This window comes from Polynucleobacter meluiroseus (assembly GCF_900205755.1).
Classification (GTDB): domain Bacteria; phylum Pseudomonadota; class Gammaproteobacteria; order Burkholderiales; family Burkholderiaceae; genus Polynucleobacter; species Polynucleobacter meluiroseus.
This window is the reverse complement of record NZ_OANS01000002.1, coordinates 287,129-343,949: the sequence shown is the minus strand read 5'-3', so window position 1 is coordinate 343,949 and position 56,821 is coordinate 287,129. Positions and strand designations below refer to the sequence as shown.

General features: G+C 46.8%; 57 protein-coding genes, 3 tRNA genes, 2 pseudogenes and 1 riboswitch. Of the genes and pseudogenes, 43 read left to right on the top strand and 19 right to left on the bottom strand.

The window, feature by feature from the left end:
* Positions 1–32: 32 nt before the first annotated feature.
* From cysS to CP950_RS09930, 8 genes and pseudogenes are all read left to right on the top strand, one after another.
* Positions 33–1,457, top strand: coding sequence for a cysteine--tRNA ligase (cysS, locus tag CP950_RS04925; protein ID WP_096672920.1), 1,425 nt, complete (start codon positions 33–35; stop codon positions 1,455–1,457).
* A gap of 43 nt (positions 1,458–1,500) precedes the next feature.
* Positions 1,501–2,124, top strand: a pseudogene (locus CP950_RS04920) (DNA-3-methyladenine glycosylase family protein); the annotation flags it as partial.
* Positions 2,125–2,133: 9 nt separating this feature from the next.
* Positions 2,134–3,111, top strand: a complete 978-nt coding sequence (locus CP950_RS04915) for an acetyl-CoA carboxylase carboxyltransferase subunit alpha (RefSeq protein WP_096672918.1) — start codon at positions 2,134–2,136, stop codon at positions 3,109–3,111.
* Positions 3,071–4,390: a tRNA lysidine(34) synthetase TilS gene (tilS, locus tag CP950_RS04910; protein ID WP_096672916.1), complete on the top strand. Its 1,320-nt coding sequence runs from the start codon at positions 3,071–3,073 to the stop codon at positions 4,388–4,390. The genes CP950_RS04915 and tilS overlap by 41 nt, the downstream gene beginning before the upstream one ends.
* A 48-nt stretch (positions 4,391–4,438) precedes the next feature.
* Positions 4,439–5,689, top strand: coding sequence for an aspartate kinase (locus CP950_RS04905; protein WP_096672914.1), 1,251 nt, complete (start codon positions 4,439–4,441; stop codon positions 5,687–5,689).
* A 94-nt stretch (positions 5,690–5,783) separates the two neighbouring features.
* Positions 5,784–5,878: transfer RNA gene (locus CP950_RS04900), tRNA-Ser, on the top strand.
* A 551-nt stretch (positions 5,879–6,429) separates the two neighbouring features.
* Positions 6,430–6,573, top strand: a complete 144-nt coding sequence (locus CP950_RS09935) for a hypothetical protein (protein WP_165766410.1) — start codon at positions 6,430–6,432, stop codon at positions 6,571–6,573.
* Positions 6,574–7,046: 473 nt separating this feature from the next.
* Positions 7,047–7,202 carry a hypothetical protein gene (locus CP950_RS09930; protein WP_165766409.1) on the top strand — a complete coding sequence of 52 codons (156 nt, stop codon included), beginning with the start codon at positions 7,047–7,049 and terminating at the stop codon, positions 7,200–7,202.
* A gap of 115 nt (positions 7,203–7,317) precedes the next feature.
* Here the strand turns inward: CP950_RS09930 and CP950_RS04895 are convergent, their stop codons facing one another.
* Positions 7,318–7,617: a hypothetical protein gene (locus CP950_RS04895; RefSeq protein WP_096672912.1), complete on the bottom strand. Its 300-nt coding sequence runs from the start codon at positions 7,615–7,617 to the stop codon at positions 7,318–7,320.
* A 179-nt stretch (positions 7,618–7,796) separates the two neighbouring features.
* On the opposite strand from CP950_RS04895, the pseudogene CP950_RS04890 reads away from it, so the two are divergent.
* Positions 7,797–7,991: pseudogene (locus tag CP950_RS04890) on the top strand (hypothetical protein); the annotation flags it as partial.
* 95 nt (positions 7,992–8,086) lie between these two features.
* Entirely contained in the window at positions 8,087–8,416 is a 330-nt protein-coding gene (locus CP950_RS04885; protein WP_096672908.1) for an SMR family transporter, read from the top strand.
* A 294-nt stretch (positions 8,417–8,710) separates the two neighbouring features.
* On the opposite strand, the gene CP950_RS04880 is transcribed toward CP950_RS04885, so the two are convergent.
* The gene (locus tag CP950_RS04880) at positions 8,711–8,914 is read right to left on the bottom strand and encodes a cold-shock protein (RefSeq protein ID WP_096672906.1); all 204 of its coding nucleotides are present in this window, start codon (positions 8,912–8,914) and stop codon (positions 8,711–8,713) included.
* 495 nt (positions 8,915–9,409) lie between these two features.
* Between CP950_RS04880 and CP950_RS04875 the strand changes: the two genes are divergently transcribed.
* The 3 genes from CP950_RS04875 to CP950_RS04865 all read left to right on the top strand — a co-directional run bounded on the left by CP950_RS04875 (position 9,410) and on the right by CP950_RS04865 (position 12,581).
* Positions 9,410–9,919, top strand: a complete 510-nt coding sequence (locus CP950_RS04875; protein ID WP_096672904.1) for a hypothetical protein — start codon at positions 9,410–9,412, stop codon at positions 9,917–9,919.
* A 96-nt stretch (positions 9,920–10,015) separates the two neighbouring features.
* Positions 10,016–10,399 (top strand): hypothetical protein, encoded by a 384-nt coding sequence (locus CP950_RS04870; RefSeq protein WP_096672902.1) that lies wholly within the window; start codon positions 10,016–10,018, stop codon positions 10,397–10,399.
* Between the two features lie 85 nt (positions 10,400–10,484).
* Positions 10,485–12,581 carry a TonB-dependent receptor gene (locus tag CP950_RS04865; RefSeq protein ID WP_243391917.1) on the top strand — a complete coding sequence of 699 codons (2,097 nt, stop codon included), beginning with the start codon at positions 10,485–10,487 and terminating at the stop codon, positions 12,579–12,581.
* Between the two features lie 187 nt (positions 12,582–12,768).
* On the opposite strand, the gene CP950_RS04860 is transcribed toward CP950_RS04865, so the two are convergent.
* On the bottom strand, positions 12,769–13,254 hold the full coding sequence (locus tag CP950_RS04860) for an acyl-CoA thioesterase (protein WP_096672900.1): 486 nt from the start codon (positions 13,252–13,254) through the stop codon (positions 12,769–12,771).
* A gap of 172 nt (positions 13,255–13,426) precedes the next feature.
* On the opposite strand from CP950_RS04860, the gene CP950_RS04855 reads away from it, so the two are divergent.
* The 10 genes from CP950_RS04855 to CP950_RS04810 all read left to right on the top strand — a co-directional run bounded on the left by CP950_RS04855 (position 13,427) and on the right by CP950_RS04810 (position 19,937).
* A complete protein-coding gene (locus tag CP950_RS04855; protein ID WP_096672898.1) occupies positions 13,427–13,606 on the top strand; it encodes a helix-turn-helix domain-containing protein in 180 nt (59 codons plus the stop codon).
* A 1-nt stretch (position 13,607) separates the two neighbouring features.
* Positions 13,608–13,904, top strand: a complete 297-nt coding sequence (locus CP950_RS04850; protein ID WP_096672896.1) for a hypothetical protein — start codon at positions 13,608–13,610, stop codon at positions 13,902–13,904.
* Positions 13,905–13,995: 91 nt separating this feature from the next.
* Positions 13,996–14,412, top strand: a complete 417-nt coding sequence (locus tag CP950_RS04845; protein WP_243391916.1) for a Smr/MutS family protein — start codon at positions 13,996–13,998, stop codon at positions 14,410–14,412.
* A gap of 36 nt (positions 14,413–14,448) precedes the next feature.
* On the top strand, positions 14,449–14,787 hold the full coding sequence (locus CP950_RS04840) for an ElaB/YgaM/YqjD family protein (protein WP_096672892.1): 339 nt from the start codon (positions 14,449–14,451) through the stop codon (positions 14,785–14,787).
* 7 nt (positions 14,788–14,794) lie between these two features.
* Positions 14,795–15,166, top strand: coding sequence for a phage holin family protein (locus CP950_RS04835; RefSeq protein WP_096672890.1), 372 nt, complete (start codon positions 14,795–14,797; stop codon positions 15,164–15,166).
* A complete protein-coding gene (locus tag CP950_RS04830; protein WP_096672888.1) occupies positions 15,163–15,444 on the top strand; it encodes a YqjK family protein in 282 nt (93 codons plus the stop codon). Before CP950_RS04835 ends, CP950_RS04830 begins: the two co-directional genes overlap by 4 nt.
* A gap of 95 nt (positions 15,445–15,539) precedes the next feature.
* Positions 15,540–16,124, top strand: coding sequence for a hypothetical protein (locus tag CP950_RS04825; RefSeq protein WP_096672886.1), 585 nt, complete (start codon positions 15,540–15,542; stop codon positions 16,122–16,124).
* Positions 16,125–16,168: 44 nt separating this feature from the next.
* Positions 16,169–17,077 carry a cation diffusion facilitator family transporter gene (locus CP950_RS04820; protein ID WP_096672884.1) on the top strand — a complete coding sequence of 303 codons (909 nt, stop codon included), beginning with the start codon at positions 16,169–16,171 and terminating at the stop codon, positions 17,075–17,077.
* Between the two features lie 12 nt (positions 17,078–17,089).
* The gene (locus CP950_RS04815; RefSeq protein ID WP_096672882.1) at positions 17,090–17,641 is read left to right on the top strand and encodes a hypothetical protein; all 552 of its coding nucleotides are present in this window, start codon (positions 17,090–17,092) and stop codon (positions 17,639–17,641) included.
* A gap of 298 nt (positions 17,642–17,939) precedes the next feature.
* Entirely contained in the window at positions 17,940–19,937 is a 1,998-nt protein-coding gene (locus CP950_RS04810; protein ID WP_096672880.1) for an alkyl/aryl-sulfatase, read from the top strand.
* A 68-nt stretch (positions 19,938–20,005) separates the two neighbouring features.
* On the opposite strand, the gene CP950_RS04805 is transcribed toward CP950_RS04810, so the two are convergent.
* Positions 20,006–20,081 (bottom strand) — tRNA-Asn (locus CP950_RS04805).
* A 21-nt stretch (positions 20,082–20,102) separates the two neighbouring features.
* Here CP950_RS04805 and thiD point away from each other — a divergent pair.
* Positions 20,103–20,987: a bifunctional hydroxymethylpyrimidine kinase/phosphomethylpyrimidine kinase gene (gene thiD / locus CP950_RS04800; RefSeq protein ID WP_096672878.1), complete on the top strand. Its 885-nt coding sequence runs from the start codon at positions 20,103–20,105 to the stop codon at positions 20,985–20,987.
* Positions 20,988–20,995: 8 nt separating this feature from the next.
* Here the strand turns inward: thiD and CP950_RS04795 are convergent, their stop codons facing one another.
* From CP950_RS04795 to CP950_RS04755, 9 genes are all read right to left on the bottom strand, one after another.
* Positions 20,996–21,922 (bottom strand): thiamine phosphate synthase, encoded by a 927-nt coding sequence (locus CP950_RS04795; protein ID WP_096672876.1) that lies wholly within the window; start codon positions 21,920–21,922, stop codon positions 20,996–20,998.
* 2 nt (positions 21,923–21,924) lie between these two features.
* Complete coding sequence (locus CP950_RS04790; RefSeq protein WP_096672874.1) at positions 21,925–22,743, bottom strand: thiazole synthase; 819 nt, start codon at positions 22,741–22,743, stop codon at positions 21,925–21,927.
* A gap of 21 nt (positions 22,744–22,764) precedes the next feature.
* On the bottom strand, positions 22,765–22,962 hold the full coding sequence (gene thiS / locus CP950_RS04785) for a sulfur carrier protein ThiS (RefSeq protein ID WP_096672872.1): 198 nt from the start codon (positions 22,960–22,962) through the stop codon (positions 22,765–22,767).
* A complete protein-coding gene (locus CP950_RS04780; RefSeq protein ID WP_096672870.1) occupies positions 22,953–24,116 on the bottom strand; it encodes an FAD-dependent oxidoreductase in 1,164 nt (387 codons plus the stop codon). The genes thiS and CP950_RS04780 overlap by 10 nt, the downstream gene beginning before the upstream one ends.
* Positions 24,117–24,118: 2 nt before the next feature.
* Positions 24,119–26,038: a phosphomethylpyrimidine synthase ThiC gene (thiC, locus tag CP950_RS04775; RefSeq protein WP_096672868.1), complete on the bottom strand. Its 1,920-nt coding sequence runs from the start codon at positions 26,036–26,038 to the stop codon at positions 24,119–24,121.
* 38 nt (positions 26,039–26,076) lie between these two features.
* Positions 26,077–26,185, bottom strand: a riboswitch (TPP riboswitch).
* Between the two features lie 46 nt (positions 26,186–26,231).
* Positions 26,232–27,080 carry an NUDIX hydrolase gene (locus CP950_RS04770; RefSeq protein WP_096672865.1) on the bottom strand — a complete coding sequence of 283 codons (849 nt, stop codon included), beginning with the start codon at positions 27,078–27,080 and terminating at the stop codon, positions 26,232–26,234.
* 185 nt (positions 27,081–27,265) lie between these two features.
* Positions 27,266–27,340: transfer RNA gene (locus CP950_RS04765), tRNA-Arg, on the bottom strand.
* A gap of 213 nt (positions 27,341–27,553) precedes the next feature.
* On the bottom strand, positions 27,554–28,723 hold the full coding sequence (locus CP950_RS04760; protein ID WP_096673091.1) for an MFS transporter: 1,170 nt from the start codon (positions 28,721–28,723) through the stop codon (positions 27,554–27,556).
* Positions 28,724–28,811: 88 nt separating this feature from the next.
* Positions 28,812–30,032: a CaiB/BaiF CoA transferase family protein gene (locus CP950_RS04755; RefSeq protein WP_096672863.1), complete on the bottom strand. Its 1,221-nt coding sequence runs from the start codon at positions 30,030–30,032 to the stop codon at positions 28,812–28,814.
* 77 nt (positions 30,033–30,109) lie between these two features.
* On the opposite strand from CP950_RS04755, the gene CP950_RS04750 reads away from it, so the two are divergent.
* Together CP950_RS04750 and parC are read left to right on the top strand one after the other, a co-directional pair.
* Complete coding sequence (locus tag CP950_RS04750; RefSeq protein ID WP_096672861.1) at positions 30,110–32,098, top strand: DNA topoisomerase IV subunit B; 1,989 nt, start codon at positions 30,110–30,112, stop codon at positions 32,096–32,098.
* 65 nt (positions 32,099–32,163) lie between these two features.
* Positions 32,164–34,533, top strand: a complete 2,370-nt coding sequence (gene parC, locus CP950_RS04745; RefSeq protein ID WP_243391926.1) for a DNA topoisomerase IV subunit A — start codon at positions 32,164–32,166, stop codon at positions 34,531–34,533.
* A 10-nt stretch (positions 34,534–34,543) separates the two neighbouring features.
* Here the strand turns inward: parC and CP950_RS04740 are convergent, their stop codons facing one another.
* The gene (locus CP950_RS04740) at positions 34,544–35,500 is read right to left on the bottom strand and encodes an XdhC family protein (RefSeq protein WP_096672859.1); all 957 of its coding nucleotides are present in this window, start codon (positions 35,498–35,500) and stop codon (positions 34,544–34,546) included.
* Positions 35,501–35,560: 60 nt separating this feature from the next.
* Here CP950_RS04740 and CP950_RS04735 point away from each other — a divergent pair, with 60 nt between their 5' ends.
* On the top strand, positions 35,561–36,190 hold the full coding sequence (locus tag CP950_RS04735) for a nucleotidyltransferase family protein (protein ID WP_096673087.1): 630 nt from the start codon (positions 35,561–35,563) through the stop codon (positions 36,188–36,190).
* Here CP950_RS04735 and CP950_RS04730 read toward each other — a convergent pair.
* On the bottom strand, positions 36,187–36,645 hold the full coding sequence (locus tag CP950_RS04730) for a RidA family protein (protein ID WP_096672857.1): 459 nt from the start codon (positions 36,643–36,645) through the stop codon (positions 36,187–36,189). The genes CP950_RS04735 and CP950_RS04730 overlap by 4 nt on opposite strands.
* Before the next feature lie 253 nt (positions 36,646–36,898).
* Between CP950_RS04730 and CP950_RS04725 the strand changes: the two genes are divergently transcribed.
* From CP950_RS04725 to CP950_RS04700, 6 genes are read left to right on the top strand one after another with little or no spacing between them, the layout of a single operon-like run.
* Positions 36,899–37,219 carry a c-type cytochrome gene (locus CP950_RS04725; RefSeq protein ID WP_419185578.1) on the top strand — a complete coding sequence of 107 codons (321 nt, stop codon included), beginning with the start codon at positions 36,899–36,901 and terminating at the stop codon, positions 37,217–37,219.
* A 23-nt stretch (positions 37,220–37,242) separates the two neighbouring features.
* Entirely contained in the window at positions 37,243–37,587 is a 345-nt protein-coding gene (locus CP950_RS04720; protein WP_096672853.1) for a c-type cytochrome, read from the top strand.
* 20 nt (positions 37,588–37,607) lie between these two features.
* Complete coding sequence (locus CP950_RS04715) at positions 37,608–38,072, top strand: VOC family protein (RefSeq protein ID WP_096672851.1); 465 nt, start codon at positions 37,608–37,610, stop codon at positions 38,070–38,072.
* A 33-nt stretch (positions 38,073–38,105) separates the two neighbouring features.
* Entirely contained in the window at positions 38,106–38,831 is a 726-nt protein-coding gene (gene tsaB / locus CP950_RS04710; protein WP_096672849.1) for a tRNA (adenosine(37)-N6)-threonylcarbamoyltransferase complex dimerization subunit type 1 TsaB, read from the top strand.
* Positions 38,824–39,345 (top strand): ribosomal protein S18-alanine N-acetyltransferase, encoded by a 522-nt coding sequence (rimI, locus tag CP950_RS04705; RefSeq protein ID WP_096672847.1) that lies wholly within the window; start codon positions 38,824–38,826, stop codon positions 39,343–39,345. The genes tsaB and rimI overlap by 8 nt, the downstream gene beginning before the upstream one ends.
* Complete coding sequence (locus CP950_RS04700) at positions 39,342–39,875, top strand: uracil-DNA glycosylase family protein (protein ID WP_096672845.1); 534 nt, start codon at positions 39,342–39,344, stop codon at positions 39,873–39,875. The genes rimI and CP950_RS04700 overlap by 4 nt, the downstream gene beginning before the upstream one ends.
* Before the next feature lie 12 nt (positions 39,876–39,887).
* Here CP950_RS04700 and lplT read toward each other — a convergent pair whose 3' ends face one another.
* The gene (gene lplT / locus CP950_RS04695; RefSeq protein WP_096672843.1) at positions 39,888–41,207 is read right to left on the bottom strand and encodes a lysophospholipid transporter LplT; all 1,320 of its coding nucleotides are present in this window, start codon (positions 41,205–41,207) and stop codon (positions 39,888–39,890) included.
* A gap of 73 nt (positions 41,208–41,280) precedes the next feature.
* On the opposite strand from lplT, the gene alr reads away from it, so the two are divergent.
* Positions 41,281–42,381, top strand: coding sequence for an alanine racemase (alr, locus tag CP950_RS04690; RefSeq protein ID WP_096672841.1), 1,101 nt, complete (start codon positions 41,281–41,283; stop codon positions 42,379–42,381).
* A 52-nt stretch (positions 42,382–42,433) separates the two neighbouring features.
* On the opposite strand, the gene CP950_RS04685 is transcribed toward alr, so the two are convergent.
* Complete coding sequence (locus CP950_RS04685; protein ID WP_419185577.1) at positions 42,434–43,273, bottom strand: outer membrane protein assembly factor BamD; 840 nt, start codon at positions 43,271–43,273, stop codon at positions 42,434–42,436.
* A 74-nt stretch (positions 43,274–43,347) separates the two neighbouring features.
* Between CP950_RS04685 and CP950_RS04680 the strand changes: the two genes are divergently transcribed.
* From CP950_RS04680 to CP950_RS04650, 7 genes are all read left to right on the top strand, one after another.
* On the top strand, positions 43,348–44,385 hold the full coding sequence (locus tag CP950_RS04680) for an RluA family pseudouridine synthase (protein WP_096672837.1): 1,038 nt from the start codon (positions 43,348–43,350) through the stop codon (positions 44,383–44,385).
* Positions 44,372–45,142 (top strand): peptidoglycan editing factor PgeF, encoded by a 771-nt coding sequence (pgeF, locus tag CP950_RS04675; RefSeq protein WP_096672835.1) that lies wholly within the window; start codon positions 44,372–44,374, stop codon positions 45,140–45,142. The genes CP950_RS04680 and pgeF overlap by 14 nt, the downstream gene beginning before the upstream one ends.
* A gap of 105 nt (positions 45,143–45,247) precedes the next feature.
* Positions 45,248–46,879 (top strand): class I poly(R)-hydroxyalkanoic acid synthase, encoded by a 1,632-nt coding sequence (phaC, locus tag CP950_RS04670; RefSeq protein WP_096672833.1) that lies wholly within the window; start codon positions 45,248–45,250, stop codon positions 46,877–46,879.
* Between the two features lie 36 nt (positions 46,880–46,915).
* Complete coding sequence (locus CP950_RS04665; protein WP_096672831.1) at positions 46,916–47,656, top strand: 3-ketoacyl-ACP reductase; 741 nt, start codon at positions 46,916–46,918, stop codon at positions 47,654–47,656.
* 115 nt (positions 47,657–47,771) lie between these two features.
* Positions 47,772–48,332 carry a polyhydroxyalkanoate synthesis repressor PhaR gene (phaR, locus tag CP950_RS04660; protein WP_096672829.1) on the top strand — a complete coding sequence of 187 codons (561 nt, stop codon included), beginning with the start codon at positions 47,772–47,774 and terminating at the stop codon, positions 48,330–48,332.
* 2 nt (positions 48,333–48,334) lie between these two features.
* Complete coding sequence (gene rimO, locus CP950_RS04655) at positions 48,335–49,693, top strand: 30S ribosomal protein S12 methylthiotransferase RimO (protein ID WP_096672827.1); 1,359 nt, start codon at positions 48,335–48,337, stop codon at positions 49,691–49,693.
* Positions 49,694–49,765: 72 nt separating this feature from the next.
* A complete protein-coding gene (locus CP950_RS04650; protein WP_096672825.1) occupies positions 49,766–50,950 on the top strand; it encodes an acetyl-CoA C-acyltransferase family protein in 1,185 nt (394 codons plus the stop codon).
* 37 nt (positions 50,951–50,987) lie between these two features.
* On the opposite strand, the gene serB is transcribed toward CP950_RS04650, so the two are convergent.
* Together serB and mfd are read right to left on the bottom strand one after the other, a co-directional pair.
* Entirely contained in the window at positions 50,988–51,878 is an 891-nt protein-coding gene (gene serB / locus CP950_RS04645) for a phosphoserine phosphatase SerB (protein WP_096672823.1), read from the bottom strand.
* A 15-nt stretch (positions 51,879–51,893) separates the two neighbouring features.
* The gene (mfd, locus tag CP950_RS04640) at positions 51,894–55,460 is read right to left on the bottom strand and encodes a transcription-repair coupling factor (protein ID WP_096672821.1); all 3,567 of its coding nucleotides are present in this window, start codon (positions 55,458–55,460) and stop codon (positions 51,894–51,896) included.
* A 23-nt stretch (positions 55,461–55,483) separates the two neighbouring features.
* Here mfd and ispD point away from each other — a divergent pair, with 23 nt between their 5' ends.
* Together ispD and ispF are read left to right on the top strand one after the other, a co-directional pair.
* Positions 55,484–56,248 carry a 2-C-methyl-D-erythritol 4-phosphate cytidylyltransferase gene (ispD, locus tag CP950_RS04635; RefSeq protein WP_096672819.1) on the top strand — a complete coding sequence of 255 codons (765 nt, stop codon included), beginning with the start codon at positions 55,484–55,486 and terminating at the stop codon, positions 56,246–56,248.
* The gene (gene ispF, locus CP950_RS04630; RefSeq protein ID WP_096672817.1) at positions 56,245–56,745 is read left to right on the top strand and encodes a 2-C-methyl-D-erythritol 2,4-cyclodiphosphate synthase; all 501 of its coding nucleotides are present in this window, start codon (positions 56,245–56,247) and stop codon (positions 56,743–56,745) included. Before ispD ends, ispF begins: the two co-directional genes overlap by 4 nt.
* Positions 56,746–56,821 lie beyond the last annotated feature (76 nt).

Genomic DNA, 56,821 nt, shown 5'->3' with positions numbered 1-56,821 from the left:
TTGGCGTCACTTGCCACCCCCTTTATTGCTCTATGCTGCAAATCTATAACACCCTCACACGCTCTAAACAACCCTTTAAGCCTATTGAATCTGGCAAAGTCAAGCTCTATGTCTGTGGCATGACCGTGTACGATTTTTGCCATATTGGCCATGCACGGGTCTTAATTGTGTTTGATATGGTGGTGCGCTGGCTTAGAGCAAGTGGCTATGAAGTCATTTATGTTCGCAATATCACCGATATTGACGACAAAATCATTCAACGGGCCGTTGAAAATGGCGAGCCTATTACAGCCCTAACTCAGCGGTTTATTACAGCGATGCATGAGGACTGCGCCACGCTCAATCTTCTTGACCCAGATCAGGAGCCCCGCGCCACGCATTTTATCGAGCAGATGCAGGGCATGATTGGACGCCTTATTGAAAACGAACTAGCCTACCAAGGTGAAGGCGGCGACGTCAATTTTGCAGTGAGACTGTTTCCGCAGTATGGTCGGCTCTCTGGCAAATCATTGGACGAGTTGCATGCAGGCGAGCGGGTTGCGATCACTGGTGGCAAGCGTGACCCCCTTGATTTTGTGCTGTGGAAAAGTGCCAAAGCGGATGAGCCAGCAGAGAGTCGTTGGCAATCCCCTTGGGGCGAGGGGAGGCCGGGTTGGCACATTGAGTGCTCTGCCATGTCATGCGATCTTTTAGGTGATCATTTTGATATTCATGGGGGTGGAGCAGACTTACAGTTCCCTCATCATGAAAATGAAATCGCTCAAAGTGAAGGCGCTTTATACGGTCAGGATCACCAGCCTGATGACCAGCCCATGGTTAATTACTGGATGCATAACGGTCATATTCGGGTGAATGAAGAGAAGATGTCGAAATCTTTGGGCAACTTCTTCCTCATTCGCGATGTCTTGAAGCGCTTTGATCCAGAGGTTCTGCGTTTCTTTATATTGAAGGCGCATTACCGTAGCCCTATCAATTACAGTGATGCCCAACTTGAAGAGGCACGCTCAGGTCTAGTGCGTTTATATACTGCCTTGGCTCATGCGCCAGAGATCAAAGTGCAAGCGCTGGAGAAGAGTTCTCCATGGGTTCAGCGTTTTGATGCTGCCATGAATGATGACTTCAATACACCAGAAGCTATAGCGGCGTTGTTTGATTTGGCGACCGAAATCAATCGCTCTGAGGGTGATACAAAAATAGCTCTAGCTAGCACGCTTCATACTCTAGCGGGTGTGTTGAACTTCTTGCAGATGGATCCCACTGCTTTCTTGCAAGCGGGCTCAAAACAAACGTCAGATAGTTTGAGTGCGGAAATGATCGAGGCTCGTATTGCTGATCGTTTGGCTGCCAAGAAAGCGAAGGACTTTTCAGGAGCTGACTTGATTCGCCAAGAATTACTTACGCAGGGCGTAGTATTGGAAGACAAGCCCGGTGGTCTTACTGAGTGGCGCAGAAATTAACGGATGTATTTTGAGTTCAACTGAAGAAGTGTCTATTGTCGAAGAGGTAGCCCCGGATTATTGGGAGCAAGCCTGTATGGAATTGATGAAGCAAGACCGTATCTTGAAGAAAATCATTCCCAAACATGATTCCACTTTTTTGATGACACGGGGGGATGCATTCACCACCCTAGCAAGATCCATTGTGGGGCAGCAAATTTCTGTAGCAGCAGCCCAAGCGGTTTGGAAAAAAGTATTGTTGACGCTGAAGAAAAAGGTCAACCCTAAAAATATCCTAGCCTTAAGTGGTGATGACTTAAAGCTTGCAGGTTTATCTGCTCGCAAGGTTGAGTACATTCGCGATCTAGCCGAACACTTTGTCTCTGGTCACTTACATGCCAATCAATGGAAGGGCATGGAAGACGAAGCCATTATTAAAGAGCTCAGTGCCATTCGGGGAATTGGGAGATGGACTGCGGAAATGTTCCTCATTTTTAATATGGCCAGACCTAATATTCTCCCGCTTGATGACCTTGGTCTGATTAAGGCTATTTCACTGAATTATTTCAGTGGAGAGCCCGTTAGCCGCAATGAGGCACGGGAAGTGGCGGCAAACTGGGCTCCATGGCGGACGGTTGCCACCTGGTACATGTGGCGTAGTCTAGACCCCGTCGCCAGTGACCGTTAAAATCAACCCATGAAAACGACTTTCCTTGATTTTGAGCAGCCCATAGCCGAATTGGAATCGAAGATTGAAGAGTTGCAATTCGTGCAAGATGAATCCTCAGTAGATATTTCTGATGAGATTAAAACGCTCACTGAAAAAAGCCAGCAACTCACTAAAGAGGTGTACGCAAACCTCACTCCTTGGCAAGTCTCTCAGGTAGCGCGCCATCCGCAACGGCCTTACACATTAGATTATGTGAGCGCTTTATTTACTGATTTTCATGAACTGCATGGCGACCGTAATTTCGCTGACGATCAGTCAATTATTGCCGGCTTAGCGCGTTTTGATGCGCAGCCTTGCATGGTGATCGGCCATCAAAAAGGGCGCGATACCAAAGAGCGCGCTTTAAGAAACTTTGGCATGAGCCGCCCCGAAGGTTATCGCAAAGCAATGCGCTTAATGCGCTTGGCAGAAAAGTTTCATTTACCCGTGTTTACTTTCGTTGATACCCCAGGTGCTTTTCCGGGGATTGATGCGGAAGAGCGCAATCAATCTGAGGCGATTGGTCGCAATCTTTACGTTCAAGCAGAACTCGAGGTACCGATCATTTCTACCATTATTGGTGAGGGCGGATCGGGCGGTGCTTTAGCAATTGCCATGGGTGATGTGGTGTTGATGCTGCAAAATTCTACCTACTCAGTAATTTCTCCAGAAGGTTGTGCTTCGATCTTATGGAAGACCGCTGAAAAAGCTCCTGAAGCAGCCGAGCAACTGGGCCTGACTGCCCTGCGTTTAAAGGCGTTGGGTTTAATCGATAAAATTGTTCCAGAGCCCACAGGCGGCGCACACCGTAACTACGAAGCCATGATGGTTAACCTGCGTAAGGCCTTAAGAGAATCGCTTCATACCTTTGAAGACATGAAGGTAAATGCGTTGCTGGAACGGCGTCACGAACGTTTAATGAGTTATGGCAAGTTCAAGGAAATCGACAGCAAACCCCAAGCCTAGCAAGCGGATTGCGGTGGCCTTAAGTGGTGGCCTGGATTCGGTTGTCTTGCTTGATGCGGTTTGCGCAGCCCGACAATTGGATGACACTCTCGAGGTTTGGGCTTTTCATATTCACCATGGTTTGCAAACAGCGGCTGACCAATGGTTGGCGTTTTGTGAGAAGCTAGCAAAGAAATATCAGGTGCATTTTGATTTTCGTTTATTGCATTTTGCTAATACAGCAGAGGGTAATATTGAAGCGCGGGCCAGAGCAGGGCGCTATGATGCTTTGACGGAACTTTGTCATGAGCACGGCATTGAAAATTTACTCCTAGCGCACCATCAAAATGATCAAGCTGAGACAGTACTCTTGCAATTGTTGCGAGGCGCTGGGGTAGCAGGCCTATCTGCTATGCCTGAGAAACGCTTGTTAAGCGCTGGCGATCAAGCCGTTACCTTATGGCGGCCTTTACTCAATCTCAATCGCGCTGAATTAGAAGCTTATGCCAAAGCCAAGAGGCTCAAATGGATCGAAGATCCAAGCAATCTTAATCCCCGCTTTCGGCGCAATGCGATTCGCAATCAAATCTTGCCGAGTTTGGCAAAGATTCAGCCGGAGGCGATCGCCAATTTAGCGCGCAGTGCAAATCTTTTGGCGGAGTCACAAAAGCTGCTTGATCGTTTAGCCTCTCAAGATGCCAAAGGAATACTGAAGCAGACCCATCTGCACTTGGCTCCCTTACTAACGCTGGCTCAAGTGGATTTGCCTGCCGCTAATAATGTCCTGCGGTATTGGCTCAAGCTCAACCATTTGGCCATGCCCTCACAGGAGCGCCTGACATCTTGGTGGCAGGATTTACATCAGGTTAGTGCGGATGCCCATTTAGAGTGGTCGCATGATGGCGCTAGTATTCGACTTTGGCGCGGCATGCTACAGCTAGTTAACCCTGAAAGTGGGCGCTGGATCTTCCAGCCGATTCCTCGCAATAGTAAAACTGCGGGCATTTCTGCCAAGCAAATTGAAGAGGCCTTGAACCAAGGTTTGATTACGCAGCGCGAGCGTCAGGGAGCAGAAAAGCTGCAGATCAAAGCCAAAACGCCCCGCAAGACTCTAAAAAATCTTTTTCAGGAGGCCGATATTCCTCCTTGGCAGAGGCACGCGCCTTTGCTCTACCTCGGTGATGAAATCATTGCCGTTGCTGGAGTAGGCGTGAGCCATCCCCATCTAACTGATAAGGGTGTCAGAGTTTTGCCGCAGTGGATAGAGAACCAATGGAGCGCTGAAAACCCTGTAAAATAGCCCCTTTTAGATCTCAGGGAATTGATTTCCCGGTATATAGACGGTTTTATGGCTCTGATTATTCATAAATATGGTGGTACTTCGATGGGCTCAGTTGAGCGCATCCAAAACGTGGCCAAACGCGTCGCTAAATGGATGCGGGCTGGTCACCAAGTCGTGGTCGTTCCCTCAGCAATGTCTGGCGAGACTAATCGATTGCTTGGTTTAGCTAAAGATATCAATCCCGATGCCAAACCTCGTGAGCTTGATCAAATCGCCTCTACTGGTGAGCAAGTCAGCTCGGGTTTGCTCGCCTTGGCACTGTTGCGCGAAGGCGTTGATGCGGTGAGCTATGCTGGTTGGCAAGTGACTGTGCATACGGACTCAGCGTTTACTAAAGCCCGCATTAAAAGTATTGATAGCGTCAAGGTACTGTCTGATTTAAACGCTGGACGTGCTGTAGTGGTCACGGGCTTCCAAGGGGTGGATGCCGATGGCAATATCACTACCTTAGGTCGTGGCGGCTCTGACACCTCAGCGGTTGCCATGGCGGCAGCACTCAATGCGGATGAGTGCTTAATTTATACCGACGTAGATGGTGTCTACACCACGGACCCACGGGTGTGTGAAGATGCGCGCCGCTTAGACCATATTACCTTTGAAGAAATGCTGGAAATGGCCAGCCTCGGTTCCAAGGTCTTGCAAATTCGTTCGGTTGAGTTTGCAGGTAAGTACAAAGTAAAAACCCGCGTTCTGTCCTCGTTGACAGATCCGATGATGCCCCTTGATGAAGAGATGAAGTCGGGCACCTTAATCACATTTGAAGAGGATGGCACCATGGAAGCTGCAGTAATTTCAGGCATTGCATTTGCACGTGATGAAGCAAAGATTACCGTATTAGGGGTTCCAGACCGCCCAGGTATTGCTTATCAAATCTTAGGTCCAATTGCGGATGCCAATATTGATGTTGACATGATTATTCAGAATCAGTCCTATGAAGGCAAAACCGACTTTACCTTTACAGTGCCTCGGGCGGATTATCAAAAAGCCTTGGAATTACTTAAGAACACGGTTCAAGCCCACATTGAAGCGAAAGAAATCTCAGGGGACCCTAAGGTATCTAAGGTATCCGTCGTTGGGGTTGGCATGCGTTCCCACGTAGGGGTGGCAAGCAAGATGTTCCGCACTTTATCGGAAGAGGGTATCAACATCATCATGATCTCTACTAGTGAAATCAAGATTTCTGTTGTCATCGATGAAAAGTATATGGAATTGGCGGTACGCGCCTTACATAAAGCCTTTGAACTTGATCAAAAGTAATTTGGAAGCAATATAAATAGCGCTTTACTAGCAAGATCACCCCATTGGGTAACGTAATCCGTTAAACTGTGAGGCGTTGCAAATGTATCAATACGGAGACGTGGCCGAGCTGGTCGAAGGCACTCCCCTGCTAAGGGAGCATCGGGGCTAAAACTCTGATCGGAGGTTCGAATCCTCTCGTCTCCGCCACCTAGCTATATAGATAAAGCCCTTCGGGGATTTTTTTGTTTCTACATACCATAAAACATACCAATAGATTCTGGTCTATTGGTTCTTTCCTAGCTGAAATTGCTTTAAGGTCTGGGTTTTCACCTTGCTAGCGAATTCAACATCCCCAAGACCACGCTTATCTTTACTCATAGACCTATATTAAACAACAGGGGTACCCCTTGTTGATTTCCAAGAATCCAGACCCCACCGTACCCGTACCCCCTAAATAGGCCCCTTTGCTATAGGTACACCTATGCATAGTATTTTGGACATCCGATGAGTGATTTTTAGGAAACACCCCCTTATGTTTTTAAATCCAAAACCAAAAAATATTTTCGCAAAAATTTAACCATTACTCGAAGGCTCAGACAAAGAAAGCAGGGCTTCTAACCGCACCAAATATAGGAATCTATAGGCATATCTAGAGGCAGTTATTTATTCCCCAATCTAGTGCAATTCCTACTCCAAACCTTCAAATACCTATGCTAAGATTTAGTAGTGGATAGTCCACAACCTATAGGAGATTAAACATGTCAGTACAAATGATTGAATTAGAAGAAGTTCAAATGGTGGAAGCGAGTGATGATGTTTTGGAGGCGAGCTGTGGCTCAAAGGGAGCATCGATTTTGTTTGGAACATTCGCTGTTACAGATCCACAGTATTGTAGCCGTTAACATTAAGAGATATCAGGCCGTCTCTTCTTGAGCGCTACATCACTAGCCACTCTACGGAGTGGTTTTTTATTGCCCAATCTAGTGCAATTCCTACTCCAAACCTTCAAATACCTATGCTAAGATTTAGTAGTGGATAGTCCACAACCTATAGGAGATTAAACATGTCAGTACAAATGATTGAATTAGAAGAAGTGCAAATGGTGGAAGCGAGTGATGAGTCTTTGGAGGTTGCTGGGGGGGGGTATATTTACGGGGTCAAATCAAGGCACAAATGTGTACACAACCTGTTCTCCCTAAATAACCTGTGTTAATTCTCAGCTTGCCCAAATTTGAATTACTAGATGCTGGGTTTTACTAGCCACTCTACGGAGTGGTTTTTTATTGCCTAAATTGGTGCAATTCCTACTCCAAATCTTCAAATACCTATGCTAGGATTTAGTAGTGGATAGTCCACAACCTATAGGAGAAAAAACATGCCAGTACAAATGATTGAATTAGAAGAAGTAAAAATGCTTCAAACAAGTGATGAGGTATTGGAAGCTCTAGTTACTGTGAGGGTATTCACTGGGGTGGGAGGCGGGAGTGCTGAGTGCACTTCAAGCACTACAGGTGGATGTGGGATGGTTTAACTGTTATCGAGTCATTCCTTAGGGTTTGGTTTGGTATCGCCAACCACTCTGCGGAGTGGTTTTTTATTTCGTTAAATGTCTGCTTTGGGTCGTTAGCGGTCATTGCTAAGTACGCTTACCAACCTTTCATTATTGGCGCCTGTGGAGTCTGACGAGGTGCGTTAATTGTGGTGTTTGGTACAGGTGGGGTTGGTGTGGCTGTGTTGGTGCCTCTGTATGCGCCAGCAGGGCTGTAGTAGTTAGTCTGCCCGTTATCAACCTGTGAAGAGCCTGTATTCTGACCTTGAGCGTTGTAAGCGTTCGTTACGCCACTGGGGCTAGTCTGCTGGTAACCTCTATATTGGCCGTTTGCGTCATAAATAGCCTGCGCCATTACATTGGTGCTGATAAAAAGTAGAATTAAGATGTATCTCATAGATAAATCATACCCCCATGCCAATGACTTGCAATAACAAAAATTCAATCTCTATTAAGGGTGTCAGCTAAATGGATACCTTTTTGACAATCTTTGTCTGGGCTTGAAGCTGTTTTCTTTGTTCTTCTGACATTTTTGGCTTTTTAGTTGAGTACGAATCTAAGGGGATACTACAGAGGCACTGCATTCTTTTGTTGGGCCTTAACTTGATATACGCTCTGCGCGCCAAGACCGAAGAGCGTCATATGTCGAATGATCCTGATTACGTAGCCTATGCGAATTGGATTGATGAACATGGCATCTTTCGCTGGATTCGACGCGTTCCCATCTTGCAGTTATTCTCGTATCAACGGAATGTGATTTCCAAACTTTAGATAGTTCATCTAAAAATCTTTTATATATACTTTCATACTTCATGTTGGTGGTGCTGGCTGCGTTCCTACCAACTATCAAAAATAGGAGTTTCTAGATGGTTTGGTTATATCTTGGCATCGCCATTGCCGCTGAGGTAATGGCCACGACTGCTTTAAAGTTTGTCGAGGGCTATACGCGCTTGGTACCCACTGCCATGGTAGTCATAGGTTATGGCATTGCTTTTTATTGCCTATCCAAGGTTCTTAATTTCATTCCTGTCTCGATTACCTATGCCATTTGGTCCGGCGCAGGAATAGTGCTTGTCAGCATTGTCGGTTGGGTTTGGCTCGGTCAGAAATTAGATCTGTGGGCTTTAATTGGAATGGGTTTGATTATTGCCGGAGTGCTAGTGATTAATCTATTGTCTAACACTGTTGCGCACTAGTAAATTCTTAGTGAAGTTGTGCATATAGCTTAGATTTTTAAAAAACCAAGTAGCGCCTAAATTATTGCTAGGCTACTCCTGTTGAGAGCAAAAAGCGGGCGTGCTTAGAGTCTGATCTAGCTTTAGGACTTTGAATATGAAGACTGGAACGCTTAGAGCGATAAATACTCAAGGGTAGGAGACGAGTTTAAGAACTCTACTGAAATTACTGAACTACTGGAAGATTTAAAGCAGTCTTGCTTGAATGAAAGTCCAAGGAACTAGTCTTGGGCTTTCATCATCATCTAAGGAAGATTAACCGGCTTGAATATTTGTAGCCTGTTTTCCCTTAGGACCTTGGGTAATGTCAAACGTTACCTTTTGGTTTTCTTGGAGGGTTTTGAAACCACCCATGTTGATTGCGCTGAAATGCGCGAACAACTCTTCTTCGCTATCGTCTGGTTTAATAAAACCGAAACCTTTTGCGTCATTGAACCACTTTACAATTCCTGTTGCCATGCTAACTCCATTACATAAACTTAAAATAATTGTGATGGAGGGCAAATACTTTTTAATCGAACTCATCCTACAACACACCAAAAGGCTTTAAATAAAACCTTGTACCCAATTGTTTGCTTATTTTCGTAGTGTGTCAAGGAGTTACACAAAAGAATTGGTTTTTATTGCTGTTTTAGCGAAAACTACTAGCAAATTGCGGTTTTAAGGAGTCGATTTTCGACTTTAAGCCTGAAATGTCCAAAATGGCCGATTTGGATGCCATTCATTTAAAACTCCCTTTTTTAAATGGAGCGGCATAAAAAGTGCTTGAGGATGTCCACGGGCGACATTAGCCAAGGGTCCAGTGTTAATTGCTTCGTTGTTCTTCACGGTGGGAAATAGCGTATTCCCCGGACTCAAGTAGTGAGGTAACTTAAGCTATTAAGTTAGTGCATCTTGGTTTGCGTCCTCTTAAAATGGACCTCCTAGAAGCCCCACCATGAATCATCAACCTATATGTCTAAATTTCTTCATAGCTTGAAAAATGCGCTGCTTGACTGGGCAGTGTCATCTGCTTATTTTGCTGTTTGGTTTTGTGCACTCACTTTTTACAATCAAGAGGTCTCGCACTTAGCTGAGAAGGGCTTTCTCTCTTATGGATTTGCAATACTGCAAGCGGTAGTGTTGTCCAAGTTCCTGGTGACCGCGCAAATGTTGCAGCCTTTTACTGAGCCTGATAAAAGCGCCACTTCAATTTATTGGTTGGTGATTCGTCGTACGACTTTTTCCACCGTCATTGTATTATTGATTCGCTATACAGAAGCTGGTGCTCAAGGATTTCTGAAAGGTCACGGTTTCATTGATTCAATGCTGAGTTTTTGTCAGGGTGAACCCCTTAAAGTATTGGCGTTGACCTTTTTGTATTGGCTCATCGTGATGCCTTACATTGCCTACGGCGTTCTCCAGCATCTTGCCGGAGAAAAGGATGTACAGAGCTATTTGCGGGATCCAAGAAATGACTCTTAGAGATTAGGCTTAATGCCTTCAATGGCCAATCTAGGATTGCCAGTGGCGCAAAACACTCAATAACTGTTTTTATGACTCGTTTGCTAAAATAGATCGGTGCATTCTAAATTTCAGAACCCTCTTGTAAGTAAAGTCCATGCGGTGATTTTGGCCGTGGTGCTGTGCTTTGCAGTATTGGGTATGCAATCTATTGGACTTTTTCATGGAATGCTGCATGCCAATCAAACGCAAGACGCGCAGTCTTATGCCGTTTTTGATGAAATAGAGCAGGCATTTAGTGCAGATCCCCAAAAATCAAACCCGGTTTGTAAATTATTGGATTCCCTCCTGTTGGGAGCATCAGCAATTTCAGGGCAGGGTGATCTCAATCTGCCAAGCTTTAGTCACCCAACGCCCCTTGTTGTTATTCTGGCCAGCTTTATTCTTCTCAAAGTTTGGCTTTATCAATCTCAAGCTCCACCCCAATCACTCCCTCGGTAGTCATCACTTGCATCTATTGTCTTATTAGACAGGGTGCTTTTTGGTATCGCCTCTAGCGTAATGAGAGGTAGTTGAAGGACTTGGTATGAAGCGCTTTAGATTTAAGCAGTTAGTGGTATTGATGGGTTTGAGTTTGGGTCTGGGTATGCATGTGGAATTTGCTCTTTCGCAAAGTCAGTCCAGTGCGGGTTTGGAAGTCACGGTAACCGGCACGCAAGAGGGCGGTCAAAGCATTATGACCCCAAGTAAGGTTCTTTCTGGAAGTGAGCTGCAAGACAAACTAGGCACTAGCCTAGGCGCTACTCTGGGAAATGAATTGGGAGTCTCATCCTCAGGCTTTGGCCCAGGCGCCTCAAGGCCAGTCATCCGCGGGCTTGAAGGTGCAAGGGTACAAATTCTAGAAAACGGTCTTTCGGTTAATGATATTTCGGGCATTTCAGCCGATCATGCAGTAGCAAGCCCGCTGCAGAATTCGCGCCAAATTGAAATTCTGCGTGGCGCCTCAGCCTTGATGTATGGCTCAGGTTCCAGTGGCGGCCTCATTAATATAGTCAATGATCGTATAGCTTCCACTTTGCCTGGAGAAACTACCGGGGTTATGGATACGAATTACGAGTACGCCAATCAGGGCAAAACTGCGGCGCTGGTAGTGGATAGCTCAACAGGGCCGATTGCTTTGCATGCAGATACTGCAATCAGCAATTCAAATAACTATCGTATCCCGGGCTTTGCGGAGCAGGGCGGACCCAATGCCAATTGGGCAATCACCCCAGGATATCCCGTGAACGTACCTTATTCAGGAAAGTTGCCGTTCTCATTCAACAACCAAAATAATCTTGGTTTAGGCGCCTCTTACATTGGGGATTCAGGGTACACAGGTATTTCAGTTGAGAGGCTGAATCACAACTATGGCATTCCTAGTGCTAATGGTGGCTTTATTCAGCAGTCCCAAAATCGCTACGACCTGCAGCATGAAACACGTGAACCCTTTGCAGGATTCTCTGCTTTTAATTTCAGCATTTCAAACAGCAACTACATTCATAATGAATTCACTTCGGAAGGTACGCCAGCCACTATTTGGAAAAACAATGCTACGGAAATGAGGGCCGTGTTGTCACATTTGCAATGGCTTGGCTGGAAGGGTAACTTCGGCCTTCAATCCTCCACCGCGCAATTAACAGCAACGGATGTGCCCACAGGGCAGTCAGCAATAGTTCCTCAGACCACCACCAATTCAAATGCCTTGTTTTGGGTAGAAGAAGGTCAATTTGGCGCACTCAAAAACAGCGTGGGCGTGCGCTACAACCCCCTTTCTCAAGCCCCTAATCAATCTAGTGTCTATGCGAGCTCTGGAGGGGGAACTACTTTTAGCAATGGCGTTACTTACAACGCGCCAAGCTTACTTAATCGTCAGTTTAATTTGTTCTCTTATTCTGCAGGAAGCTTGTGGACTTTTATGCCTGGCTATGGAACAGGGCTGTCTTACACGGTATCTCAAAGAGCGCCTAACGCACCAGAGCTCTATGCCTACGGTCCACATGATGCCACAGGTACTTTCATTATTGGCAACCCCAATTTACAAAAAGAGATTTCACATAATTTGGAATATACGATTCAAAAGACATCGGGAGATATTCAGGGCAAGATGAATGTGTATGCCAATAAATTTACTAACTATATTTATGGTTATTACACAGGGGTATTGGATACAAGTAATCTCTACCCAGTGGCTACAACTCAGCAAGCGAATGCAAGCATTAAAGGTGTGGAGGGTGAACTCACGCATCATTGGCGTCAGCCTGGAATTGGAGGCCGGTTATTTGGTGATGTCTCGCGAGGAAGTTTTGATAGCGGCGGCAATTTGCCACTACAGCCGGCTCCTAGGGTCGGAGCTGAAGTCGCTTATGAAAAAAATCAATGGCGCACCAATGCCACTTTTATACATGCTTATTCTCAAAATCGTTTGGCTAGTTTTGAGATTGGACCCACACCCAGCTACAACTTACTTAATGCCGGTATTTCTTATTCAAAAAAAGTAGGTAAAGTAAATTGGACAACGTACTTGCGCCTGACTAATTTATTAAATCAAGAAATTCGTTATGCGACCACTCCTGAGACTATTCGGTTATATGCACCGCAAATGGGTAGGAGTGCCATGATCGGCTTGAAAGGGGCTTTTTAAGCGAAAGTGAGTAGCGTACTCGTACTTGTTTTACTTAGAGCCTCAATTCGATCTATTGTGATCGTCCTAAGTATGTTTTTATTAATGCATCATTGGGATTTCAAACGACAACAGTAATACCTATCCTGCTAGCCATTTTAGTTTTGCGATATTTTTGGCAAAGCGCTGTATTAACTGAAGCCTTGATTTAGTCCTGACTTGTCCTAATTGCGTTAAATTTTTGCTCTAATTCTTTGCGCATCTCTCTTCTGAGGATGGCGCCACGATGTCGCCTAATTTCATCACTGCTTTTTGGCTCAAATATTGGTACGGCGATTGGTTTACGTTCCTCGTTCATGGCTACCATGGTTAAAAAGCAGCTATTAACGTGCCTAATCGTCTTAGTGAGGATATTTTCAGCTATGACTTTGATGCCCACCTCAATGGATGAGGTTCCAGTAAAGTTCACAGAAGCTAAGAAGGTGAGCAGCTCACCAACATGAATGGGTTGCTTGAAAGTCACTTGATCTACGCTTAGGGTGACAACATGTCGGCCCGCATATCGGCTAGCACAAGCATAGGCTACTTGATCCAGTAGTTTGAGCACTTCACCGCCATGCACATTACCAAAAAAGTTGGTCTTATCTGGCGTCATGAGAATCGTCATAGTGAGTTGATTTGCGGGTAGGTTCATTTCTGTAGGGCTCTTTTAGATTAAATATTCCCGTTAAGTGTAAACCTCTTGCGTATTCCATCTTTACAACCCTGACCCCTTAATGAATTTCACGTGAGGTACAAATACAACATTATTTTATAAAGTTCACAACTTCACAACTTGTGTAGTATAGTTCAGGTATGGGGAAGATATGAGAAAAGTAATACCAAAAACACAGCAGGCATTGGACTGGATGGGGAAGGGCATGACTGCCGCTCAAGCTGCTCGAAAAATGGAAATTTCTGAAACTAGCGTTTATGCGGCGCTGAGAAAATTGCGTGCAAAAGATTTAGGTTGCTGTCCTACTTGTGGTCACAAATTAAGGAAATAAGATGAAAAAATTAATACTCTTGATCGTTTCAATCTCTGTTGCTGCAATTGCATATGCAAATACCAGTGGAGATTCCCGTGAATTAATAAGCCAGCAATGCCAGATTTCCGCTGAGGCGGTAGTCACTATGAAAAGTTTGCAATATGGCAATACATCGATTCGCAAGGATGTGAGCTCCTTAATTCAACAGAGCTTAAAGTCACCAGAAAACAGAGAAGCTGCCCAAGTCATTTTGACCCGCATGATTGATGATCGTCTTACTAGTGCACAGAGCTTATCGAATAAGTATTGCTCTTGATGAGATATGAGGTTTATTCGCTCGATCTTCGGCAACATGCTAAAAGATGACTATTTCTTTTGAGTGTTCGCATTGCGGAAATCCTAGAGGGATGCAAGATTCTTGTGAGCATTGCGGTAACGCAGATCTTCCATCTGTCCTGAGCGATATTTTGGTTCTCAATTTAAAGCATGCCAACCCAACAGTAGAGGAGGCGCTAGAGCGCCTAACTATAGCTCTACGTCGCGTGAGTGAACTCGGCATTAAGGCAGTCATCTTGATTCATGGATATGGCTCAAGAGGGACTGGAGGGCACATTAAAAGGGCGGTTCACAATGCCCTGGAAAATAATTTCTTCGCTGATAGAGTAGATGCGTTTTATTTTGGGGAGGAAGTGGCTTATTCCACGCAGGCTTATCATGCCCTCATCAAAAGAAGACCCAATTTAAAAGATCATCTAAAGTACTTTAAAGAGGGAAATGCTGGAATGACCATTTTATTAATGGGATCTTTGCGTAGAGGTGCTTAGAATAGAGTAACAATCTCTAACCCACGGGAGTAAAGCATGACTAGCAAGAAGACTGCAAAAATGAATATCGATGAATTAAACATGACTTCAGGTCGTCTAGTGAAAGACTTCAGGGCTTTAATGTCTGACGCCGAAGATCTTTTAAAGGCAACCGCTTCTCATGACGAGGGCCCGATCAGTGCGATTCGCTCTAAGGTTCTTGAAACCCTTTCTAGTGCAAAAGAAAATTTTGTTAACGCTGAGCATGCTTTAGCCGAGAAGGGTTCAGAGTTGACTGAGAATGCCAATGAGTTCGTACACCGTAAGCCATGGGAGGCAGTTGGCGTAGCGGCCGGTGTAGGCTTGTTGATTGGTCTTTTAATTAGCCGCCGCTAGGCTATTCATGTCCCAGGAAAATATACTTTCTTCCATTCAGAATCTAGTGGCAACGGGTATTGCCCTAGTTCAGAACCGGCTGGAATTAATTTCTATTGATGTGCAGATTGCCAGGTCTAGAACTATTAGCCTATTTGTTTTGGTTGCCTGTGCCTTATTCTTCCTTTTTTTTGGACTCGTCATGCTGGCATTGTTAATTGTGATTTATAGCTGGGAGAGCAATCGCCTCTTGGCTTTAAGTATGCTTGCCGGCGGATTTCTGATGATTGGTGCGTTGATGGCAACGGTTGTCTTGCGCTCGCTTAAAACGATGCCTAAATTATTTGAGGCAACTATTGCAGAATTCGCCAAGGATCGACAGGAGCTTAGCGGAAAATGAGTGCGAGCTTGAGTCAATTGCAGCTGCGACAAAAAGAGCTGCAAGAAGTTGCAGTCCTAGAGCGCTTGGAACTGGCTATTCATTTTCAACCCCTTAAGAAGCCTTTGTCTTGGGCGGACAAGGGGTTAGATGCGATTCATTTTGTACAAGATACCCCGTTTTTGTGGACCAGCATATTCGCTATTTTGGCTCATTTCAAGCCAAAACTAGCAAGCAAAGTTTTGGCTTTTGGGTTCGGCGCACTAAAGCTGGCCCGCGGCGTCAAAAATCTGATTTAACGCCAGTGATAAGCATGTTGTAGCACTCTTTTATTGAGTGCATGCCTCTTGACCACGATAATCACCGCTGGTCACAATAAATAACGAAAGACACTATGAGCAAGCCAGCATCTAAATCCCTTTTAAAGCGCGCCAGTGACACGCTCAACCAGCCCTTTGCCGTACCTAAAGATATCGCTTGGGCATGGATAACTTTGCTGCAATCCCAACAAGATGCCAAGCCCGACAGTGATGAGGGTCGTCATCAACGGATGCAAGAATTAGAAAGCTGGATTATGGATTTACAGCTCCCGAGCGATCCCAAGGGGGTCAACACTCAGGCGGTAAGCCCTGAAGCAGTAAAAAATGCCGCCAGAATGGTGTTTGAGTGGCCTCACGAATATATCTTTGAAGCGCCTGCTAAATCAAAGCATTTCACCGAGAAAGTGATTCACAAAGACGCGATTACTCAGCCCATCTTAGATGCTCTCAAGGATGCTAATGAGTCAGATGATAGGGCCTTGCTCATGTCTATTTTGGAAGGCTATGCCAAGGAAGGTAGAGAGCCTTTTGGCAAAATTACTGAGGAGGGCATTGAATGGAAGGGGTCTAACTGGTCAGAGGGAGATAAATACCATCTGCTTACCCTGAAAAGTCTGAATAATCGCCTGAGTAACTTGCGCAAAAAACAGTTGATTTGAGCATTAGTCACGATTTTTACTTGCATTGCCTTTAGAATAATTCCATGGAACCGATTGAATCCCTGCTGATTGAAAACCCTGAGCTTGATTCTGTTGCGAAGCAGAAAGCAGGCCGCAACAGCACCCTAGTGAGTGTGCTCGTTAATTTAGGCTTGACCTTGTCTCAAGTAACTGCCGGTGTATTGGCGGGCTCTCAGGGCTTAATTGCAGATGGTATTCATTCACTCACGGATTTAGTAGCCGACTTTGTTGTGCTATTTGCCAACCACCACAGTAGTAAAGATGCCGACGAAGATCATCACTATGGTCACCAGCGATATGAAACTGCCGCCTCTTTATTTTTAGGGGTTTCTTTATTGGTGGTCGGTCTAGGCATGCTTTGGGCGGCGGGTAATAAAATTATTAATCCCGTTGCTGCTGGTCAAATACAGATTTTGGCACTCTACGTCGCCTTAGGCGCATTGGCAGCTAAAGAGCTGTTATTTAGATATATGCTGGCGGTTGCTGAGAGAGTCCGCTCTAGTATGCTGGTAGCGAATGCTTGGCATGCGCGCTCCGATGCGGCTTCTTCTCTAGTGGTTTCTGTTGGTATCGTTGGCGCGTTATTGGGTTACCCCATCTTAGATTCGGTGGGCGCTTTAGTTGTCGGCCTCATGATTACCAAAACAGGCTGGTCATTTAGCTGGGATGCCCTAAATGACTTAATGGACCGCGCAGTTTCTTCTGAAGAGCACCAAAAAATTATTGATACGATTATGACAACCGAGGGGGTTAAAGGTTGTCATGATTTGCGTACGCGCAAAATGGGCGACATGATTTTGGCTGATGTCCACATTGAAGTGGATAAAAATGCCACTGTTCAGGTCGGCCATGATATTGCTTTCGCTGCCGCTAAAAAAGTCACTGACACTTTGCCAGTCCTTAATGTGATGACGCATGTAGATCCTGTATAAGCATTCATCTTCATGAATCTAGTAAATCAAGAAAAAAAGACCTACTTTATTGATGTAAATATTGAGTCACTAGATTCTTTATTTAGCGATCTTGATCCGACCCCTTTTCGACAGCGTGATCTTGATCCAAGGGCGGTGCATCATATTTTGCAGTGGGCCGGTGATGCGCCTCCTAAGTCACCCTTAGGACTCTTACTTCACATTACTGGAAAAGAGCCGGGTGAGGCCACCGAGTCCGATGTACAGCAGGCCGTAAACAAATTTTTTGAATATGAAGCCTTATTAATTGAGCGGCAAAATAATCGCCATCGCAATCGCATGTTTAAATGGCTCGGTGTAGGTATTGGGATGATGATCATTTTATTGACTATCAAATACTTCAGCTTACAAATCTGGCCCGATAGTTACTTTAGCTTGGTGATCTGCGAGGCCTTCGTCATTATTGGCTGGGTCTCTTTATGGGTACCAATAGAACGCCTTGGTTACGATGGGCTCATTGTGTCTGAGCAGCTTAATCTCTATCGACGACTTGCCGTCATGAGTGTGCAATTTGCTCGCAAATAAAGAAAAAGAATTCAAAGTCGCATGACCTGAAAGTTTTTAATTTATTGATAAGCCTTTTCCAAGTCAAAAACGTGGGGAAGTAGATAAATAGTGTAAATACACTACATTAGCTTTTAAAAACTATATCTAGATTTTAGTAAATATAGCAAAATTGGTCACATTTAGTTTAAGCTAGGAGCATTTTCTAAAGGATAGTGATGAAAAAAATACCCTTCTCATTTTTTTACTATCAGGCTTACTATTTGCTAATTTTGTTTTTGCGGCCGGAGGTGGTGGGATAGTTTCTGATGCTGGCGCAATGAAGGGTAAGCATTTTGATCCGGCGGGTAAGTCGCCCTCAACTTTTACTGTTGAGCTGCAAAATGGTCTGCGTAAAACGCTGCCCTTTGACGATAAGCGTGACTTTGAGGAAGCTCAAAGGGGTTTTGTAGCGGCTCCTGCTTATAAGCAAATCATGGCTGATGCGGGTAACGTAGCTTGGGATATGGGAAGCTATGATTTTTTACTGCAAGGTAAAGATTTTGATAGCGTTAATCCATCCCTGCAGAGGCAGGCTATTTTAAACATGGCATATGGCCTATATGAGGTGGTGCCTGGGAAAATCTACCAAGTACGCGGATTTGATCTAGCCAATATTAGCTTTATTAAGACCGATACCGGCTGGATTGTGTTTGATCCACTTACTTCTAAGGAAACTGCAAGAGCAGCCCTAGAGCTTGTGAACGAAAAGTTAGGTAAGCGCCCAGTGGTTGCTGTGGTGTATTCCCATTCTCATGCTGATCACTTCGGCGGGGTAAGAGGTGTCGTGAGCGAAGAGGATGTGAGGAGCGGCAAGGTATTGGTAATTGCACCCGTCGGCTTCATGGAGCATGCTGTAGCAGAAAATGTTTATGCTGGTAATGCGATGACGCGTCGGATGTTTTTTCAATATGGAATTCTGTTGCCCCGCAGTCCCTTTGGGCACGTTGATCAATCCATTGGTAAAAATACCGCCTCAGGTAATTTAGGCTTAATTGAGCCTAATCGCTATATCGATCAACCTTTTGAAACGATGACGGTTGATGGGGTGATTATGGAGTTCCAAAACACTCCCGGAACAGAAGCGCCTGCTGAGATGAATACTTACTTCCCCCAGTTTCAGGCCTTCTGGGCAGCAGAAAACATTACCGGTACCATTCACAATATTTATACCTTGCGCGGTGCGTTAGTGCGCGATTCTTTAGCTTGGTCTAAGAATATAAATAATGCACTCTATCGCTATGGAAACACTGCTCAGGTAATGTTTGCTTCGCATAGTTGGCCTCGCTGGGGTAATGAGCGCATCCAAGAGGTGATGCGCACTCAGCGTGATAGCTACGCCCATTTACATAATGAAGTACTGCACCTAGCTAACCAAGGCGTTACCATCAATGAAATTCAAAACGTGTACAAGCAACCTCAAAGTTTGAAGACCCAATGGGCGGCACATAGCTATCACGGCTCCGAAGAGCACAATAGCCGTGCGGTCATCAATCGCTATCTAGGCTATTGGGATGCAAATCCCGCTACTTTAATTCCTTTATCCCCAAGAGATTCAGCCCCGCTTTATGTGGAGATGATGGGAGGCTCGAAAAAGATTATGACAAAGAGCAAGCAGCTGTACTCACAAGGCAAATATCGTGAAGCTACGGAATTATTAAATAAACTGGTCTATGCGCAACCCGATAATGTACCCGCTAAGAATTTATTGGCTGATACATATGAGCAAATTGGCTATCAAAAAGAAAGCCCAAGTGTGCGCAACAGCTTCCTCGCTGCCGCTTATGAATTACGTCATGGCATGCCTGCTGGCGTGCCACCAAAATCTAATGGCCCAGATATGATCAAAGCCATGAGTACGGATCTGTGGCTTAACTCCCTCGCCATTAGTATGGACAGTAAAAAAGCAGACGGCATGAAGTTTGTGATGAACTTGGTTACACCAGATAATGGCCAAAAATTTGTCGTAGAGTTGAGCAACTCTGCGTTGACAAATATTAAGGGGCAGCAAGCAAAAAACCCCGATTTAACTATCACAATTAATCGCAGTGATTTGGAATTGGTTATGGGAGGCAAAACGACCTTCGATCAATTATTAACCGAGGGCAAGGTAAAGTTTGCGGGGGACCGCAAACCCTTTGATCAACTGAAAAGTACCCTCACCATTTTTAAACCTGATTTTGAGTTAATACCAGGCACAAAGGCTAAAACCCCAAATATCCCTGAAACCAGAGATCCCTTTGAGGTTCGGGAGATTGCAGTTACAGGGGGTGAATAACTGTGAATAACGATTATCAAGCCCTAATGAAAAAACCCTGTAGCGGCTAAGCATACAGGGTTTTAATTTGGCTCCTCGACCTGGGCTCGAACCAGGGACCTACGGATTAACAGTCCGGCGCTCTACCAACTGAGCTATCGAGGAATAAGCCGATATTATAGCAAGATGAAATCCTCTCTTCCCACTTCTGTGCAGATCCCTAAAGTATTGACCATTGCCGGCTCGGATAGCGGGGGTGGAGCAGGGCTTCAAGCGGACCTCAAAGTGATGACTGCTTTGGGTGCTTACGGCATGACTGTGGTGACTGCTATTACTGCCCAAAACACCCTAGGAGTCACGCGGATACAGGATGTAGCTCTCGATATAGTAGAGGCGCAGATCGACGCCATCTTCGATGATATTGGGGCGGACATCGTCAAGATTGGGATGTTGGCCAGCCCAGAAATTGTCCGAACCGTTGCCACCAGTCTACTTAGGCATGGGGTCGAGAAGATTGTGCTTGATCCAGTTTTACGGGCAACCTCGGGTGCGAGCTTGGGGGGTGACGACACCGCCGCAGCCATGATTGCTGAATTATTTCCCTTAGCTAGCTTAATTACGCCAAATTTAGATGAGGCTAGTCTTTTGTTGGGAAGGGACATTTCCAGTGCGGGAGATTTTAAACAGGCAGCCCAAGATTTACTAGATATGGGCCCGCAAGCAGTGCTTATCAAAGGAGGCCATCTTGACTCAACGCATACCCAAATTACAGACTTGTTGATGTGGCGTTCGGTTGAAGATGACTTGGAAGTCATTCAGGTGAAAGAATTTAGGCATGACCGAATTAAGACCGAGAACACCCACGGTACGGGTTGTACTTTAGCCTCTGCAATTGCCACCTATCTAGCCGATGGTCATGATCTGATGCATGCCGTAGGTAAAGCAATTTCTTTCGTGGAGGCCGGTTTAGTGGCGGGGCAATTCTTGAGCATTGGCGAGGGTCCTGGGCCACTATGGCCTATGCACGATTTTTATCCTACGTCACTGCCTGTAGAAAATCAGTCATCGTAATAAACGACTTAGTCTCGCATTAATTCCTGCAAGCGTTTGACCGTGGCATTAGGATCTGCAGAGCTAGTAATGGCTCTGACTACAGCGACTGATCCCACGCCACTTTGTTTTACTGCATGGATGCTGCTTTCATCGATACCGCCGATAGCAACTAGCGGATAGTGGCTCAGCAACTTGGCGTATTGATATAAGCGCCCCAATCCCTGCGGTGCCGTAACCATCTTTTTCAGCATCGTGGGAAATACCGCCCCCATTGCAATATAGCTTGGGCAAAAGCGATCAGCGTAGACCATCTCGGCATAGCCATGGGTACTTAAGCCCAAGCGTAAGCCAGCAGCTCGTATCGTTGTCAAATCTGCACTTGCCATATCTTCTTGACCAAGATGAACCCCGTATGCTCCAGCCTCAACGGCCTCTTGCCAAAAATCATTAATGAAGAGCAAAGTTTTACTGCCTTTAACGGCAGCAACGGACTGCATCACTTGTTGGCGAATAGCTGCTTTGTCATCTGATTTAAAGCGCAACTGCACAGTAGGCACTTCCGCATCAACCATGCGTTTAACCCAATCGGCATCCGGCATGACAGCATATAAGCCAAGATGCTTAGGACACTCAGGAAACGCATTGGAGTTCATATTGCGTGTCCAGGGCAACAGATCAAAATGCTCAGGTCGGTGAGGCCATTTGGTGGGATTGAATTCGCCATCATGATGGACCATACGCGTCCAAGCCTTACCAAGCACTTTCGCATCCGCTTCTATAAAGCCCATTTGGATTGCCGCTAGCGTTCCAGCTAATTCATATTGGTCTGAAGTATGTTCGTTATCAATACGAGGTGGAGGGTTGCTGATACTAAAAGTCGGAATAGCTAAGCTCATATCGCTAGAGCGATGCGCCGTCACAATGTGATCGGCAAGTTCTCTTATCAAACCCATAATTAGCTCTGATGCCAGAATGGGGTACCCACCAAAGGGGTACTTGCTTGAGCTGATTGCTGAGCAGGCATTGCCCCAGAAATAAAGGCATGACGTCCTGCTTCTACCGCCATACTAAAAGCCTTTGCCATCACTACTGGATCGTCAGCTAAGGCGACGGCAGTATTCAGAAGAACACCATCAAAGCCCCATTCCATTACGGTACAGGCATGCGAAGGCAAGCCTAGGCCAGCGTCTACGAGTAAGGGCACCTTTAAGCGATCGCGTAATAATTTCATTGCATAGGGATTAAGTGGGCCTTGGCCAGTACCGATCGGAGCTGCCCAAGGCATGACTGCCTCACAGCCGACATCCACTAGTCGCTGACACAAGATTAAATCTTCTGTGCAATAAGGCAAAACCTTAAAACCGTCTTTAATTAAGATTTCTGCGGTAGAAACCAGCTTCAGGGTGTCTGGTTGAAGAGTGTAGTCGTCACCGATCAGCTCTAATTTAATCCAAGCAGTCTCAAATACTTCGCGAGCCATTTGCGCAGTCGTTATCACTTCTTGAGGGCTATGGCAGCCAGCGGTATTCGGCAAAACAGGCACTGCCATTTTCTTCAAAAGATCCCAAAAATCAGAATGGGCCTCTGCGACAGCGCTGCCTTGGCGCCGAAGGCTCACGGTAATCATGCCAGGTGTTGATGCTTGCACCGCATTTTCTAGAACTTGGGGCGAAGGATAGCGTGAGGTACCAAGTAACAAGCGGCTGGCAAAAGTCTCGCCGTATAGCACTAGCGGATCTGGATTTGCGGTTTGATTTAAAAGAGATGCAGTCATATTATTTACTTCTATGATTTACTAGCCACCCGTTACGGGTGCAATGACTTCAACGGCGTCATTCTCGTTGAGCGTGCATTCCGCATACTGGGTTTTAGGAACGAAAGTGAGGTTGACGGCTACGGCAAAAGGCGGCCTAGCCTGAATATAGTCAAGGACTTGGCTCACCTTAGTGCCCTGAGGAAAGTCACGTGCAACTTGATTCACGGTTATGCGCATACTGCAATTCCTGCATCGAATACACTCTGCTGCACATTCAGACTTAAGCTAAGAGCTGTATCACTATGCCCGCACTCCAAGATCTCTAATGCACTGTCTAAAATTGCGGGGGAGATCATAAAGCCGTGGCGATACAGTCCATTAATCAACATCAGACTGGTGCAATTGTTTTTAGTCTTCACCCGAATTTCTGGCAAATTATCTTTCAGAGTAGGCCGACACTGGGTAGCCATCTCTAAAATACGTGCTTCCGCAAAGCCACTGTGCACTGTGTAGACCGCACTAAGTAATTCCATAGCTGAGCGCACACTCATGCCAGACAAATCCTCAGATTCAATTTCAGTTGCGCCAACCACATAGACATCATGTTCCTTTGGGGCAATATAAATTGGGTAACGTGGATGTATCAGGCGAGTAGGGCGGCGTAATTTCACCTCAGGTGCGTATAAGCGAATCACTTCACCCCGCACGCCGCGTAAGGGTTTGTCTGCGACTAAATCCGATGCCAAATTTTTCTGCCAAGCTGTTTTTGCCCCTAAGCCACGACAATCGATCACCCAGTCAAAAGTATTTTCTGCCTGAAGTTGCTCCGGGTCGACTGCATGATGCCAATGGCAGTTCACGCGTAAGAGTTCTAATTCTTTACCTAGAGCATCCAGTAATTGACGGTTATCCAGCTGACCCTCATTGGGTAGATAAAGTCCCTGAGAAAAACGTTCAGCAACTTGGGGCTCAAGTACTTGCAAGGCGGCCTGATCAAGTCGCTGTGGAGCTTTGAGATGCTCATGTTGCGCGCTATTCTTTTCTAGATGGGCAGTGAAGCGTTCGGCATCACTAGCATCTTGACGGTGCCATAAGATCAAGGTGCCGTCTTGCTGAAAATAGACTGGGTTTGATAGTCCCTCAATGATTTGCTGCCAACGCGGCAGGCTGTGTACACCCATGCGCACGACATTATCTTCCGTGATCGCAGATTCGGCGAGGGGGGCTAGCATTGCGGCAGCGACTCTCGCGGCTGCTTCTGAGGCATTTGGACCACTGCGCTCAAATAACTGAACTTGGGCACCGCGCTGAGCAAGTGATGCCGCTAGCAGCCGACCCATAAGGCCTGCTCCAATAATGGCGTACTTACTTTGCGCGATACTGTGCTGCATATTTACTGATAAATCTCGCTACCACGTGCACGGAACTCAAGCGATTTTTCTTCCATGCCAAGTGAAGCCTCTACAGCAATCGGAATCACCTTAGGGTTGCCGTTGGCATCCAAGGTTGCTGCGTAATCCCGTACTTCTTGAGTAATTTTCATGGAGCAGAACTTAGGACCGCACATGGAGCAGAAATGCGCAATCTTCGCGCCTTCAGCTGGCAAGGTTGCGTCATGGTACTCACGCGCGCGCTCAGGATCTAAGCCCAAATTGAACTGGTCTTCCCAGCGGAATTCAAAGCGGGCTTTGGATAAGGCGTTATCTCTTAACTGCGCACCGGGCAAGCCTTTGGCTAAGTCCGCACCGTGGGCTGCAATTTTGTACGTGATGATGCCGGTACGTACATCCTCTTTATCTGGCAAGCCAAGGTGCTCTTTGGGTGTGACATAACAAAGCATGGCAGTACCGTACCAACCAATTTGCGCCGCACCGATACCGCTGGTGATGTGGTCGTAGCCAGGAGCAATATCGGTAATCAACGGCCCGAGCGTGTAGAAGGGGGCTTCTAAACAATGCTTGAGCTCTTCAGTCATATTCTCTTCAATGCGCTGCATAGGCACGTGCCCTGGCCCTTCGATCATGACCTGCACGTCGTGCTTCCAGGCTTTGGCAGTAAGCTCACCTAAGGTATGGAGCTCTCCAAATTGCGCAGCATCATTGGAGTCAGCAATACAACCAGGACGCAAGCCATCACCTAAGCTAAACGAAACGTCATAAGCTTTCATGATCTCGCAGATTTCATCGAACTTGGTGTACAGGAAATTTTCTTTATGGTGGGCCAAGCACCACTTCGCCATGATTGAGCCGCCTCTAGAGACGATGCCGGTAATGCGATCGGCTGTCAAAGGTACATAACGCAGCAATACTCCCGCATGAATAGTGAAGTAATCCACCCCTTGCTCCGCTTGCTCAATCAAGGTATCGCGGAACATTTCCCAAGTAAGATCTTCGGCAACTCCACCAGTTTTATCTAATGCCTGGTAAATAGGAACGGTACCAATCGGTACTGGTGAGTTACGGATAATCCATTCACGTGTTTCATGAATATGTTTACCAGTAGAGAGATCCATAATGGTATCTGCACCCCAACGAATCGACCACACCATCTTTTCGACTTCTTCATTAATGGATGAAGTCACGGCGGAGTTGCCAAGATTGCCATTAATCTTGACGCGGAAGTTGCGGCCAATAATCATTGGCTCTAATTCAGGGTGATTAATGTTGGCAGGAATGATTGCGCGACCAGCAGCAATTTCCGAGCGCACAAATTCACCAGTGACGATCTCAGGAAGATTGGCGCCGTAGCTTTTGCCTGGATGTTGTTTGAGTAGTTGTTTGTATTGCGGATCTTGACGTAGCTTTTCTAAACCCATGGATTCACGCAGGGCGACGTATTCCATCTCTGGAGTGACGATACCTTGGCGTGCGTAAAACATTTGACTGACATTGCTACCCGCCTTAGCAACGCGAGGCGCGCCGATATGGGCAAAACGCAGATGTTGGGTTTCTTGATCTTGGGAGCGGGCTACGCCATATTCGGAACTTGGGCCTGCCAATTGTTCGGTATCTTGGCGCTCTTCGATCCATTGTTTACGCAGGAGCGGCAAACCCTTTTCGAGATTGATAACAATATCGGGATCACTGTATGGGCCTGAGGTGTCATAGACTGGGACTGGGGGATTAGCCACCATCGCTTCACCTACGCGTGTAGAGAGTTGCTCAATCATCCGAATCGGCGCCTTAATATCTGGGCGGGATCCTTCTAAGTAAGTTTTAGTTGAGGCGGGATAGGCAAACTTTTGGCCGAAGTCGCGCTCTAAGCTCTTAAGGCTAGGAATTTTTGGTTTGGATTTAGTAGTTTTATCGCTCATGCCCATCTCCTGACTGTTATAGATGGACGAAACCGGGTGGCGGTTCTGATAAAACTCCCCACGCCAGCATTACCTGGATCGGGTTCTAGGGTCTTTCTCAGCTCCTCTAAGCAAACTGCGCTTGAGAGGGCACCCCCGTTTCATCCTTAGGGGTAATTTAACCACGAAATGATAGTGAAATCCTTGATCGGGCTTAAGTTCTTGCTTTTCGCAAGATAAAGTCCGCCATCACAATGGCAGCATCACTGGTAAATTCATCGGCCAATATGCGTGCAGCCGCTTCAGAAAGTGAGATTTCAATAAAGCCACTGACTTCTCCATCATGATTAGTTGGTATGAAATTCTCGGGCAGGGCTAAGTCGTATATATAGAGTTGCTCATCGTGGAAGCCTAATGACTGCAGTGGCCGACGCATGTGTATGCGACCTACGGGCTCAATTCTCTGCGAAAGGGGGTTAGGCACCCCCGCTTCCTCCCAAAGCTCACGATATGCACAGTTCCAGGGTGTTTCCTGTGCGGCAATACCGCCGGCAGCTAAGTTATCTAGTCGGCCCGGGTCAATCGATTTGCTCTGACTGCGCCTGCCAAGCCAAACTTTACCGGCTCTGGTGTGCCCATTGACATGAATTGCAGTGCTGCGTAAGCCAAAGGTTCTAAATGCAGCTCGTTCGAGCATGAAATAAGCGTGACCATTTTGATCAATCCAGGCGAATTGTTCTTGACGCCAGCCAGGGATCAAGCCCGCTTGTTGCATTTGCTCTGCCAAATTAGCCAAACTGTCAGAAATCTCAATGGGCTTAGCTGCATCAATCGAGAAGCGGTCAGAACTTAGGTGCAAAAGAGGCAGCGCGTGTTCTTGCAGGGTCTTATGGATAAATGGAATGAAATCCGGACTCAGATGTCCAACAACTTGGCCAGGAGATGCGCCACCAAAAAAATGCACTGGTAAAAAATCATGGGGTACCGACCTACTGGTGTTTTGTAGCATCTCTTCTAATGCCGCTAAGGTGCTGGTATTCAATGTGGTTTTGAGTGTATCCATGCGCCAAGTGTAAGAGAAAAAATCAGCGGCAATTTTTAATTTGTCAACAAATCTTTAGTTAAATTAAGAAGTCTTTGGCTTGCTTAATTATTAAGCAAGCTAGGTCCTTGTATACAAATCGGTAACTTACGAAAACTTTTGGCGTTTTATCCACAATACCTGTGGATAAGTTTTACAAAAGAGTTTGGTCCCGCCGACAGGAATCGAACCTGTATCCCACGCTTAGGAGGCATGTGCACTATCCATTGTGCTACGGCGAGAAACATAAAAAAATAGGCGTTGCGTTGATTATCAATGCAATTCACTATTTACCAGCCACACATGGTCCAGAATTGATTTGTCCACGACACCATCAGAGTGGGTAAAAAATAACTCATATAAACGATGGCCAGCAAACCGAGCATCAGAATATAAAAAAATGCCCGTAATAAGCTTGATTTCTTGATCTTATAAAAAAGTGCTTGACTCATTGCTTAAATGGTAACCGCATGACGAATTGCGCGTTCTTTGATTGGTAGGTTGACCATAAAAGCCACTACGCCTAAGGCAATTGCAATCTCCCAAACAAGCAAATAGGAACCGGTGCGATCGTAGAGATAGCCGCCAAAAAAAGCACCGCAGAAACTGCCTAACTGGTGCGAGAAAAATACTAAACCGGATAGCATGGAAAGATGCCTTACGCCAAAAATCTGCGCCACAATCGCATTTGTGAGTGGAATCGTGGAGAGCCATAAAAATCCCATGAGTGCAGCAAAGACGTAAGTGCTCATTGGGCTTAAGGGCAACCAAATAAAAGCCGCAATAGCAATGGACCTACTCAGATAGATGCCCGACAACAGAAGGCGTTTAGGAAAATGCTGCCCAAATATACCCGCACTGTAGGTGCCGAAGATATTAAATAGTCCAATCAAAGCTAATGCTGTGGTGGCCACTGTAGGTGAGGCTACTGCTGGATAGGTACTGGATAGATCCTTGAGATAGGGCGCCAAGTGAACCGCAATAAAAACCACCTGAAATCCACAGACGAAATACCCCAAGTTGAGTAAGCGAAAACTAGTATTAGTCCAAGCCTCTTTCGCTGCTTCAAGAGCAGTCTGATCGCCTAACTGATGTGTCTGTAGAAAATTCTTTTCCCTCAACATGAAGGCCGTAGGAATCATTAAGCTGGTCATCAGCGCAAGGATTAGTAGTGCATCTTGAGCGCCAAATCCGGAAATCAAACCTTGCTCTAGAGGGATCATTAAGAATTGCCCAAAGGAGCCTGCTGCCGCAGCGATACCCATAGACCAGACCCGTTTTTCAGGGGAAACATTTCTGCCGAGGATTCCGTAAATCACGCTATAAGTCGTAGCTGTTTGCGCAAGACCAATGAACAAGCCACCTGCAATCGTAAAACTGAGGACGTCAGTTGATAACGCCATCCCAATTAAACCGAGGATATACAGAACGGCACCGGTAAGCATAATTTTTAATGCGCCATACCGATCTGCCAATGCACCTGTGATGGGTTGTACTGCACCCCAAATCAAATTTTGTAAGGCAATGGTGAGGGCAAATGATTCTCTGCCCCAGCCATTGGCAGCAGTAATGGGTAGATTAAATAGTCCAAAGCCATGCCGTACCCCCATGGAAAGCGTCACCATGAGGCCGCCAAAAATAAGTATCTGCGTGAGCGAAAGTTTTTTTGACGTATTCAAGATATTAATTGGTGCTAATGGGTGCCAATAGTTACTAAACAATGCCTTGATTGCGTAAGACGGTGATGGTATTGCTATCTAAATGCAAACGCTCTTGTAAGATTTCATTCGTATGTTGTCCTAAGGTGGGCGGAGCTAGACGAACCTCGACTGGAGTTTCGGATAAGTGCATTGGGCTGGCAACTAAGGGCATGTTACCTGCGCTGGTGTGAGGTACGCTGAGCTTGACCCCGCGAGCCTGAACTTGTTCGTTTTCAAAAACTTCTTGCATATTGTTAATGGGGCCGCAGGGAACTCCAGCCTGCTCAAGCAGGACAATCCATTCCGCTTTGGTCTTCTTCAGAATCATTTCCTCAAGTAAGGGGATGAGGGTGTCACGATGTTGGACTCGCAAAGGGTTTTCAAGATAAAGGGGGTTGTCGGCTAATTCCGCTCGGCCACCTACCGTAACTAAATGACGAAATTGACTATTGTTTCCGGCGGCAACAATGATCCAGCCATCTGAAGTCGGAAAGGTTTGATACGGAACAATAATCGGGGAGGCGTTTCCGATACGCTGCGGAATTTTTTCTGAACAAAGATGGGCGCTCGCGATGTTCGCCATCATTGCAATCTGGGTATCGAGCAGTGCTAAATCGATATATTGTCCTTGGCCTGTGCGGTCTCGGTGAATTACTGCCGCCAGAATTGCGCTCGAGGCGTACATGCCGGTAAACAAATCCGCAATAGCAACACCCGCTTTTTGTGGACTGGAGCCAGCAAAATCTGCATGCTCACCGGTAACGCTCATAAATCCACCCATGCCCTGAACAATATAGTCATAGCCAGGTCGGTGCGCATAAGGGCCGGTTTGGCCAAAGCCGGTAATTGAGCAGTAGATGAGGTCAGGCTTTACCTTTTTTAGGCTTTCATAGTCCAAGCCGTATTTCGCCAACTGACCTACTTTATAGTTTTCTACGACTACATCAGACTCTGCGGCAAGTTGGCGAACGAGGTCTTGACCTTCTGGCCTACTGATGTCTACGGTAATAGAGCGTTTATTGCGGTTGATGCAAATAAAATAGGCAGATTCGGCGGTGTCATTGCCCTGAGCATCCTTTGCAAATGGAGGCCCCCAATGGCGGGTATCGTCTCCCTCGCCGGGTTTTTCTACTTTGATGACATCTGCACCTAGATCAGCCAGATTTTGCGTGCACCAAGGGCCTGCAAGCACGCGGCTCAGATCCAACACGCGAATATGACTAAGGGATCCCATTGATTAATTTTGGCATGAAAGCAGGGTAATTCAGGAAAATTCAGGATTTACTTCAGATATGACTACAATTTGCGCGCATGGCTACACGTAAAACTTCCGAATACAGCGAATCATCGATTCAGGTCCTCAAAGGACTCGAACCAGTCCGTCAGCGGCCTGGAATGTACACCCGCACCGACAATCCTCTTCATATCATCCAAGAAGTCTTGGATAACGCCTCGGATGAGGCTTTGGGAGGTTATGGCAAGCACATTACTGTGACCTTGCATGCGGACAGTAGTGTCAGTATTGAAGATGACGGGCGTGGAATTCCAGTGGGTATGCATCCTACGGAGAAATTGCCTGTAGTCGAGATCGTCTTTACCCAACTACATGCTGGCGGTAAATTTGAAAAGGGCACGGGCGGCGCCTATGCATTCTCAGGCGGCTTACATGGAGTAGGCGTATCCGTCACGAATGCCTTATCCAAGCGCCTGGAAGTGACTGTATGGCGCGAAAGCAAGGTCTCCACCTTGACTTTTGCAGATGGCAGGGTGATTGAGAAGCTCAAAACCATTGCGGCAACTAAGGATGATAAGTCCCATGGAACCCGCGTACGGGCTTGGCCAGATGGCAAGTATTTTGACAGCGCCGCTATCCCAATGCCCGAGCTGATCCGTTTATTGCGCTCTAAAGCAGTGCTTTTGCCTGGCGTAAAAGTAACGCTGATTCAAGAAAAGTCAGGCGATAGTCAGACTTGGCAATACGCGCAAGGTTTACGCGGTTATCTCAATGAAGCGATTGCGCAAGCCGGACACGGCGCTGAAGTGATTCCCCCGTTTGAGGGCGAGCAATATGCCACCGGTAATGGCGATGATGATTCATTTGCTGAAGGAGAGGGCGCGGCCTGGGTAGTGGCATGGACTGAAGATGGTCCACCAGTGCGTGAGAGTTACGTAAATCTGATTCCGACACCAGCGGGCGGCACCCATGAAAGCGGTTTGCGCGAGGGCCTGTTTAACGCTGTCAAAGGGTTTATCGAAATGCATGCCTTGCAACCTAAGGGCGTGAAGTTAATGCCCGAGGATGTTTTTGCGAGAGCCTCTTTTATTCTGTCTGCTAAGGTATTGGATCCCCAATTTCAAGGGCAAATTAAAGAGCGCTTGAACTCACGTGATGCAGTGCGCTTAGTTTCTGGCTACGCTAAATCTGCCCTTGAGCTTTGGCTGAATGAGCACGTGGATTACGGCCGTAAATTGGCTGACTTGGTAATTAAGCAGGCTCAAGCTCGGACCCGTGCAGGTCAAAAAGTTGAGAAGAAAAAATCTTCAGGCGTTGCGGTTCTCCCTGGCAAGCTTACCGATTGTGAGAGTGAAGACATTGCCTTAAATGAAATTTTCCTCGTTGAGGGTGATTCAGCTGGTGGCTCGGCAAAGATGGGTCGCAATAAAGAATATCAAGCCATTCTGCCCTTGCGCGGTAAGGTCTTAAATACTTGGGAAGCCGAGCGCGATCGCTTATTTGCCAATAACGAAGTGCACGACATCGCCGTAGCAATCGGCGTGGATCCCCATGGCGCTAATGACACTCCCGATTTATCCAATCTGCGATATGGCAAGGTATGTATCTTGTCAGATGCTGATGTGGATGGCGCACACATTCAGGTGTTGTTATTAACCTTGTTTTATAAGCATTTTCCTAAGCTCATTGAACTAGGGCATATTCATATTTCACGGCCACCATTGTTTAGGGTAGATGCGCCAGCACGTGGCAAGAAACCAGCGCAAAAAATCTATGCACTTGATGCCAGTGAGCTGCAAGCGATCGAAGATAAGTTGCGCAAGGATGGCGTTAAAGAGTCGGCCTGGCAAATCTCCCGCTTCAAAGGCTTGGGCGAGATGAGTGCAGAGCAGTTATGGGACACCACACTTAATCCAGATACTCGCCGCTTATTGCCGGTGACTTTAGGCTCTTGGACCGAGCTTGAAACAATTAAAACGATGGATATGCTGATGGGTAAATCGGAATCCGGTGCGCGGCGCGATTGGTTGGAAGAACGCGGAAATGAAGTTGAGGCAGATATTTAATGACGACTAAAAAAACACCCGGCGATGAGATGAATTCTGAGCAGGCGGATTTATTTGCCAGCGCCATGGATGAAAATGAAGGCAAGATTGTTGTCAGTGATGATGGCGGATCTAAAGGGCCACACGATCCTAAAACAGTCGATTTGAATGAAGATGATAAAGACAGCTTGACCCTGGCAGTCTATGCCGAGCGAGCTTATTTGGATTACGCCATTAGCGTTGTTAAGGGCCGCGCCTTGCCCGACGTTGCTGATGGACAAAAACCTGTACAGCGCCGCATTCTGTTCTCTATGAGTGAGATGGGGCTGCGTGCTGATGCTAAGCCCGTGAAGAGTGCGCGCGTTGTTGGCGATGTGCTTGGTAAGTTTCACCCGCACGGCGACCAGTCGGCTTATGATGCTTTAGTGCGCTTGGCTCAAAGTTTTTCACTGCGCTATCCACTTATTGATGGCCAAGGAAACTTTGGCTCACGTGACGGCGATGGTGCTGCGGCCATGCGCTACACCGAGGCACGTTTAACCAAAATCGCTAGCTTGTTAATGAGTGAAATTGACGAAGGCACAGTCGACTTTGCTCCTAACTATGATGGATCTTTTCAGGAGCCTAAGTTATTACCGGCTCGCTTACCCTTTGTTTTGTTAAACGGTGCATCGGGTATTGCGGTGGGAATGGCCACAGAAATTCCATCACACAATCTGCGTGAAGTGGCAGGCGCTGCCATTGCTTTAATGAAGTCACCGAAGATGACTACGGCTGAGCTGTTGGAAATTATGCCCGGTCCTGATTATCCAGGCGGTGGCCAGATTATTTCGACAGCCGCAGAAATTGCCCAAATTTACGAAGCAGGCAGAGGAAGTCTGAAGGTTCGCGCTCGTTGGTCTGTGGAGGAGTTGGCTCGAGGTCAGTGGCAAATCATTGTCAATGAATTACCGCCAGCAACTTCGTCGCAAAAAGTTTTGCAGGAAATTGAAGAAATTACGAATCCAAAGATTCGCATCGGCAAAAAAACACTTACTCCCGAGCAGAGTAACCTTAAATCAGCCATGCTGAATGTATTGGATGGCGTGCGTGATGAATCCAGTAAAGATGCAGCCGTGCGTTTGGTTTTTGAGCCAAAGAGTAAGAATATCGATGTTAATGAGTTTGTTAACTTGCTCTTAGCGCACACCTCTTTGGAGTCCAATGCGCCAATGAACTTGGTAATGATTGGAAATGACGGACGCCCGCGTCAAAAAGGCTTAAAGGATATTATTTCCGAGTGGATTCATTTTCGGGTTGGTACTGTAACTCGTCGTACTCAGCACCGCTTGACCAAGGTCAAAGACCGGATGCACATTTTGGAAGGAAGATTAATTGTTCTTCTCAACATTGATCAGGTAATCAAAATTATTCGCAATAGTGATGAGCCTAAAGTGGATCTCATCAACGCCTTTAAATTAAGTGATCGCCAAGCTGAAGACATTTTAGATATTCGTTTGCGTCAATTAGCCCGCCTCGAAGGTATTAAGATTGAGCAAGAGCTAAAAGCGTTACAAGCAGAGCGCGATGATTTAGAAGGCTTATTACAAAGCGATACGATTTTACGCAAGCGCATCATTAAAGAAATCGAAGCCGACATGAAGGAGTTTGGTGACGAGCGTCGTACCTTGATCCTCGAGGAAAAACGGGCTGTCGCAGAAACAAAAGTGATTGATGAGCCAGTGACCGTCATCGTCTCGCAAAAAGGCTGGGTGCGGGTACGCCAAGGCCATGAGCATGATGCGAGTCAGTTTGCGTTTAAAGCAGGCGACGCTTTATACGAAACCTTTGAATGCCGCACAGTGGATGTGATGCAAGGGTTTGGCAGTGATGGTCGCGTCTACACCGTTCCTGTCAGTGATCTGCCTGGCGCCAGAGGGGACGGCTCTCCTTTAACTAGCTTTGTGAACTTGGCTTCCGGATCGCAAATGGTCGCCTACTATGCTGGTCAAGCGGATGACCTAGTGTTAATTTCTACTAGGGCAGGCAATGGTTTTCTGGCAAACGTAGCGGATATGACTACGCGCAATAAGGCTGGTAAATCCTTTGTTGGTGTCGATAGTAAATTCCCTGGCGGCGATGCGCCTCTGGGGGCCGCTAAAGTGGTAGTCGGGATGAAGCAGGTTGCCTGCCTATCGGAGAGCGCCAAGTTATTGGTCTTTCCATTAGATGAGCTTAAGCGTCTGCCTACTGGCGGCAAGGGTGTAATCTTGATGGGCCTTGACGACAAAGAAAAACTCTTATCGGCCATTGCCGTTGGATCTGATGGTGCAACTTATTCCGGTTCAGGTCGCGCGGGCAAGCCCACCGAGCTTAATCTTGATGCCAAGACCTTAAAGTCTTTTGCTGGCAATCGCGCTCGTAAAGGACATTTTGTCGAGCCACGTCTTAAGGATGGCAAGCTTAAAGCCAACTAGGTTGTTTGGATCAACCCTTTTTGGGAACAGAAGCGCCGTACTTAACGGCGATGACTTCCGCCAAGATCGAAATGGCGATCTCTGGCGGAGTCAAGGCGCCAATATTTAATCCTACCGGCCCATGCAAACGCTCAACTTGTTCTGGTGTTACATCAAACTCAAGTAAACGCTCCTTACGCTTGATCGTATTGACTCTGCTCCCGAGAGCGCCAACATAAAAAGCGGGGGACTTTAATGCCTCCATTAAGGCCATATCGTCCAGCTTAGGGTCATGTGTCAAGGCGACTACCGCCGTATGGGCATCGACTTTAATATCTAACAACACATCATCTGGCATCGCTTTAAAAAACTGCACCTGTTCGAGATTAATGCCCTCTGCATACTCTTCTCGGGGGTCAATCACAATCACTTCAAAGTCTGCAGCGAGCGCAAATTCTGCTGTGTAAATAGACAGTTGCCCGGCACCAATGATCACCATGCGCCAGCGTGGACCATAGAAGGTTCTCATGATCTCGTCGTCACAATAAAAGAGGTCAGCGTCATTGCGTTCTATACGTGATTTGCCAGTACCAAGGTTGACGATGCGCGAGGTCGTTTCATGATGGGTAATTGCGTGCAACAGCTCTTCCAAGATTGCGCGCTCTGGATGGGGCTCTACCAGTAGTCTGAGGGTTCCTCCGCAAGGCAAACCAAAGCGCGCTGCCTCTTGTTGACTTACGCCATAAACCACCATTTCAGGTATAGCTTTTGAAAGAATTTCTGATTGCACACGCCGGATGAGGTCATCCTCCACGCATCCACCAGAGACCGATCCCGCAACTTGACCATCCTCACGAATCGCCAGCCATGAACCCACAGGTCTTGGGGCCGAGCCCCAGGTTTGCACTACCGTGGCAATGGCAACGCGATGACCGGTTTTGAGCCAACTTACGGCAGTCTTTAACACACTTAAATCAGCGCTATTCATTCTGGATCTTCAATTCTCGTTATTCTTGGATGTCTTACAGACCACATTATTATGACCTTAATGACAACTCATAGCTTACGACTTGCCGTTTTGCTGTTGGCTGCTGGTCAAGGCAGTCGCCTTGGCTCGGTGCCAAAATCCCTGCTTAAAAAGGATGGTAAATCTCTACTCAGAAGATTTTGCAATGTGGTGGAGTCCTTTAAGCCCCTAGAGTTTCTGGTCGTGACAGGGTTTCATGCGGAGCAAATTGAAGAAGAGTTAGCGCAGATGCAGGTAGAGGCGTCACTTGAGATTCGCGCAGTGAGAAACTCTAGCCACGTAAATGACCAAGCCAGTTCGGTTCGCTTAGGGCTCGAAAGTTTACAAAGCGACTTTGATGTTCTGCTGGTCGCTTTGTCAGACCAGCCCTTAATAGGGGCGAGCGAGATAGCCGAGCTTCTAGAGGATTTCGCCAAACGAACTGCGACAGAAGAAATCATCTTGCCACTCGTAGATGGCCAGCGGGGCAATCCCGTCTTGTTTTCCAGGGCAGTGATCGAGCGTATCTTAAAGATTCCCAAGATGGTGTGCCGCCCCTATATGGACGAGCATTCAAGCCTTGTCAGGATCTTACATTCCAGTAATGCGGCATACATTATCGATATTGATACACCCGAAGACCTGTCTAAACAGGGTCTATCTTTGCCCTAAATTTCTGCAATCAATTCAATTTCAACGCATGCGCCAAGGGGTATCTGCGCAACGCCAAATGCACTACGAGCGTGTTTACCAGCTTCCCCAAACACTTCAACGAGCAATTCTGAGCAGCCATTAATGACAAGATGTTGTTCAGTAAATTCAGAGGTCGAGTTCACAAGCCCCATGACCTTAACGATGCGTTTTACTCGATCCAATGAGCCTAGATGGTTTTGTAGAGTGGCAATCAAATCAATAGCGATGGCATGAGCGGCCAATTTGCCAGTGGCCGTATCCATATCTAAACCTAACTTACCAGTCCAAGGTTTGCCATTTTGCTTGGCAATATGCCCTGAGAGAAATACCGTATTGCCGCTGGTGGCTGCCATGACGTACGAAGCCGCAGGCGGTCCAGGGGGCGGTAAGTCGATGCCTAGGGTTTTAAGGCGGGTAAGGATAGAGTCAGTCATTTTTTAAGCACTTTTTAATGTAAATCAGGAGGATAAGCCATTCAGAGGGGATGAAATCTAAATCAAATAGCGCTTCAGTACTGAAAAAAGGCCCACTTGTTTTAGCGTTTACACTTATTTTAGGGTCTGAGCAGGGTTTTAGGCTCGCTCGCTCCGCTATACTTTGCTCAAAATGTTCTAAATTGGATTTTTTACTACTATTTTTATGAAAAAACATACCCATTTTCTCCGTCAATTCGCCTTATTCGCCCTAATGGGCTCATCTGGCTTTGCTGCACAAGCTGCGGACATTCAAGGTTCAGCCCAAGCTGGCCAAAGTAAAGTTTGGTTATGTACTGGTTGCCACTCCATTCCAGACTATCGCGCTGACTATCCGATGGTGTACAGAGTTCCAATCATTGGCGGCCAAAACGGTGCTTACATCGTGACCGCTCTTACGGTATACAAAAAAGGCGAAAGAAAGCATCCCACGATGCGTTCCATTGCGTCGAATTTATCTGATCAGGATATGGCTGATATCGGTGAGTATTACGCTGCGCAAACTGCCAGCTCCCCAATTAACCCATTAAAGTAAAAGTAAGATTTAGAGGCCTATTTATGAAAGTCATCGTATTTACCGCTTTAGTTTTTTTATGCGCTAGTTTCGCAAACGCGGCTAGCATTGAAAAAGGTCAGGCCTTGGTTGAGAAGGGCAATTGCGCTACTTGCCATGGCGCTGGTCTAAATGCACCTATCTTGCCGGCTTACCCGAAGTTGGCAGGCCAGCATCCTGACTACATCTACTATGCTCTGCGGGCTTACAAAGAGGGTAATGGCAATGCACTGTTTGGTCGCAACAATGCCGTGATGACTTCACAGGCTGCCACTTTATCTTTAGCGGATATGCAAGATATTGCCGCCTACATTGGTTCCTTGCCAGGAAACCTCGTTGTTAAAAAATAATGTATTGCTTAGTTTGATCTTTGGATAAGCCATTTAAGGTTCTGGGTCTTGCTCAGGTTGCCATTGGCGGCGAAGATAAAGCCCGTCTGCGCAATTTATGGATAAACTTGCTCGGCTTTGAGTTCCAGTCCAATTTTGTCTCGGTTGCCGAGAACGTGAATGAAGATATTTGCGTGATTGGTAAGGGCATTCATGAAATTGAGCTAGATTTAATGCAGCCGCTTGATCCGCTGAACAAACCTGCTGTGCATCTTCCCGCTTTAAATCATGTTGGTCTTTGGGTCGATGATTTACCCAAGGCCGTAGACTGGCTTTCAGCTCAGGGCATGCACTTTGCTCCAGGAGGTATTCGTAAGGGAGCGGCAGGACACGATATTGCATTTATTCACCCTAAGGGAAGCTCTGACTTTCCACTAAGTGGAGAAGGCGTATTGATTGAGTTAGTGCAAGCACCCGCTGAACTCATTGCCGGTCTTTGCAATTAAAACCCGCCTGTTACTCTTACAAAGGTATTTATAGTGTCCCGTATCTTGGCGATCGATACCTCTTCCTCATGGTGCTCTGTAGCCCTAGCTGTTGATGATCTGCCCCCTATGGTGCGTCATCAGCAAGTATCGGCTGGTGCAAGCCAACTGTTGTTGCCTTGGGTCAAAGAGTTGTTGAACATTGCCGCCATGGAATTGACTGACCTCGATGCGATTGCAATAGGTGTTGGCCCCGGCGCATTTACTGGAGTTCGACTGGGGGTTGCGGCAGCGCAGGGTTTAGCAACAGCCGCTCGGTTGCCGGTATTACCTGTTGCAAGCCTCGATTCTATTGCTGCAATGCTGGTGCAAAGCCCAGATTTTATTGCTGCAGACATTCAAGATTTTGCGATTGCGATTGATGCGCGGATGGATGAAATTTACTGGGCTAAATATCATCAAGATACGCTAGGATGGCCAACGCGTATTGACAATATCGCGCTCTGTGCCCCAGAAGAAATCCAGCTTGAAGGTATCGAGTATTTAGCCGGAAGTGCTTACCAAGAATTTGGTGAACGCTTGTTTTCAACAACAGCGAAAAGTCTGGCTCCTCATTTTATTGATCAGGAAATAGGCATTCATGCGCTAGGAGTTTTGGCCTGCGGTCAAGAGATGTGGCGCACAGGTTTGCAGCAAGATGTGCATTTGCTTGAGCCGCTTTATGTGAGGAACAAGGTGGCCTTCACTACCTTAGAGCGCAGTCAAAATAGCCATGTCTGAAATTAATACTATGACGGAGTTGGCTTTTGTTCCTATGAGCCCTGCAGATTTGGATGCAGTATGGGCAATCGAAGAAGTCTCGCATGTGCACCCTTGGACTAAGGGTAATCTTTCTGATTCATTAGCAGCCGGCCATTGGGCTTATTGCATTCGTCCACAAGTGGTTGCCGGTGGAGTGGCGGATGATTTGAGGCCGCAACTTTTGTGGGCCTATTGCATCTTGTTCCCTGCGGTTGATGAGTTGCACTTACTCAACATCACGGTGTTGCCTGCGCTGCGGCGGATGGGTATTGGCCGTCAGATGATGCAAACTATTGAAGAGGTGGTGCGCCAGCAAAATATGTCCCGAATTATTCTTGAGGTGAGGCCAAGCAACACCAGCGCCTTACAGCTCTATGAATCCATGGGTTATGACATCATTGGTACCCGCAAGCACTATTACCCAGTTGATCAGACTACTGGTACGCGGGAGGATGCCTTGGTGATGGCTAAATCGATTAAGCTAGAGTCATGAACAGAGAAATACATTCCGCATTTTTAAAAGAAATGGGTGTTACTGAATGGGCCCTGCGGGATGCGCCGGCCTTTACTGAGAGCACTCAAGTGGCGTTAGTTGAGGGGCCCAGTGTTTCCACCTCTGACAGCCCCCAGCCGAATATAACTGGCACTTGGTGGTTTTTTGGCAGCAAACCCCAAGCAGAAGCCGAAGCGCTCCTCTTGAACATCGTGCGCGTTCTTGGTTTAGACACATCAGCATGGGCATGGAAGTTGCCGACGGAATTGGTTAGCTCAAAAGACTTGCCTCAAGAAGGTGTTCCCATTGTTGCCATTGCCTTTGGTGAATCTGCGACCAAAAAGCTGAGTGGTGAACGTGACTCTTTAAATGAATTGCGCCAAACAGTATTGGAGATGGTTGGTGAGGGCGTTCAAGAGATTCCCTTAATCGCGACCTTTGATTTGCAGGAGTTGATTGCCAGGCCGCAAACAAAGGCATTATTTTGGCAGGATCTGCTTTTAGCAAAATCTGTACTGCAAAACAGCTAGACCCACCGATACTTAGTGCTTATGCTCACCGATGAGATGCATTGAGTCATACTCTGCTTGATTGGCTTGATGGCGCTTAATTACCAGCCACATAGTGAAGCCCACCACGAGCCCAAAGCCAATAATCACAAACTTGACTGGGATATCTAGCCAAATTAAGCCTGAATACACTGAGAGCATCACTAATACAGAAATATTCTCGTTAAAGTTTTGTACTGCAATGGAATGACCAGCCGACATGAGCACATGGCCACGGTGTTGCAGTAGGGCATTCATGGGCACCACGAAATACCCCGCAAACCAGCCAATTAAGATTAATAAAAAATAGGCGGGTAATAAATTAAGGGAGATGGAAAACTTCCCGATTGTGACGATGGGAATGTTTGGCAACATATCGGAGTTGTAGACTGCTAAGACGCAGATTAATAATCCCATCACGATGCCATAGGGAAGTACATTCAATGAGCTACGCAAGGGCACTCGCCAAGCGGCCCAAATGGCTCCTCCAGCTACACCGATAGCGGAAATTGCTTGCAAAATGGCGCCTTGGGATAAATTCATGTGCAGTGCCACTTGCGCCCACTTGATGACAATAAATTGCAAGGTGGCGCCAGCTCCCCAAAACAGAGTGGTTACCGCTAAAGAAATCTGACCAAGACGATCATCCCAAAGCGTTTTAAAGCAAACAGCGAAATCCTTGACTAATGCAATTGGATTTTTTTTCTGTGAGGCATAGCGCGCCCCTGTATCAGCAATGCGTAAATTGATAATGGATGCCAAGATATAAATAAACATGATGATCAAAACGGCCGATTGGGCAGGGGTCTCAATGCCCGTATCAATCACAGGAAAATCAAAGCTTAATAGGGATGTTGAGACGGTAGTGCTAATGAGGATGCCGCCGAGTACCGTGCCCATGATGATGGAGCCCACAGTCAAGCCTTCGATCCAACCATTAGCCGCTACCAATTTCTCTGGTGGGAGCAGTTCAGTCAAGATGCCGTATTTGGCTGGGGAATACGCGGCAGCTCCCAAGCCTACGATTGCGTACGCCAGCAAAGGATGGCAACCAGTAAGCATCACTGCGCAACCAATAAATTTAACGGTGTTAGTGATGAACATCACATTGCCTTTGGGCCTTGAATCGGCAAATGCGCCTACAAAGGCAGCCAGCAAAACATAAGACAATACGAAGAACAATTTGAGTAAAGGGGTCATCCAGGCCGGATCATTAAGTTGGGCCAGGAGGGCTATTGCTGCAATGAGCAATGCATTATCCGCAAGCGACGAAAAAAATTGCGCCGCCATAATGGTGTAAAAACTGCGGTTCATTCGTACAATCTAGTCATTAGCGTAATTAAAACATGAAAGGAAGCTTGTTTTGGATTCTTCAGCGAATCAATTAATGAATAGACCTATTTTGGCATCTATTCACACTGCAGCCTTTCGCCACAATTTGCGTCGAATTCGTGAACTAGCCCCGCAATCCAAAATTTGGTCTGTTATCAAGGCTAAAGCATACGGTCACACCCTAGAGGCGGCATTGGCTGGTTTGGAGTCTACTGACGGGTTTGCCATACTCGATATTCAAGACGCTCAATGGTTGCGAGCACATGGCTGGCAGGGGCGAATTCTGTTATTGGAAGGTATTTTTCAAAAAGAGGTGCTTTCTCTAGCGGAAGAGCTCAAATGTGATCTCGTGGTCCATTCAGAATTACAGGTTCAATGGCTAGAAGCCTACCAAGGTTCATCAGAGCACGGATTAAGCATTTTTCTTAAACTCAATTCTGGTATGAACCGTTTAGGGCTAAGGCCTACTGAATACAGGACAGCCTTTCATCGCTTACATGCTGCTGGTTATCGTATGCATCATATGACCCACTTCGCCAACGCAGATCGAGTCGATCGCCTCCCATCGGTCGGTGAGCAGATGGAATGTTTTCAGGAAGCCATTGCGGGATTGGAAGCTCCGACCTCTTTAGCAAATTCAGCGGCTATTCTTTGGCATCGCAATACTTTGGGAGACTGGATTCGCCCAGGCATTCTTCTTTATGGCGTTTCTCCAACGGGAATATACGCTGATATCGTTCGTTCTGACTTTCAAGCGGTCATGCATTTACGTAGCGAAATTATTGATATTCAAGAAATTAAAAAAGGCGAGCATATTGGATACGGTGGTCGTTATGAGGCGCCTGAGGATATGCGCATAGGCGTTGTCGCAGGTGGCTACGCTGATGGCTACCCGAGACATGCTGCAGATGGGACGCCCGTTTGGATTGAGGCGGCTGGGGACGATGGTGTAGGGGTAATTTGCCCTATTGCTGGTCAGGTTTCCATGGATATGATTACTGTAGACTTGCGAAATGCCCCTAATGCGAGGGTGGGTAGTCTTGTAGAGCTTTGGGGCAATGAGATACCAGTCGACGACGTGGCCCAAATGAGCGGTACGATCGGCTACGAGTTACTCTGTGCCTTGGCTTCCCGCGTTCCAGTAAAAGTGATTTAAGTGGGGTCTCGTTTTTTGCATTTTGAGCCCCGTCACCTTTTAATCTAATCCATTACTTATTCCAAAACTGCCACCACTTACGCTGTTTTACAAGGCGTTGACCAGTAGCCATCATTGGGCTATCAGGAAAATTAAGCTGAAGAACTCTTAGTGCATCAGCACTTAGGTCGGTCATGCCAAGCTTTTCATAGGATTTAACTAGCAAGTAGAGCGCCTCTTCAACAGCGGGTGCGCGATCGTAGTCGCGAATTACCAACTGCGCCCGATTGGCTGCCGCCAAGTAGGCACCGCGCTGATAATAAAAGCGCGCCAAAATGACGTCAGCTTCGGCGAGAGAATTGACAATATAGCGCATGCGATCCAAGGAGTCAGGCGCATATTTGCTATTGGGGAAGCGCTCAACAACGGTTTTAAATGATTCAAATGCTTCTTTAGCCGCTTTGGGGTCACGCTCACTTAAGTCCTGGCCAGTAAACTTTCCTAACCAACCCAGGTCATCATTAAAGGTAATTAGACCCTTGAGATAGTAGGCGTAATCTAAGCTTGGACTTCCTTGATGCAGTTTAATAAAGCGGTCAATGGCAACTAATGCTTGGGCTTGCTCTTGGGCTTTCCAATAGCAATAGGCCGCATTCATTTGCGCCTGTTGGGAGTAAGGCCCAAAAGGGAAGCGGGCCTCTAACTTATCAAAATACTTACCGCACTTGGCGAAATCTGCATCATTGAGTTTATCTGTTGCTTCGGAGTAGAGCTTGGTTTCAGACCAAATATCGGTATCGTCCTTTTTGCCATCGCTACCCGCACATCCCCCAAGAAGAAGGAGAGTAAGGCTGGCAAGGAGAATAAAAAGAAGAGATAGCGCTCTAAAAGAACGTGGGGTTTTTGCCGAGATTGATCCCGCTGGGGCTGCAAGCCTTAAACTGGCATCTGAATTCATTTCCGACATAATTAAAAGGCTCTTTAAGCGTGGCATTGCTGCAAACTCCCGATTCGAATCCCATTGATTATATCGATGAAGAGGACTTCATTGCCCTAGAAATTTCCCACGATGTCCAAGGCGAACGTTTGGACAAGATCTTGGCCGCAGCTTTGCCAGATTATTCCCGTAATCGTCTGAAAGCATGGGTAGAAGCTGGTGCTGTAACCGTAGACGGTAAAGTTACCAAGGCCCGCCATTTGCTCCGCGGCGGGGAGAGCGTGAAGGTTTTTCCCCAAGAAATGCCCGAACAATTCGCTTTTGAACCTGAAAATCTCCCTCTAGAGGTGGTTCATGCTGATGCTGACATCCTGGTGATCAATAAGCCACCCGGACTTGTAGTGCATCCAGCGGCAGGCAATTGGACAGGTACCTTACTAAATGCACTGTTATTTCATTATCCCGAGCTCAAGTTGTTACCAAGGGCTGGCATTGTGCATCGCTTGGATAAAGATACTTCAGGTTTGATGGTAGTAGCCCGCACTGCGCACGCCCAAACAGCCCTAGTGAGGCAACTACAAGATCATACGGTTGGACGCCGCTATTTAGCTTGGGTTTGGGGCGAGGCTCCGTCTCAAGGAAAGGTCTTGGCAACCGTTGGGCGCGATCAGCGCGACCGCCTCCGAATGGCAGCCGGATCAGCCCAAGGAAAGTCGGCGGCAACCTTATTTCGGCGCTTGGCTAAAGGTCAATTTAAGACAAGTCAAGTGACCTTGCTTGAATGCCGTTTGGAAACTGGGCGAACCCATCAAATTCGGGTTCACCTAGAATCACTCGGCTACCCCTTATTAGGTGACCAGGTGTATCGCAAAAAGACCCCAAGCTCTGCCAAGGAACTCCCTTTTGAACGTCAGGCCTTACATGCATATGCTCTGAGTCTGCAACATCCGGTTTCTCAAGAAACCTTGACTTGGTTTAGGTTGCCGCCTGATGATCTTCTCGCCCTCTTACTCCAAGTGGGTATGACAGAAGAGGATCTGCCCAAGGAGGCAGCACTTATGGCCTCTATTGCGAATGACCATCGCTGAATATCTAATCAGCCCCGACTGGCCAGCGTCAGACTCAGTTCATGCGCTAGTAACAACACGTCAAGGTGGCGTAAGTGCGGCGCCATTTTTCTCCTGTAATTTAGGCGATCATGTTGGCGATCGATTTGAGGATGTCATGGCAAATCGTGCGGCGCTTAAGGGGGTGCTACCAAGCCAACCGCTTTGGCTAAATCAAGTTCACGGCACCAAAGTCAGCACTCCGCAAGATCGTTTACTGACTGGGGGGAGCGCCATTGAAGCGGACGCTGCCGTCACCAATCTTCCAAATGAGGTGTTGGTGATCTTGTCTGCCGACTGCTTACCGGTTTTATTAACAAGTGCCGGTGGGCAAGTTATTGGGGTTGCTCATGCTGGTTGGCGCGGACTCTGCAAGGGTGTTTTAGAAAATACGGTTCAGTCAATGTTGTCACTCGATGTCAGTCTAAGTCCTGCAGATATCTCGGTCTGGTTGGGTCCAGCCATCGGGCCGAATGCTTTCGAGGTCGGTGAAGACGTGGTCGAAGCATTTCAAAAACAGAGCAAATCGTTGCCGGAAGAGGCTTTTAGACTAATCCCGAACGCATCCGGTAAATATTTGGCAAACCTGTATCTTTTAGCCCGCGAGCGCCTTAAACAAATGGGCGTAAACAGGATTGAAGGAGGTACATTTTGTACTTACAGCGATCCAAAGCACTTTTTTTCCTATCGGCGTGACGGGCAAACAGGGCGTTTTGCTTCCTTCCTTTGGCGTGACTAAGCTGGATTAAGTCCAGTTTCTTTTTTTATGAAGGCTAGGGTTAGTGCTTATAACTCTTAAAGCTATATAGCAGGAGAATGGCTATTAATATTTTAAGAGGGCGATATGTTTGCAGGAATGAATGCTGGTGCAACACCCTCTTTGGCGCCAGACCACATGGCTAAAATTCCTCCAGAACGTTTGGCGGAAATTCAACAAGAATACTTTGCCTCTGTGGCACACATTGCCACTAATCCGGAGGGTATCGTTTTAAAGGATCGCCGTTTCTCAGCTAAGGCTTGGAGCTCCTCATGGAGCAAGGTGATTGCGGCAATGTACCTAGCCAATTCAAAATATTTAATCGAATTGGCTAAGGCGGTGGATACCGATGAGAAGGCAAGGCAAAAAATTCTGTTCACTACCGAGCAGATGATTGATGCTTTATCACCTTCAAACTATATTGCGACAAATCCTGAAGTATTAGAAAGCATGATTAGCTCTCAAGGCCAGTCGATTCAAAATGGCATTGCCAATTTGCTTGGGGATATGAAAAAAGGGAAGGTGTCTCAAACTGATGAGAGCGCCTTCGAGGTGGGTAAGAATATCGCCACCAGTGAAGGCAAGGTAGTGTTCCGCTGCGAATTATTTGAACTGTTGCAGTACTCCCCGCTGACCGATACTGTATTTGAGCGCCCGTATTTGATGGTGCCCCCATGTATTAATAAGTACTACATCTTAGATCTGCAGCCAGACAACTCGATGGTGCGCTACATGGTAAGCCAAGGTCACACCGTCTTTTTGGTTTCCTGGAAGAACCCCGATATTGCTCTTTCTAAATTAAGTTGGGATGACTATGTAAGCGAGGGTGTTATCCAAGCGATTAAAGTTGCGCAAGCCATTGGTGGCACAGATCAAATCAACCTAATGGGTTTTTGTATCGGTGGAACTTTATCGGCCTGCGCATTAGCAGTCTTAGCGGCCCGCAAGCAAAATCCCGTTGCAAGCTTGACCTTATTGACCAGCTTGCTGGACTTTAGCAATACGGGGGTTCTAGGCATGTTTATCGATGAAGAGATGGTAAGCATGCAAGAGCAAAAGATCGGTGGCGATAAAGATCACTTTGGCGTGATGTCGGGTCTTGAGCTGAGCAACACCTTCTCTTTTTTAAGACCCAACGATCTCTTTTGGAATTACGTCGTTGAGGGCTATCTCAAAGGAAATTCTCCCCCACCATTTGATCTCTTGTACTGGAATGGGGATTCAACCAATCTTCCTGGGGCAATGTTCTGTTGGTACTTGCGACACACCTATTTACAAAATGATTTGGTTAAACCCGGAACGGTCACCATCTGCGGTGAAAAAATTGATCTCGGTAGCATTACCTGTCCTGCCTATATTTACGCCTCCCACGATGACCATATTGTTCCATGGCAGGCTGCCTATGAATCAACCCGTCTCTTAAAGGGCAAGAATCATTTTGTTTTGGGGGCGTCTGGCCATATTGCGGGCGTCATTAATCCACCCGCCAAAAATAAACGCTACTACTTTGAGAACAACCGCATTGGCAAAACGGCGGATGCTTGGTTAGCTGCTGCCAAAGAAGTTCCGGGTAGCTGGTGGACTAATTATTCAGCATGGCTTAAACAGTTTGGTGGTGCGCAAGTTTCCGCTCGCAAGAAATTAGGTAATACCCGTTACAAAGCATTAGAGGCAGCGCCAGGTCAGTACGTCAAAGAGAAGTTAACCCCAGTAATTTAATAGGCTAGATTTTTAGTCAAATATAAGGAAAATTCTATGTCACAAAAAATCGCGTATGTCACAGGTGGTATGGGTGGTATCGGTACTGCTATCTGTCAGCGACTATCTGCAGATGGCCATATTGTCATTGCGGGATGTGGCCCAAATTCTCCTCGCAAGGATCGATGGCTTGGTGAGCAAAAAGACCTTGGTTATGACTTTATTGCTTCAGAAGGAAACGTATCCGACTGGGATAGTACTGTAGCGGCCTTTGATAAAGTGAAAGCGCAAGTAGGGCGAGTGGATATTTTGGTCAACAATGCAGGCATTACTCGAGATAGCGTATTTCGGAAAATGACACCTGATGCATGGAAGGCGGTCATTGATACCAATCTCAACTCTTTGTTTAATGTCACCAAACAGGTCGTCGATGGCATGGCAGACAATGGCTGGGGCCGCATTATCAATATCTCTTCAGTGAATGGTCAGAAAGGCCAATTTGGTCAATCAAATTACTCAACTGCTAAAGCAGGGTTGCATGGTTTCACAATGGCTTTATCGCAAGAGTTGGCTTCTAAAGGGGTAACGGTGAATACAGTTTCCCCTGGGTACATCGGTACGGATATGGTGAAGGCGATTCGCGAAGATGTGTTGGAAAAAATCGTTGCTGGTATTCCGATTAAACGCCTTGGTAAGCCAGAGGAGATTGCCTCCATTTGCTGTTGGATTGCCTCAGAAGATGGTGGCTATGCTACTGGTGCCGATTTTTCCCTTAATGGCGGTTTGCACACAGGATAAGATCATCAGTAATCCATTTTTATTAACCCTGCCTGAAGTTTGCACTTCCAGGCTTAACTAGGGATACACTAGCAAGTTATTGCATTGCAATAGAGAAACTTAGGGATAAATCAATATGGCTACACGCGCAAAACGAACATCTGAAGTTCGACTTATTAAAAAGTATCCTAATCGCCGTCTGTATGACACGCAAACTAGTTCTTATGTCACGTTATCGGATATAAAGCAGTTGGTACTGAGCGGCGAGGTTTTTAGTGTGGTGGATGCCAAAACCGAAGATGACTTAACGCGTAATATTCTCTTGCAAATTATCTTGGAAGAAGAAGCGGGTGGAGCCCCCGTTTTTTCAACCCAAATGCTTTCACAAATTATTCGTTTTTACGGTAACTCGATGCAGGGGCTCATGGGAACCTATCTTGAGAAAACGATGCAGTCATTTGTGGATATCCACAATAAATTAGGTGACCAATCAAAAGGCATGGGTGCGGGTAGCAGTCCAGAAGCATGGTCTAAAATGATGAATCTTCAAAACCCCCTGATGCAAGGTTTGATGGGTAATTATCTCGATCAAAGCAAAGATTTGTTCGTCAAAATGCAAGAGAAAATGCAAGGATCGCAAAACTTGTTTACTAACTTCCCATTCACACCGCAATCAAATACAACTGAAAAAGAATAGTCGTGACTGGAAAAGTAGGGTTTGTATCCTTGGGTTGCCCCAAGGCGTTAGTAGATTCTGAACTCATTCTGACGCAGTTAAGTGCCGAGGGTTATGAGACTGCCAAAGATTATGCTGGTGCAGATTTAGTCGTGGTCAACACCTGCGGCTTTATTGACTCCGCTGTTGAAGAAAGTCTGGCAGCGATAGGCGAAGCATTGGCAGAAAATGGCAAAGTCATCGTCACTGGTTGTCTTGGTGCCCGTAAGAATGCCGACGGTACTGATTTGATTCAAAGCATTCACCCTAAGGTGCTTGCGGTTACAGGCCCACATGCTACGGCCGAGGTGATGCAAGCGATTCACCTACATCTTCCTAAGCCGCATGATCCATTTACGGACTTATTGCCACCCATTGGCGTCAAGCTTACCCCGAAACATTACGCTTACTTAAAGATATCTGAAGGCTGTAATCACCGCTGTACCTTCTGCATTATTCCAAGCATGCGGGGTGACTTAGTTTCTAGGCCTATTGGTGAAGTATTGCTAGAAGCCAAGAAATTATTCGAATCTGGCGTGAAGGAGTTGTTAGTCGTTTCTCAAGACACCAGTGCCTATGGGGTTGATATTCAATACCGCACTGGGTTTTGGGATGGCAGACCTGTAAAAACACGCTTGTTTGATTTAGTCAATGCACTCAATCAGATTGCTAGAGAGCATCAGGCTTGGGTCCGCTTGCACTACGTTTATCCTTATCCTCATGTGGATGACATTCTGCCTCTAATGGCGGAATTTAAAGATCATGGCTATGGTGTCTTGCCTTACTTAGATATCCCACTGCAGCATGCCCACCCCGATGTTCTTAAGCGGATGAAGCGCCCAGCGAGTGGTGAGAAAAATATCGAACGAATCTCCGCTTGGCGATCCGCCTGTCCTGACTTAGTGATTCGCAGTACCTTTATTGCTGGCTTTCCTGGTGAGACAGAAGAAGAATTTCAGTATTTACTTGATTTCTTGGATGAGGCGCAAATTGATCGCGCAGGATGCTTTGCCTATTCACCTGTGGAGGGTGCAAAAGCAAATGAACTCGACAATGCTGTCCCCGAGGCGATTCGTGAAGAGCGCCGCGCACGCTTTATGGCAAAAGCTGAGAAGATCTCGATTGAGCGTCTTTCAAAAAAAGTGGGCAAGAGGATGCATATTCTCATTGATCGCATGGATGAATCTGGCGGAATAGGGCGCTCCATTGCAGATGCCCCTGAAATTGATGGCTTAGTGAGGGTCTTACCAGCGACTAAACCCTCCAAACGCTATCGTGTTGGTGACTTTGTTCGCGCAGATATTATTGGCTCACAAGGTCATGATTTAATAGCAGAAACTTAATTCAATTTTTATCGGTACAGCAACAGTAGCATTAATAAACCAGTCTATATTGCTTCATCTAAGGAGAATAATATGAGTCGAGACGTCGTAGTACTAAGTGCAGTTCGATCGGCAATCGGTAGTTTTAACGGTGGCTTGAGTAGTTTGGAGCCCTGCGAATTGGGAGGCCTGGTCATGAAAGAGGCGGTGGCCCGCTCTGGTGTTGATGCCGCCTTGATTAATTTTGTTACTGTCGGCAATACCATTCCAACCGATAACCGCTATGCCTATGTAGCCCGTGTGGCGTCGATACAAGCTGGCCTGCCGATGGAATCGGTTGCTATGTCAGTCAATCGTTTATGTAGCTCGGGATTGCAAGCGATCGTAAGTACTGCGCAAGCAATTATGCTGGGTGACTGCGACTATGGAATAGGTGGCGGTGTTGAAGTGATGTCGCGTGGCATGTATGGCTCGCCAGCAATGCGAAATGGTGCTCGCATGGGCGACACCAAAATGCTAGACCTGATGGTCTCCATCTTGACCGACCCCTTTGGTGTTGGTCATATGGGCATCACCGCGGAAAACTTGGCCGAGAAGCACCAGCTGACTCGTGAAGCACAAGATGCCTTTGCGGTTGAGTCACACCGCCGAGCAGCCCACGCTATTAAAGAAGGTCGCTTTAAATCTCAAATTGTGCCTATTACGATTAAGACCCGTAAGGGTGATGTAGTGGTCGATACGGATGAGCATTGCAAGCCAGACACCACTATGGAAACCTTGGGCAAGATGAAGCCTGCATTCAAAAAAGAGGGTGGTACGGTAACCGCTGGAAATGCTTCAGGCATTAATGATGGCGCAGCATTTTTCGTGTTAGCCTCGGCTGAAGCCGCTGCCAAAGCTGGGCATAAGCCCATAGCACGTTTAGTTTCTTATGCTGTTGCTGGCGTGCCTAATCACATCATGGGCGAAGGTCCTATTCCTGCGACCAAACTTGCTTTAGAGCGCGCTGGCCTGAAATTAGAGCAAATGGATGTGATTGAATCCAATGAAGCCTTTGCAGCGCAAGCCATGACGGTCTCTAAAGTGCTTGGGCTTGATCCAGCAAAAACCAATGTGAATGGTGGCGCAATTGCGCTTGGTCATCCAATTGGTTGTTCTGGCGCCGCCATTGCTACTAAAGCGCTCCATGAACTGCAGCGAGTTGAAGGAAAGTACGCCTTAGTCACAATGTGTATTGGTGGTGGGCAGGGAATTGCCACCATTTTTGAGCGAATGTAATTTTGTTGAGACACTACTGACTGCGGAGTTTCACCCGCTAATGCATTAACAGTAGTGCTGCATCCAAGCCGACATGGTCAAAAACCGCGTCGGCTTTTTCTTTGACGATACTTTTCGCTTTATAAGCGACGCTAATGCCGGAACCATGCATCATTAATAAATCATTTGAGCCGTCACCCATCGTGATGGAATGTATCTTTTGGCACTGCATTCGCTGGCATGCATCTTGCAGATAATGCGCCTTAGCAGCACCATCAACAATTTCACCAAGAACCTTGCCCGTGAGCTTCCCATCGATAATTTCTAAGGTATTGGCTTGAGCCTGTTTAAAACGGAGGGTGTGTTTGAGTTTCTCCGTAAAGAATGTAAAGCCACCAGAAACCAGCAAAGTATGCAAACCACGCTCATTTGCTGTAGATAATAATTCAGTCGCCCCAGGGTTTAACTGCAGACGTTCTTGATAGACTGACTCTAAAACGGTTTCCGGAATCCCTGCTAGTAGAGCCACTCTTCTACGCAAGCTGTCTTTGAAGTCTTTGATTTCACCACGCATCGTTGCCTCAGTGATTTCAGCAACAGCCGCTTTCTTGCCTGCATACTGAGCAATCTCATCAATGCACTCGATGTTAATCAGCGTGGAATCCATATCCATACACAGCACACGAACCGCATGAGGTTGATAAGTGCTAGATAGAAAAGCCAAGTCAGCGTGATGTCCAGCCGCTATCTCGCGTAGGGCATGACGAGCTTCTGGTAGCGGTGCCGCAGGCATTGACCAGCGTGCTGAAAAATAACCCTGTTGCTGAACACTCTCCATCAAAGGCGTTAAGCTAAAACCCAAAGCTAAGCAATGCTGCTTTAAGGCCTTTTCTAGCTCAACAGTAATAGTTTGCGTTGAGAGGGCAACGAGGGTTAGTGGATTAGACATAGTGCAATATTAAATCTAGTCAGCACCGACCTTGGTCGACGTCAGTAAGGCAGACTCATTGAGACGGCGTAGTATTTGGCGAATGTGGTCGAGGCGCTGCGCTAATTTCTCGAAATCACCCGTCTTGGGTGGCAGAATCTTCAGCTTATCTTGACCATTGAGTTGGATATGCTTTGATGATTGAATCAACTGAATAATTTTCATTGGATCAATCGAGGGGTTAGGAATAAATTGAATTTGGATGCTGGTTGGCGTTGCGTCAATTTTCTTAATCCCATACCCGACCATTTCTAGTCGCAAGCGGTGTGTTTCATAAAATGATTTTGCTTGGTCTGGTAAGTCTCCAAAGCGATCGACTAACTCTTCTCGCAAACCCATTAAATCTGAAAAATCATCTGTTCCTGCAAAACGCTTATACAGTGAAAGTCGTTCATGCACGTCGGGACAATAATCATTTGGCAAAAGAGCGGGGACGCCTAGATTGACATCGGTAGTTACCTGCAGTGGTGCCAAGAGATCGGGCTCTTTACCGCTTCTTAGTGATTTAACTGCTCGGTTCAGCATTTCTGTGTAGAGTTGAAAGCCTATTTCATGAATCTCACCCGACTGCTTATCTCCGAGTACTTCTCCTGCGCCTCGAATTTCTAAATCATGCATTGCCAAATAGAACCCAGAGCCCAATTCTTCCATTGCTTGAATCGCATTTAAGCGAAGTTGGGCCTGTTTACTCAGGGCATCAGGATCGGGCACCAATAGATAAGCGTAGGCTTGATGGTGTGAGCGACCAACACGTCCCCGCAATTGATGTAATTGCGCTAGACCAAATTTATCGGCTCGGTGCATGATGATGGTGTTGGCTGTCGGGACATCAATACCGGTTTCAATAATGGTAGTACACAACAATATATTGGTTCGTTGGGTGACGAACTCACGCATTACAGATTCCAATTCACGCTCGTGCATTTGCCCGTGAGCCACGCTAATGCTGGCCTCAGGAATGAGCTCTTGCAGAGCGTGTTTGCGATTTTGAATGGTATCAACTTCATTGTGCAAGAAATACACTTGACCACCGCGCTTGATTTCACGTAATACCGCTTCCCGAATTACGCTATCACCTTCGCGTCGTACAAAGGTTTTAATCGCTAAGCGCTTCTGTGGAGCAGTTGCAATCACGGAAAACTCACGTAAACCTTCCATCGCCATACCAAGCGTTCTTGGAATAGGCGTGGCAGTGAGTGTCAAAATATCGACCTCGGCACGCAGCGCTTTCAGGGCATCTTTTTGCCGAACTCCAAAACGATGTTCTTCATCAACAATGACTAAACCCAAGTTAGCAAACTGGGTTTCTTTTGACAGTAATTTGTGAGTGCCAATAATGATGTCCGCATTTCCCTTGGCAATAGCCTCAAGGGCGGCATTAATTTCTTTAGTGGTTTTAAAGCGCGACAACTCCACAATCCGAACTGGCCAATCCGCAAAGCGATCTTTCCAAGTAGCGACATGCTGTTCGGCCAATAAAGTCGTAGGAGCTAAGATTGCTACTTGTTTGCCACCCATGACAGCAACAAAACTCGCACGCAAGGCCACTTCTGTTTTGCCGAAACCAACATCGCCACATACGAGGCGGTCCATCGGGGTGCCGCTGGTCATATCACCAATCACTGCAGCAATGGCGTTTGCTTGATCGGGGGTTTCTTCAAAGCCAAAGCTCTCTGCGAAAGCAGCATAGTCATGGGCAGAAAATTCAAAAGCGTGGCCCTTACGAATCGCACGTGCTGCGTAAAGACTTAATAACTCTGCAGCGGTATCGCGAATTTGTTGGGCTGCTTTGCGTTTTGCTTTATCCCACTGGCCCGATCCCAATTGATGTAAGGGGGCGGTATCGGGATCTGAACCGGCATATCGGGTAACCATTTGTAATTGCTGAACTGGAACATACAAAGTGGCATCGTTGGCGTAGACTAAATGCAGGAACTCTTCAAAAATAGGAGTTTCTTTTGCGGGTGCCAAATTGAGTAACGCTAAACCTTGGTAGCGACCAATACCATGATCTGAATGCACCACAGGGTCGCCGATTTTGAGCTCAGACAAATCCTTAAAGAGCATATCTGGATCTGCACTAACGGCCCCTTTCCCTTTGCGCCGTTGACGCGCTGTCGAGGTAAATAATTCTGCTTCAGTAATAACAACGAGATTTTCAGCGAGCCACGTAAAGCCATTGAAAAGCGGTGCAATTACAAGGCCAAATAAAGACCCGCTCTTAATAAAATCCGCTATTGTTTCGAAATCTTTAGGCTTTAATGGATAGAGCGGTTTGCTATTTCCTGCTTCCGCCAAATTACTTTCTTCAAATAGCTGGCGTATCGATTCCTTACGCCCAGCACTATCGCTGCAAAGCAGAACGCGGATTTTTTCTTTGCTGACTAAATCTCTCAAGCGATTGATGGGATCGTTATCGCGGCGATGAACTGCTATGTCAGGTACAGCAAGAAATGCTTGCGCATCAATACGCGCTTGGTTATCGGGTGGATTGCGTTCTAAAACCAATCTTGCATGGGGCTTGGCAATAGAAAAGAACTCATCTACATTCAGAAATAATTCTTGGGGAGGTAGTATGGGACGGTCAAGATCATGCTTTAAAAACTCATAACGAGTCAGCGTATCTTTCCAAAAATGTTTAATCGCCACATCCATGTCACCAATGCTGACAACCCACACAGGGTCACCTGAGCGTGGGAAGTAATCAAAGACGTTGGAGGTTTCTTCGAAAAAGAGGGGCAGGTAAGACTCAATACCTGCGCTCGGAATTCCTAGGTTGACATCTTTATAGACGGGGCAACGGGTGGGGTCGCCTTCAAATACCTCGCGCCACCGCCCTCGAAAGGCGGTACGTGAGGCATCGTCAAAAGGAAATTCGTGACCCGGTAAAAGCCGCACCTCTTTCACTGGGTACAGACTGCGTTGTGTGTCAGGATCAAAAGCTCTAATTTGCTCGATTTCATCGCCAAACAGATCGAGGCGATAGGGTAAGTTAGAGCCCATCGGAAACAAATCAATCAAGCCACCACGAATGCTGTACTCACCAGGCCGCATGACCGCGCTCACTGGGTCATAGCCCCCCTGTTGAAGCTGCAACTTGAGGGCCGCTTCATTGAGCTTATCGCCTTGTCTAAAAAAGAAAGTATGCCCAGATAAAAATAAGGGTGGGCCAAGCTTTTGTAGGGCGGTTGTGATGGGCACCAGCACCACGTCACAGCTACCGTTGAGTAATTCATAAAGTGTGGCTAAGCGCTCAGATACTAGGTCTTGGTGCGGAGAAAAGTGGTCATAGGGAAGAATTTCCCAGTCCGGCAGTAAGCGTACTTTTAAATTGGGGGCAAATGCTGGAACCTCCTCAAGTAGGCGCGCGGCGTCCTGCGCTAAAGCACAAAACACCACTATCACTGAAAAAGTATTCCGATAACGTAAAGCGGATTGTGCAATCAGGGCGGCATCTGCAGAGCCAATCAGCCCTGAAAAGGTAAAGCGCTGCCCAGCCCGAGGTGCGGGAATAGGGGGTTCATGAGTTAAAACATCTGACATCTGCACTCATTATAGAATCAGGTATGTCCAAGTCACCGTTCCATGAACCCCAATGTCACGCACTGTTACCGACCGCAGGTTCTGGATCGCGCTTTGGTGGGAGCATTCCCAAGCAATTTCAATTGCTAGGCGGCAAGCCTATGTTGGCTTATTCATTAGAGGCTTTTAATCAAACCCCTGAAATTTGCACAACTTGGGTTGGAGTTAGCCCATCACTCATGGACAGCCCTTTACTGGCTGAGCTCAGCGCTCAGTATTTGGGTGTGCAGTTTCAGGCCAGCGGCGGACCTACAAGGCAGGAAACGGTTTGCAATACTTTGCGCTTGATGCTTGAATCAGGCATTCCGGAAACGGATTGGGTGCTAGTGCATGATGCAGCGCGCCCGGGAATCACTCCAAGACTTATTGAAAAGTTGGTCGCGGCAGTAAAGGCGGCTAGTGAGGGAGGCTTACTTGCCATACCCGTAGCCGATACCTTAAAACGCACTTCGCCAAATTCTGCAGTTGCTGGTAATTTGGTGCGAGTAGAAACAACAGTCTCTCGTGCCCAACTTTGGCAAGCCCAAACCCCTCAAATGTTTGGGCTCAAGGTACTGTACGAGGCTTTGGAGCAGGGTATTCTTGCTGGAGCTGATATTACGGACGAGGCTAGTGCCATGGAACTTCAGGGTTACAAGCCACTATTAATAGAGGGTGCAATCCAAAACTTGAAGGTAACGCATCCCGCCGATTGGGATTTAATGCAATCACTTTTACTTTCTCAGTACAAATCAGACGGCAGCTCATGAGTACAAATTTGACTTTTCCATCGATCCGCATCGGCCAAGGCTATGATGTACATGCTTTGGTGGCCGATCGCAAACTCATTTTGGGAGGCGTTCATATTCCTTACGCAAAGGGACTGTTGGGGCATTCTGATGCAGATGCGTTGCTCCATGCATTAACCGACTCACTCTTGGGCGCTGCTGGGCTTAATGATATTGGTCAGTTATTTCCCGATACAGACCCTCAATTTAAGGATATGGACAGTCGCATCTTGCTGAAAGCTGCCCTAGAGAAGGTGCAGGCAGCCGGTTTCCAGATAGGCAATATAGATGCCACCATTATTTGCCAAAGCCCAAAACTTGCGTCCTTCTTACCTGAGATGATTAAAAATATTTCTGCAGATTTGGTCATCGATGCCAGTCAAGTTAACCTAAAAGCCAAAACCAATGAATCTCTTGGGCATTTAGGCAGGGGTGAGGGCATCGCTGTCCATGCGGTAGCTTTGCTCTACAGGGTCTAAATATCTGACATAAGCGCCAAGCATTGTAGAATGTTGGTCTTTAGAGTGAAGTTTAAGCTTAGTAGTGTTTGCGGAA

Excerpts from the sequence above, each read along its gene's own strand:
- cysS (WP_096672920.1), top strand. The coding sequence starts at position 33 with ATGCTGCAAATCTATAACACCCTCACACGCTCTAAACAACCCTTTAAG.
- CP950_RS04915 (WP_096672918.1), top strand. The coding sequence starts at position 2,134 with ATGAAAACGACTTTCCTTGATTTTGAGCAGCCCATAGCCGAATTGGAA.
- tilS (WP_096672916.1), top strand. The coding sequence starts at position 3,071 with ATGGCAAGTTCAAGGAAATCGACAGCAAACCCCAAGCCTAGCAAGCGG.
- CP950_RS04905 (WP_096672914.1), top strand. The coding sequence starts at position 4,439 with ATGGCTCTGATTATTCATAAATATGGTGGTACTTCGATGGGCTCAGTT.
- CP950_RS09935 (WP_165766410.1), top strand. The coding sequence starts at position 6,430 with ATGTCAGTACAAATGATTGAATTAGAAGAAGTTCAAATGGTGGAAGCG.
- CP950_RS09930 (WP_165766409.1), top strand. The coding sequence starts at position 7,047 with ATGCCAGTACAAATGATTGAATTAGAAGAAGTAAAAATGCTTCAAACA.
- CP950_RS04895 (WP_096672912.1), bottom strand. The coding sequence starts at position 7,617 with ATGAGATACATCTTAATTCTACTTTTTATCAGCACCAATGTAATGGCG.
- CP950_RS04885 (WP_096672908.1), top strand. The coding sequence starts at position 8,087 with ATGGTTTGGTTATATCTTGGCATCGCCATTGCCGCTGAGGTAATGGCC.
- CP950_RS04880 (WP_096672906.1), bottom strand. The coding sequence starts at position 8,914 with ATGGCAACAGGAATTGTAAAGTGGTTCAATGACGCAAAAGGTTTCGGT.
- CP950_RS04875 (WP_096672904.1), top strand. The coding sequence starts at position 9,410 with ATGTCTAAATTTCTTCATAGCTTGAAAAATGCGCTGCTTGACTGGGCA.
- CP950_RS04865 (WP_243391917.1), top strand. The coding sequence starts at position 10,485 with ATGAAGCGCTTTAGATTTAAGCAGTTAGTGGTATTGATGGGTTTGAGT.
- CP950_RS04860 (WP_096672900.1), bottom strand. The coding sequence starts at position 13,254 with ATGAACCTACCCGCAAATCAACTCACTATGACGATTCTCATGACGCCA.
- CP950_RS04855 (WP_096672898.1), top strand. The coding sequence starts at position 13,427 with ATGAGAAAAGTAATACCAAAAACACAGCAGGCATTGGACTGGATGGGG.
- CP950_RS04850 (WP_096672896.1), top strand. The coding sequence starts at position 13,608 with ATGAAAAAATTAATACTCTTGATCGTTTCAATCTCTGTTGCTGCAATT.
- CP950_RS04845 (WP_243391916.1), top strand. The coding sequence starts at position 13,996 with ATGCAAGATTCTTGTGAGCATTGCGGTAACGCAGATCTTCCATCTGTC.
- CP950_RS04840 (WP_096672892.1), top strand. The coding sequence starts at position 14,449 with ATGACTAGCAAGAAGACTGCAAAAATGAATATCGATGAATTAAACATG.
- CP950_RS04835 (WP_096672890.1), top strand. The coding sequence starts at position 14,795 with ATGTCCCAGGAAAATATACTTTCTTCCATTCAGAATCTAGTGGCAACG.
- CP950_RS04830 (WP_096672888.1), top strand. The coding sequence starts at position 15,163 with ATGAGTGCGAGCTTGAGTCAATTGCAGCTGCGACAAAAAGAGCTGCAA.
- CP950_RS04825 (WP_096672886.1), top strand. The coding sequence starts at position 15,540 with ATGAGCAAGCCAGCATCTAAATCCCTTTTAAAGCGCGCCAGTGACACG.
- CP950_RS04820 (WP_096672884.1), top strand. The coding sequence starts at position 16,169 with ATGGAACCGATTGAATCCCTGCTGATTGAAAACCCTGAGCTTGATTCT.
- CP950_RS04815 (WP_096672882.1), top strand. The coding sequence starts at position 17,090 with ATGAATCTAGTAAATCAAGAAAAAAAGACCTACTTTATTGATGTAAAT.
- CP950_RS04810 (WP_096672880.1), top strand. The coding sequence starts at position 17,940 with ATGAAGGGTAAGCATTTTGATCCGGCGGGTAAGTCGCCCTCAACTTTT.
- thiD (WP_096672878.1), top strand. The coding sequence starts at position 20,103 with ATGAAATCCTCTCTTCCCACTTCTGTGCAGATCCCTAAAGTATTGACC.
- CP950_RS04795 (WP_096672876.1), bottom strand. The coding sequence starts at position 21,922 with ATGGGTTTGATAAGAGAACTTGCCGATCACATTGTGACGGCGCATCGC.
- CP950_RS04790 (WP_096672874.1), bottom strand. The coding sequence starts at position 22,743 with ATGACTGCATCTCTTTTAAATCAAACCGCAAATCCAGATCCGCTAGTG.
- thiS (WP_096672872.1), bottom strand. The coding sequence starts at position 22,962 with ATGCGCATAACCGTGAATCAAGTTGCACGTGACTTTCCTCAGGGCACT.
- CP950_RS04780 (WP_096672870.1), bottom strand. The coding sequence starts at position 24,116 with ATGCAGCACAGTATCGCGCAAAGTAAGTACGCCATTATTGGAGCAGGC.
- thiC (WP_096672868.1), bottom strand. The coding sequence starts at position 26,038 with ATGAGCGATAAAACTACTAAATCCAAACCAAAAATTCCTAGCCTTAAG.
- CP950_RS04770 (WP_096672865.1), bottom strand. The coding sequence starts at position 27,080 with ATGGATACACTCAAAACCACATTGAATACCAGCACCTTAGCGGCATTA.
- CP950_RS04760 (WP_096673091.1), bottom strand. The coding sequence starts at position 28,723 with ATGGTGACGCTTTCCATGGGGGTACGGCATGGCTTTGGACTATTTAAT.
- CP950_RS04755 (WP_096672863.1), bottom strand. The coding sequence starts at position 30,032 with ATGGGATCCCTTAGTCATATTCGCGTGTTGGATCTGAGCCGCGTGCTT.
- CP950_RS04750 (WP_096672861.1), top strand. The coding sequence starts at position 30,110 with ATGGCTACACGTAAAACTTCCGAATACAGCGAATCATCGATTCAGGTC.
- parC (WP_243391926.1), top strand. The coding sequence starts at position 32,164 with ATGGATGAAAATGAAGGCAAGATTGTTGTCAGTGATGATGGCGGATCT.
- CP950_RS04740 (WP_096672859.1), bottom strand. The coding sequence starts at position 35,500 with ATGAATAGCGCTGATTTAAGTGTGTTAAAGACTGCCGTAAGTTGGCTC.
- CP950_RS04735 (WP_096673087.1), top strand. The coding sequence starts at position 35,561 with ATGACAACTCATAGCTTACGACTTGCCGTTTTGCTGTTGGCTGCTGGT.
- CP950_RS04730 (WP_096672857.1), bottom strand. The coding sequence starts at position 36,645 with ATGACTGACTCTATCCTTACCCGCCTTAAAACCCTAGGCATCGACTTA.
- CP950_RS04725 (WP_419185578.1), top strand. The coding sequence starts at position 36,899 with ATGGGCTCATCTGGCTTTGCTGCACAAGCTGCGGACATTCAAGGTTCA.
- CP950_RS04720 (WP_096672853.1), top strand. The coding sequence starts at position 37,243 with ATGAAAGTCATCGTATTTACCGCTTTAGTTTTTTTATGCGCTAGTTTC.
- rimI (WP_096672847.1), top strand. The coding sequence starts at position 38,824 with ATGTCTGAAATTAATACTATGACGGAGTTGGCTTTTGTTCCTATGAGC.
- CP950_RS04700 (WP_096672845.1), top strand. The coding sequence starts at position 39,342 with ATGAACAGAGAAATACATTCCGCATTTTTAAAAGAAATGGGTGTTACT.
- lplT (WP_096672843.1), bottom strand. The coding sequence starts at position 41,207 with ATGAACCGCAGTTTTTACACCATTATGGCGGCGCAATTTTTTTCGTCG.
- alr (WP_096672841.1), top strand. The coding sequence starts at position 41,281 with ATGAATAGACCTATTTTGGCATCTATTCACACTGCAGCCTTTCGCCAC.
- pgeF (WP_096672835.1), top strand. The coding sequence starts at position 44,372 with ATGACCATCGCTGAATATCTAATCAGCCCCGACTGGCCAGCGTCAGAC.
- phaC (WP_096672833.1), top strand. The coding sequence starts at position 45,248 with ATGTTTGCAGGAATGAATGCTGGTGCAACACCCTCTTTGGCGCCAGAC.
- CP950_RS04665 (WP_096672831.1), top strand. The coding sequence starts at position 46,916 with ATGTCACAAAAAATCGCGTATGTCACAGGTGGTATGGGTGGTATCGGT.
- phaR (WP_096672829.1), top strand. The coding sequence starts at position 47,772 with ATGGCTACACGCGCAAAACGAACATCTGAAGTTCGACTTATTAAAAAG.
- CP950_RS04650 (WP_096672825.1), top strand. The coding sequence starts at position 49,766 with ATGAGTCGAGACGTCGTAGTACTAAGTGCAGTTCGATCGGCAATCGGT.
- serB (WP_096672823.1), bottom strand. The coding sequence starts at position 51,878 with ATGTCTAATCCACTAACCCTCGTTGCCCTCTCAACGCAAACTATTACT.
- mfd (WP_096672821.1), bottom strand. The coding sequence starts at position 55,460 with ATGTCAGATGTTTTAACTCATGAACCCCCTATTCCCGCACCTCGGGCT.
- ispD (WP_096672819.1), top strand. The coding sequence starts at position 55,484 with ATGTCCAAGTCACCGTTCCATGAACCCCAATGTCACGCACTGTTACCG.
- ispF (WP_096672817.1), top strand. The coding sequence starts at position 56,245 with ATGAGTACAAATTTGACTTTTCCATCGATCCGCATCGGCCAAGGCTAT.